Source organism: Portibacter lacus, assembly GCF_021533215.1.
Classification (GTDB): Bacteria; Bacteroidota; Bacteroidia; order Chitinophagales; family Saprospiraceae; genus Portibacter; species Portibacter lacus.
The window spans coordinates 173,015-221,186 of record NZ_JAJNKA010000012.1; the positions used below are offsets into that span (position 1 = coordinate 173,015).

Annotated in this window: 33 protein-coding genes and 1 riboswitch (1 of these 34 only partly in view); of the genes, 17 read left to right on the plus strand and 16 right to left on the minus strand. The window is 37.9% G+C overall.

Going from position 1 to position 48,172, the window contains the following annotated elements:
• Window positions 1-181: the beginning of a M28 family peptidase gene (locus L2586_RS18745; protein WP_235294479.1), read on the minus strand. It extends 1,205 nt beyond the left edge of the window; the window shows 181 of its 1,386 coding nt (coding positions 1-181); its start codon is at window positions 179-181; the stop codon falls past the left edge of the window.
• A gap of 288 nt (window positions 182-469) precedes the next feature.
• On the minus strand, window positions 470-1,936 hold the full coding sequence (locus L2586_RS18750) for an oligosaccharide flippase family protein (RefSeq protein WP_235294480.1): 1,467 nt from the start codon (window positions 1,934-1,936) through the stop codon (window positions 470-472).
• Window positions 1,937-2,210: 274 nt separating this feature from the next.
• Between L2586_RS18750 and L2586_RS18755 the strand changes: the two genes are divergently transcribed.
• Entirely contained in the window at window positions 2,211-3,260 is a 1,050-nt protein-coding gene (locus tag L2586_RS18755) for a M42 family metallopeptidase (protein ID WP_235294481.1), read from the plus strand.
• A 62-nt stretch (window positions 3,261-3,322) separates the two neighbouring features.
• Window positions 3,323-3,553 carry a hypothetical protein gene (locus L2586_RS18760; protein WP_235294482.1) on the plus strand — a complete coding sequence of 77 codons (231 nt, stop codon included), beginning with the start codon at window positions 3,323-3,325 and terminating at the stop codon, window positions 3,551-3,553.
• Window positions 3,554-3,589: 36 nt separating this feature from the next.
• Here the strand turns inward: L2586_RS18760 and L2586_RS18765 are convergent, their stop codons facing one another.
• The 4 genes from L2586_RS18765 to L2586_RS18780 form a co-directional block, all read right to left on the minus strand.
• Window positions 3,590-4,033, minus strand: a complete 444-nt coding sequence (locus tag L2586_RS18765) for a hypothetical protein (protein WP_235294483.1) — start codon at window positions 4,031-4,033, stop codon at window positions 3,590-3,592.
• 91 nt (window positions 4,034-4,124) lie between these two features.
• On the minus strand, window positions 4,125-4,961 hold the full coding sequence (locus tag L2586_RS18770) for a glycosyltransferase family 2 protein (RefSeq protein WP_235294484.1): 837 nt from the start codon (window positions 4,959-4,961) through the stop codon (window positions 4,125-4,127).
• Window positions 4,951-5,652 carry a tRNA (guanosine(46)-N7)-methyltransferase TrmB gene (gene trmB, locus L2586_RS18775; protein ID WP_235294485.1) on the minus strand — a complete coding sequence of 234 codons (702 nt, stop codon included), beginning with the start codon at window positions 5,650-5,652 and terminating at the stop codon, window positions 4,951-4,953. The genes L2586_RS18770 and trmB overlap by 11 nt, the downstream gene beginning before the upstream one ends.
• A gap of 31 nt (window positions 5,653-5,683) precedes the next feature.
• Complete coding sequence (locus L2586_RS18780) at window positions 5,684-6,490, minus strand: alpha/beta hydrolase (protein WP_235294486.1); 807 nt, start codon at window positions 6,488-6,490, stop codon at window positions 5,684-5,686.
• A gap of 200 nt (window positions 6,491-6,690) precedes the next feature.
• Between L2586_RS18780 and L2586_RS18785 the strand changes: the two genes are divergently transcribed.
• Window positions 6,691-7,563 (plus strand): outer membrane beta-barrel protein, encoded by an 873-nt coding sequence (locus L2586_RS18785; RefSeq protein WP_235294487.1) that lies wholly within the window; start codon window positions 6,691-6,693, stop codon window positions 7,561-7,563.
• Between the two features lie 385 nt (window positions 7,564-7,948).
• A complete protein-coding gene (locus L2586_RS18790; protein ID WP_235294488.1) occupies window positions 7,949-8,995 on the plus strand; it encodes a hypothetical protein in 1,047 nt (348 codons plus the stop codon).
• 28 nt (window positions 8,996-9,023) lie between these two features.
• On the opposite strand, the gene L2586_RS18795 is transcribed toward L2586_RS18790, so the two are convergent.
• Window positions 9,024-9,692, minus strand: a complete 669-nt coding sequence (locus tag L2586_RS18795) for a lipoprotein signal peptidase (protein ID WP_235294489.1) — start codon at window positions 9,690-9,692, stop codon at window positions 9,024-9,026.
• A gap of 135 nt (window positions 9,693-9,827) precedes the next feature.
• On the opposite strand from L2586_RS18795, the gene trhO reads away from it, so the two are divergent.
• The 10 genes from trhO to bglX all read left to right on the plus strand — a co-directional run bounded on the left by trhO (window position 9,828) and on the right by bglX (window position 29,319).
• Window positions 9,828-10,871 (plus strand): oxygen-dependent tRNA uridine(34) hydroxylase TrhO, encoded by a 1,044-nt coding sequence (trhO, locus tag L2586_RS18800; protein WP_235294490.1) that lies wholly within the window; start codon window positions 9,828-9,830, stop codon window positions 10,869-10,871.
• 58 nt (window positions 10,872-10,929) lie between these two features.
• The gene (locus L2586_RS18805; RefSeq protein ID WP_235294491.1) at window positions 10,930-13,878 is read left to right on the plus strand and encodes a gliding motility-associated C-terminal domain-containing protein; all 2,949 of its coding nucleotides are present in this window, start codon (window positions 10,930-10,932) and stop codon (window positions 13,876-13,878) included.
• A gap of 325 nt (window positions 13,879-14,203) precedes the next feature.
• Entirely contained in the window at window positions 14,204-16,771 is a 2,568-nt protein-coding gene (locus tag L2586_RS18810) for a helix-turn-helix and ligand-binding sensor domain-containing protein (RefSeq protein ID WP_235294492.1), read from the plus strand.
• A gap of 281 nt (window positions 16,772-17,052) precedes the next feature.
• Window positions 17,053-20,025, plus strand: a complete 2,973-nt coding sequence (locus L2586_RS18815; RefSeq protein ID WP_235294493.1) for a SusC/RagA family TonB-linked outer membrane protein — start codon at window positions 17,053-17,055, stop codon at window positions 20,023-20,025.
• Window positions 20,026-20,035: 10 nt separating this feature from the next.
• Window positions 20,036-21,508, plus strand: coding sequence for a RagB/SusD family nutrient uptake outer membrane protein (locus L2586_RS18820; protein ID WP_235294494.1), 1,473 nt, complete (start codon window positions 20,036-20,038; stop codon window positions 21,506-21,508).
• Window positions 21,509-21,560: 52 nt separating this feature from the next.
• On the plus strand, window positions 21,561-22,868 hold the full coding sequence (locus L2586_RS18825; protein ID WP_235294495.1) for a LamG-like jellyroll fold domain-containing protein: 1,308 nt from the start codon (window positions 21,561-21,563) through the stop codon (window positions 22,866-22,868).
• A gap of 147 nt (window positions 22,869-23,015) precedes the next feature.
• Window positions 23,016-24,941, plus strand: a complete 1,926-nt coding sequence (locus tag L2586_RS18830) for a glucoamylase family protein (protein WP_235294496.1) — start codon at window positions 23,016-23,018, stop codon at window positions 24,939-24,941.
• Between the two features lie 9 nt (window positions 24,942-24,950).
• Window positions 24,951-26,291 (plus strand): glucoamylase family protein, encoded by a 1,341-nt coding sequence (locus tag L2586_RS18835; RefSeq protein ID WP_235294497.1) that lies wholly within the window; start codon window positions 24,951-24,953, stop codon window positions 26,289-26,291.
• A 9-nt stretch (window positions 26,292-26,300) separates the two neighbouring features.
• The gene (locus tag L2586_RS18840; RefSeq protein WP_235294498.1) at window positions 26,301-27,050 is read left to right on the plus strand and encodes a carboxylesterase family protein; all 750 of its coding nucleotides are present in this window, start codon (window positions 26,301-26,303) and stop codon (window positions 27,048-27,050) included.
• A gap of 1 nt (window position 27,051) precedes the next feature.
• Window positions 27,052-29,319 (plus strand): beta-glucosidase BglX, encoded by a 2,268-nt coding sequence (bglX, locus tag L2586_RS18845; RefSeq protein ID WP_235294499.1) that lies wholly within the window; start codon window positions 27,052-27,054, stop codon window positions 29,317-29,319.
• Between the two features lie 625 nt (window positions 29,320-29,944).
• Here bglX and L2586_RS18850 read toward each other — a convergent pair.
• The 5 genes from L2586_RS18850 to L2586_RS18870 all read right to left on the minus strand — a co-directional run bounded on the left by L2586_RS18850 (window position 29,945) and on the right by L2586_RS18870 (window position 38,370).
• Window positions 29,945-30,961, minus strand: coding sequence for a T9SS type A sorting domain-containing protein (locus L2586_RS18850; RefSeq protein WP_235294500.1), 1,017 nt, complete (start codon window positions 30,959-30,961; stop codon window positions 29,945-29,947).
• Between the two features lie 51 nt (window positions 30,962-31,012).
• Window positions 31,013-35,566 carry a LamG-like jellyroll fold domain-containing protein gene (locus L2586_RS18855; protein WP_235294501.1) on the minus strand — a complete coding sequence of 1,518 codons (4,554 nt, stop codon included), beginning with the start codon at window positions 35,564-35,566 and terminating at the stop codon, window positions 31,013-31,015.
• Between the two features lie 295 nt (window positions 35,567-35,861).
• On the minus strand, window positions 35,862-36,122 hold the full coding sequence (locus L2586_RS18860; RefSeq protein WP_235294502.1) for a GNAT family N-acetyltransferase: 261 nt from the start codon (window positions 36,120-36,122) through the stop codon (window positions 35,862-35,864).
• Window positions 36,123-36,245: 123 nt separating this feature from the next.
• A complete protein-coding gene (locus L2586_RS18865; RefSeq protein WP_235294503.1) occupies window positions 36,246-36,806 on the minus strand; it encodes a PhnA domain-containing protein in 561 nt (186 codons plus the stop codon).
• A gap of 52 nt (window positions 36,807-36,858) precedes the next feature.
• A complete protein-coding gene (locus L2586_RS18870) occupies window positions 36,859-38,370 on the minus strand; it encodes a DEAD/DEAH box helicase (protein WP_235294504.1) in 1,512 nt (503 codons plus the stop codon).
• 196 nt (window positions 38,371-38,566) lie between these two features.
• On the opposite strand from L2586_RS18870, the gene L2586_RS18875 reads away from it, so the two are divergent.
• The 3 genes from L2586_RS18875 (at window position 38,567) to L2586_RS18885 (ending at window position 43,069) form a co-directional block, all read left to right on the plus strand.
• Complete coding sequence (locus L2586_RS18875; RefSeq protein ID WP_235294505.1) at window positions 38,567-40,246, plus strand: dipeptidyl-peptidase 3 family protein; 1,680 nt, start codon at window positions 38,567-38,569, stop codon at window positions 40,244-40,246.
• Window positions 40,247-40,286: 40 nt separating this feature from the next.
• Window positions 40,287-40,703, plus strand: coding sequence for a hypothetical protein (locus L2586_RS18880; protein ID WP_235294506.1), 417 nt, complete (start codon window positions 40,287-40,289; stop codon window positions 40,701-40,703).
• Between the two features lie 95 nt (window positions 40,704-40,798).
• On the plus strand, window positions 40,799-43,069 hold the full coding sequence (locus L2586_RS18885) for a SulP family inorganic anion transporter (RefSeq protein WP_235294507.1): 2,271 nt from the start codon (window positions 40,799-40,801) through the stop codon (window positions 43,067-43,069).
• A 31-nt stretch (window positions 43,070-43,100) separates the two neighbouring features.
• On the opposite strand, the gene L2586_RS18890 is transcribed toward L2586_RS18885, so the two are convergent.
• The 4 genes from L2586_RS18890 to L2586_RS18905 all read right to left on the minus strand — a co-directional run bounded on the left by L2586_RS18890 (window position 43,101) and on the right by L2586_RS18905 (window position 47,695).
• The gene (locus tag L2586_RS18890) at window positions 43,101-44,051 is read right to left on the minus strand and encodes a DUF4465 domain-containing protein (RefSeq protein WP_235294508.1); all 951 of its coding nucleotides are present in this window, start codon (window positions 44,049-44,051) and stop codon (window positions 43,101-43,103) included.
• Entirely contained in the window at window positions 44,048-45,865 is a 1,818-nt protein-coding gene (locus L2586_RS18895) for a TonB-dependent receptor plug domain-containing protein (protein WP_235294509.1), read from the minus strand. The genes L2586_RS18890 and L2586_RS18895 overlap by 4 nt, the downstream gene beginning before the upstream one ends.
• 36 nt (window positions 45,866-45,901) lie before the next feature.
• Window positions 45,902-46,092: riboswitch (cobalamin riboswitch) on the minus strand.
• 49 nt (window positions 46,093-46,141) lie between these two features.
• On the minus strand, window positions 46,142-47,038 hold the full coding sequence (gene dapA / locus L2586_RS18900) for a 4-hydroxy-tetrahydrodipicolinate synthase (RefSeq protein ID WP_235294510.1): 897 nt from the start codon (window positions 47,036-47,038) through the stop codon (window positions 46,142-46,144).
• 111 nt (window positions 47,039-47,149) lie between these two features.
• Complete coding sequence (locus tag L2586_RS18905; protein ID WP_235294511.1) at window positions 47,150-47,695, minus strand: DUF6913 domain-containing protein; 546 nt, start codon at window positions 47,693-47,695, stop codon at window positions 47,150-47,152.
• Window positions 47,696-48,172: the final 477 nt, after the last annotated feature.

Consider the following 48,172-nt stretch of genomic DNA (forward strand, 5'->3'; position numbering starts at 1 on the left):
GTGAGCCGGCAAGCCTTCCTCCTATGTTTTCACTTAAGTGCGTTAACCACACATAAGCATTGCTTTCTGTTAATGCAGTTTCATATATTTTTTTAATGGTAAATGCATCAGACTCTGTTTGGGCATTTAAAGAAAAGGTTAATAGAATGATAAAACACGTTGAAAAAAAGTTCTTAGACATATTGGTAGTTATTTGATGCCAATATAAAGAAACTTAATAAAGATTACTTGGTCTTGCAGAGGGATATGTATATTCCCTGTATGAAATATCTTACTTTTTTACTTCTTTTTGTTTCTATGTCAATGTTAAACGGGCAGCATTTAAAACTGTGGTATCAAGAAGCAGCACTAGACTTTTGACATCTAATAAAAATGGAATAGTAACATATAAAGGAGGCTTATTCCTAATTAAAAAAATGACCAGATGATCAAATTACAAACAAAAAAGAATTCAAAAAATCTAGGATCCTTATAGTTTTAGCAATTGCCTATCCTTAATAAATGCATAGGCCATAAATGCAATAACCAATAATCCTTTTAATACTAATTGAGCGATAGAATGAAGTCCACTTTGCCCTATCCAAAGGCTTATGAAATAGAAACTGATAGCAAGCAAGAAGTATATGGATAGATTCTTTATATCATAAGGAATGGCAAGATTTCTCTTTCCAGAAGTGTAAGCGAAAATGCACATGAAAATATAGCAAATCAATGCAGACCATGCAGCACCTATGTAGCCAATCTTTGGAATTAAAATCACATTACACATGATCGTGATGATGGCACCGGTTATTGCAATGAGTGCCCCCATGTAGGTTTTGTCTTTGAGCTTATACCATATGGAAATGTTATAGTAGATACCTAAGAAAAGGTAGGCCATTAGTAATATAGGAACGATATCTGAGACACCTCTATAATCTTTGCCAATAAGAAGCATGGCTTGATCGAGAAAGATAGCTATCGTGAGAAATACTACTAAACCAGCAATAGTGAATGCTTTAAGAACATAGGCATACAATTGAGTCGAGTCTTTATCCTTGAAACTTTTGAAGAAAAACGGCTCCGCTGCATAATTGAAAGCAGTGGCGAACAAACTCATGATGACAGCAACTTTGGCGGCGCCATTATAAGCCCCGGAAGTCTCTAATGCATCTGCACTTGGAAGCAATTGCGACACAAATACACGATCGAAAACTTGATTGATTGCTGCAGCGATTCCGACTAATATTAAGGGTATGGAGTACATAAGCATCTTTTTCATTAATGCTTTATCTATATGCAAACGAACTTTGATTAATTGGGGTAGAAGAAGTACGAGCACAACAATACTTGCTACTAAATTGGCAAGAAAAACATAATCCAATTCTCTTCCGACGGAGTAGTAAAATGGAAAGCCCTGAAGTACTCCTGGATTTTCCAGGGCAGGAAAAACAGATAAATACGAAAGGATTAGAACAGCGGATACGAGTACATTTATAATCTTAATGGCTGAAAATTTGATGGCTTTATTTTCAAGTCTTAACCTTGCAAATGGAAGTGCAGCCAGCGCATCGAATAGCAGTATTAATGAAAACCACCTGATATATCTAGCATCTTCTGGTCCTGTAAGCCAAGAAGCAATGACTTGAGCATTCATAAAGATGAGGAAAGCACATAGCGTAGAAAAAATTAGAATGGTTGTAAATCCAGAAGCATATGCATTCTTACTATCCTTCTCCAGTGTTGCAAATCGGAAATAAGCCGTTTCTAATCTTAGTGTAAATAGACTGATGAGTAAGGCTACATAGGCATATAAAATCCCATGGATCCCAAAATTCTCCTTGTCTAATACCCTTGTTAAATAAGGTGCTAAAAGCAAGAAGTTTAATACTTTAGGGAGGATACTTCCGAGACCATAGATTACCGTTTCTCCTGCTAATTTTTTAACCTGCGACATAGTTCTAATAATAAAGAAAACAAAGATACATTAAACGTGGACTATAAAATGAATGCATCGTTATTGACATTTTTAAAAATGAATATAAATTATGAAATACACGCTAATTTTTTTGCTGGACTAAAAGTAGATAAAAGGGAACATTCGTTCGCGATCCTTTATTATTTGTCTGGATGAATGTATTATCCGAAGTATATTCCGTGTTAATTGTAATTACAATCCGTGTTTTTTTACTTTTTTGTACTAAATTCGGGCTCAATGTAAAAGATACAGAATGATTGATGTTAGCTTATTAAGCAAAACTTGTGAAATACCTGGAGCTCCTGGCTATGAAGATAGAATTAGAAACTTTGTTATAGAACAAGTTAAAGACCTTGTCGATGAGGTTACCATAGACCCAATGGGGAATGTGCTTGCGGTTAAGAAAGGAAGCGGTGATAAAAAAGTGATGGTCGCTGCTCATATGGATGAAATTGCCTTTATAACGAAGTACATAGACGATGAAGGATTTATTAGATTTCATACGCTAGGAGGATTTGATCCGAAAACGTTAACTGCTCAGCGTGTTATCGTTCACGGAAAAGAAGACGTAATCGGAGTGATGGGATGTAAGCCAATCCACGTAATGACTCAGGAGGAAAGAAAGAAAATGGTGGGCATCACGGAGTATTTTGTGGACACTGGATTACCTGCAGAAAAGGTTAAAGAAATAGTGGAGATAGGAAGCCCTATAACCAGAGAAAGATCTTTAATAGAGATGGGAGATTGTGTAAATTCGAAGTCAATCGATAATAGAGTTTCCGTTTACATTCTAATAGAAGCACTTAAAGAATTAAAGAATAAGGAGATCCCTTATGATCTTGTTGCAGCATTTACGGTGCAAGAAGAAGTAGGACTTAGAGGAGCGATTACTTCTTCATCTGGAGTTAATCCTGATTTTGGAATAGCATTAGATACGACGATCGCATTTGACCTGCCGGGTGCTAAGCCTGAGGAGAAAATTACAAGTTTGGGAAGTGGCGCGGCGATAAAGATATTAGACGGTGCTACAATTTGTGATCATAGGATGGTTTCGTTCTTGAAGAAAACAGCGAATGAGCATGCTATCAAATGGCAACCTGAAATTCTTCCGGCTGGTGGAACAGATACCGCTGGATTACAACGTTCATCTCCTGGTGGATCTATTGCGGGAGCAATATCTATTCCTACGAGAAATTTACACCAAGTAATTGAAATGGCACATAAAGGCGACATTCGAAATTGTATAGACTTGCTTGTCGCGGCCTTACTAGAAATAGAAGATTACGACTGGTCATTCAAATAAATATTTTAGGCACACCACTTGAAAATTTGAATTGCTTAATGAGTATATATAAAACATAGAAGATGAAGAAAACAATGACTTGTAATCAGCTAGGTGGTGCTTGTGATCTTGAGTTTCAAGCTGAGACTTTTGAAGAAATAGCAGAGATGAGTAAGCAACATGGAATGGAAATGTTTCAGAAAAAAGATGAAGCGCATCTCAAGGCAATGGATGAAATGCAGAAATTGATGCAAACTCCTGATAAAATGCAGCAATGGTTTATGGATAAGCGACAAGAGTTCGAAGCATTATAGCTAGAAATTAAGTCGCTTTTCGAGGGTCGATGAGACTTAATTCGACTCTTTGACCAGTTTAACGTCCGTTAAAATATACATCAGTCGATTAACATCCGAATCGTTTAACTGTAATTTACCTTGTATTTCTATTTGCTCGGCAGTGTATTTCACAGCTTCTACTGCGCTCACTTCCATGACTGTTTCTGGTCCTGCACCTCCACAGAAGAAACACATCGCATATGGATAAGCTGAAAAGATAAACTCTTTATGAGATTTGTATCCCTCTACTGGAATGATGTATCCTTTGATTTTAATCTCCTTGCCCTCCATTTCCTTGATATCATCACTAAAAACAGGAACATCTACCTTGAAACCCATTAATTCATCGTACTCTTTTTTATAAGTGATCTTTCCTAAGGTTTTCCAAGTATTCGCTTCAGTCTGAGCGTTTATTTGAAAAGAGATGGCTAATAAAAAAAGTGCTAAAATGTATTTCATAATATTCCGTTGTGCTACAAATTTAAAAAAACTAAGTCAAGCATGAATGAAAACGCTCCTTTCCTTCTGTTAATTTTCTGTTATTTTAAACTTAGGAAGATTTTTGTTTTTTCATCTTGTTAATTAACAAACCTAAAAATGGATGTTTTGGTTCCCCCAATGCACCTTGATAAGGTTCTCCCATTCGTAAATAATACTTGTAAAAGTAGCGAGCGGTTATGCCCCACTTTTGAAGAAAAATCTTTCTCCCAGTATTAACTCCTAGTCTCTTAGTGGATTTAGATCCGAAATGATATACACGGCTTTCAGCAATGCCTTTGAATATTCTTGTTCCAGCATCCCACGCTTTCATTGCCATGTCAGGATCGGAATACATACCAGGTGAAAACTCTTCGCTGAATCCTCCGATTTTATCCCAGAGTTTTGCGGTTACCCATAACGGTGGCCAGGCGCTTCCACTCCAATCTTTTTTAGCAAAATCGGCATGTTCAGCTAACAGCTCTTTTTCTCGGAAAGAATCGAGATCATTTCCATAATCTCCATTAATCGAGCAAGCATTTCCTGCAGCATTAGGCTCGATCATCGTTGAGGAAATAAAGAAATCTGATTCTGTTTTATTTATTTCTGCTAAGACATAGGTGTCCCAATTTGGCAAGACATACATGTCATCATTAAGATAGCAGAGTATAGGCGCATCAGCAATCTTTCTCAGAGCATTCATCGCGACACATATCCCGACATTCGTACTGCTTTCAAGAAATAAAATTCCTTCTTGTGATAGCCATTCCTGGGTGCCGTCGCTTCCTTCATTGACATAAATTAAAAGCTGAAAATTATGGTGACTATGCGCTCGAATGCTAGAAATACACTTCTTTAGTAAATCGAGATTATTCCATGTAGGAATTAATATGCTATAATCAGGCTTCATCTTTAAAGCGGAATCTGATGAATTTGATTAATCGGCCATCGAGTAAGTGTGATCTTTCGTAATACGTTTTTATATCTAATTCTGGAAAATCTAGCGGATCTTTATAGATGTCGTCTTTGTCGTAAAGTACTTCTACACCTGGCTCTGTGCTAAGAATTTCTCGAGTATAAGCATATAGCTCAGGAGAGTCTGTTTTCAAATTTATAACACCATCCTTTTTGAGGAAATCACGAAATCTTTTCAAGAAATTCGGAGAAGTCAATCGGCGATTTTCTTTACTATCTTTTAAGAAAGGATCGGGGAAAGTTATCCAGATTTCATCTACTTCGTCTTTCTCGAAAAAGAGATTTATTTGTTCAATTCGAGTTCGAAGAAATGCAACATTCGTTAAGTTTTCATCTAGAGCAGTCCTAGCTCCTCTCCATATTCTTGCGCCTTTCACATCCACTCCTATGAAGTTCCGATTAGGATACATCGTACCTAAGCCTAGGGAATATTCGCCACGCCCGCAAGCTAATTCTAATACAATAGGTTGATCGTTTTTGAAATGTAATTCATTCCACTTCCCTTTTAGGTCTATGGGTTCTTGATTAACGCCAACTAGCCCGGGATTCTTCGGGTCATAATTTTCGTAAACGTTTGGAAATGATACGATTTCAGCAAACTTCTGGAGTTTGTTCCTTGAAGCCATTCTTTGTTTTTTTTCGCAAAGGTAAGCCTTATTAGAGAATTTCGTCTAGTACAGCTTGATAATCGTTGAATTCATGCAAATTTCTATGTCCAGCACCTTTTATGGTAAAGAAGTGATCGTCTGTTTCAAGGATTTTTTTCAATTTACTTGCAGACTTAAATGGTACGATGCTATCCTTTGTTCCCTGAATAATCAAGGTCGTCATCTTGTTATTCTTAATGTTCTCATGATTCGGAAACTTATATTTTAATTCTACAGGAACAATTAAAAGTGGAAATCTAGTTTTAACCAATTCTGGCATATTATAAAAAGGCGTCTCTAGAATTAATTTTGTTGCGGGTTGTTGAGTAGAAAGATGAGAAGCTACACCAGTGCCTAGAGATCTTCCCCAGAGAATAATGTCTTTTTCAGGATGGTTTTCTTGCGCCCACTTATAGACGAGTTGGGCATCTTCATACATGCCTACTTCACTTACAGTCCCATCACTTTTCCCATACCCTCGATAATCGATAGCCACCACATCGTATCCTCGGTTAACGACATCTGGAAGGTAATTTCCCCAGTGTTGTAAATTTCTGGAATTGCCATGGAAATAAATGACTAGTGCTTTGGATTCTGATTCACTCGGAAAAAAAAGGGAATTAACTTTTTCACCATTTGTGTGCTCAAGATTGAATTCATTATACGGAATGTCAAATTGAAAAGTATGATCCTTCGCAAGCGCGTCAGGTCTAAAGATCAATTTTTTCTGTACTGTAAATAAAAAACTCACGATAATAGAATAAAATCCGATGGTGGATAATAAAGATACGCTAGTTTTTCTTGTAAATGAGGACATTCATGTTAATTATATCTTATAGACGTATTTTGAATGCGTTTTGTTCCCTTTGAGATACTATTTGATGTGGATCAATGATGAAAATGTATTAAAAAACACAGTTTAGGTCACATTTTGGGAAATCAATTCGTTCTATCCACACCTAATCACACAACAATAAACAAAATTAAATATCTTTGCGCCCTCAATTACATATGATTATGAAATTAAAAGGTTTATGCTTATCTATTTTGATCGTTTTTACGGTAACAAGTATTAACGCTCAGCGATACAACATAGGAATTAGAGCAGGTTTGAATTACTCTAAAATTCTTGGCCCTTCAGAAGAAGGAATGATAGAAGGCCATGGTCTTAACAATGGAATCCACTTTGGACTAACTTATGCATACAAGTTAACAGATAAGTTCGGTGTGAAAACGGAATTAGCTTATTCTTCTGTAGGATCTAAAGATTCGATTATTGGAGATTCTTATTATATCTTCGGAATAGCTGTAGATAATAACGTTCAGAAAGGATATGCGAAAAGAACTTTCGAGCGAACGAATTCATATATCAATATGCCTTTCCATGCATATTACAAACCAAATGATAAGTTTGAAATTTTTGGTGGAATATATGTTGGTTTCTTAATTAACCCAACTTCAGGTGGAACCTTAAAATTTGATGACCAGAGTGATGAAACAAAATTCAGCTTTATCCAATCATTAGATTATAACTACTATTCTGATAAACCACTTACGGACCCAGATTATAGATCTAAAGGAACAGGCGCAATAACTACCATCGTAGGTGATAATACCTATCAAATGCCTCAAGTAGCAGGAGCTTACTACCAGTTCACGAATAAAGATGGTGGATTGTACAAGTGGTTCGATGCAGGTCTTTCTGGTGGAGTTTCTTACTACATCAATAAAAGTTTCTTTGCAAGTGTAAGAGTCGACTATGGATTAATGGATATCACGAGAAAAGCAATGGATGTTTCTTATAAAGAACTGAATGGATCAGAATACATCTTGCGTGATGATTATGATCAAAACTTATCTTTCCAGTTTTCGGTAGGGTTTAAATTCTAGACTAGAATCAAGATTAAAAGAAAAGAGATGATCAACGATCATCTCTTGAAGTTTATAAACTTAATAAACTTTAGGACTTTTTTCTCTTTCAAAGAATAGCATCCCTAAGACTTTGTGCAAATTTATACAATTATTCTTAATTGCTATGAAAATGCAGCTTTATTTTCCTTGTTTCTCTATCAATTAAGAACAAAAACAATGTTTGTGGTTATCTTCCTTTAATTTTCTTCTTAAAAATTGGATTTCGAAAGAAGTTCTGATCTTAGCTTAATTACATATAATCAGAGGAACGAATATGACACATCTTCATATTAAACCACATTTATTCTAGAATTAACAGCGATAAGTATACTTTTGTTCATCATTTAATAAACCTAACACCCACATGTATTTTAAACTACTTTGGTTATCCATAGTATTAAGCTTTATTTGTTGCAAGTCAGAAGTTAAAGAAAACACAATTTCCATTTCGGAAGAATCTCCATGGCCTATTACGCAAGACGAAGTTAGTGATCTCTCTAAAGCATATGACCAATGCATACCGCTCAAGAAAAGCATGATACCTGGGCGATTCGCAGTTGAAAAAGATGGTTATTGGAGTATTGTGGATGAGAAGAATCAGCTATATTTCCCATTTGAGTATGATACGATAATATATAATTCTAGTCTTTTTGCATTAAAGAAAGGTCTAGAATATGAAGTCTACGATACTTCTAGAAACTTTATAATGGCCATCAAAGGGAAAGAGCTTAGGCCAGTTATGTCTAACTTTTTTGCAAGTGTGAAGAATGAAAAGTTAGCTTTGTTTAATCCGAATGGGTTTATGATCAGAGATTACGAATTTGATAATTTATCAGGACCGATCGATGAATCATACTTTCTTGGTTTTAAGAATGGAAGTTGGGCCGCATATGACTTAATCGGCGAAGAACTTGATTCTAATGCAAGAGCGACGTCAGCAGTTAAGTTTTTGACGGAATATAAAGTTGGATTAAAATCTTATGGTCCCCTTCAGATCGGAATGAATAAAACGCAGATAGAGTCTGTTCTTGGATTTAATTTAACAGAGCTCTATAAAGGAGAGACCTGTTCTATATATAGCTTAGGGAATGATTTTCTTGATGTCCAATTAATGATTAATAGTACGGTAGGAAAAGCATTATTAGAGCGAATATACATTAAGACTCATGGAATTGCGACTAAGTCAGGAATTGGTATTGGATCGCTTAAAGAAGATGTATTGGATGCATATGGTGTTAAAATAGAAGAGATGCCTAATAAATACGATACCCTTGCACAGGATTTATTTTATGTTCCTTCAGATCGAAAAGACAGGAATTATCGACTGAATTTTCTTTATAAAAATGGAAAAATTGACGCTTACAGTATTGGTCGTTTGCCGAGTATCGAATATGTAGAAGGATGCTTTTAGTATCTTTTAGGCTAGTAGGCCAAAGTGCTTAGGATGCAACTTCTGGTTTGGCAACTCCATCTGCGTCGGTATTTTTAGTAGCTGACTTAGTGAAGTACCTCCGATAAAACAATAAGATACCAATTACACCAACAGAAATAGAGGCGTCCGCTATATTGAAAACAAATCGGAAAAACTTAACGATCTGACCGCCCCATAAAGGTGACCATTCAGGCATTCTGAATTCGAACAAAGGGAAGTAGAGCATATCTACCACTTTACCAAAGAAAAACTTAGCGTATCCTCCTCCTTCAGGGAACATTTCAGCGATGTTTTGCCCATGTTGCATGGATTCTGAGAAAATCACTCCGTAAAACATACTGTCGATAATATTTCCTATTGCACCAGCGATAATCAGCGAAAAGAAAACTAAGAAACCTAGTGGTTCTTTGGATTGGATCATTTTCTTGATCATATAGATTAAGAAACTCACCATAAATATTCTAAAAATACTTAGCGCCAGCTTTCCCGCATCACCGCCATATTTCAAGCCAAAAGCTGCTCCTTCATTTTCTACAAAATGGATCTGCGCCCAGTTGAGCCCTAGAATACCAAAGGTCTCGCCATAGAACATGTTGGTTTTTACCCATATTTTTAAAATCTGATCAAGGATTAAAACGGCAATAATAACGAGAATTACAATGGTAGTTTTCTTCAATTTGTTGAATTTTCAGTGGACAAAAATATAAGTTATAACGGAATTTTTTATTATTTAATTTAAAATCTACCTTTGTGCTCGATTTTGTCGAGGTAAAATTTCCTGCAAAAGTTTAAAATCATAAAATCAAATTTCATGAAAAGTCTTCACAACAGAGTGAATAAGGAGTTGTTGAAAAAGCAACTTCAAGAAAGCAATGAAGAAAGATTAACGCTTTCATTTTATCATTATTATCACATCGCGAATCCTAATTTCTTCCGAAATCATTTATTCGTTATTTTCCAGAAGGTAGGAGTGCTAGGTCGGATCTATGTCGCTAAAGAAGGAATTAATGCTCAGATATCAATTCCAGCGGCTAGAAAGGATGAATTCAAGGAAACCCTAGATCAGATTATCTTCTTGAGAAATTTAAGACTTAACTACGCCATCGAAGATGATGGAAAGTCATTTTTCAAATTGACCATCAAAGCAAAAAATAAGATTCTAGCAGATGGTTTAGCTGACGATGCATTCGATGTAACGAAAAAAGGTGTTCATGTAGATGCAGCGAAATTTAATGAGCTGGCGTCTAGTGATAAAACAGTCGTTTTAGATATGCGGAATCACTATGAATCTGAAGTAGGTCACTTTGAAAATGCAATTACTCCAGATGTAGAAACATTCCGTGAATCTCTACCGATTATCGAGGAAATGTTAGAAGATAAAAAGGATCACAACCTGCTCATGTACTGTACTGGTGGTATAAGATGTGAAAAGGCAAGTGCTTATTATAAGTCTAAGGGATTCGAAAATGTTTTTCAGTTAGAAGGAGGAATTATAGAATATGCGCGGCAAGTGAAAAATAAAAACCTAGAAAATAAGTTTATAGGTAAGAACTTTGTTTTTGATGAACGTATGGGCGAGCGAATTAGTGAAGATGTGATAGCGAAATGTCACCAGTGTGGCAATGATTGCGACGTTCATGTGAATTGCGCCAATGATGCATGTCATATTTTATTCATCCAATGTGATGAATGTGGGAAAAGATATGAAGGATGTTGCTCAATTAAATGCAAAGATTTTATAAATTTGCAGGAAGATGAGCGTAATGCTTTGAAGACTACAATCAAATTTAATGGGACAAAATTTGGAAAAGGACGGTTTCAGTCTGATCTGAAAGATGAACCATTAGAAATATAAGAAAACTATTTAGAATAGACTAAGCAGATTAGCTCTAAACTAGGAACCGTGGCATAAGATGACGAAACCGATAGCGACTTTATTCTTTACAATTGTACTGCTATGCAATATGCTCAGTGCACAGTGCAATTTACCAGATCCGGATAAAGGGCTGATTATTACAAAGTCAACTTTTCTTTGTGGTGACATCTTGGACGGTTATACGGGTAAACTTCCAGATACTGAATCACCTGTTGTAGGACAACCAGCATCGTTATGCGAAGGTTTTCCGGGTGGTGGAGGAAAAGCAGATAATGTACTTTGGTTTTCATTTATCGCGACTTCATTTCAGTTTGATATTGATATTTTTTATTCTAACTGTGGCGCCGATCCCAATGCTAATATTCAAGTTGGGGTTTACGGTGATACTGAATTTAATGAAAAGGTAGTCTGTAATTCATTCCCTAATGCAAGCCCAGCTAATTTATGGACAGATGCTGCAATACCAGGAAAAGTCTACTATTTATATATAGATGGATATGAAACGCCAGGATTAACCTCTACATGCGATTTTAGAATAGAAGTAAATTCCGGAATAAATACTACACCATATATATTTGACTGGAAGGATGATGTTTCAGGGATAAGTACTGAAGAAGATGGAATTGTAATTCAAGATAACCACAACGTTTGTTCTGGAAATAATATCATTTATAATTATCAAGCTCCTACTTGTGAAGCAAAAGCTGGTGCATTTCCACTCGATAGCTTTAGCAATTTGGATTTATACTGTTATGAATGGACCATTGAACCTGCGGGAAGTGGTGTTATTCTTGGAGATCCCAATGCAAGAGAAATAGACGTTGATTGGCAAGTGCCAGGAGACTATGTGCTTTCAGTTGAAATTTTTCCTCATGATGACATCGAGATGTGTTCTCCTTCTTTGTGCTTGGATGCATCACCGATCAATGTATTTTCTAGAGATATAACACAAATGACAGCGGATACAATCTATGTGTGTTCACACGAACCATATCCGTATTGCGGTGAGTTGATTGCTGAAACGACAACCATCACATGTATTGAAAATACAGCAAATTGTATAGAAGTCGTGCAGCCGTTTAAGTTATTAGAAAACGATACGGTTGATTATGGGACATTTGTAAATTGTGGGTCTGAAGGTTGCTTCGAACTATTCGGGATAGAGTATTGCACGCCAGGAGAATATTTAAGACCAGATAAAGATGTTTGTAACATTTTTCACAAATTTATCATAGAAGGATTTAACATAGATATAGACTTACCTACCACCGTATCATTAGATTGTGATACAGATGATCTACTTATATCTCCTGAGGTTTCTACGAATTACACAGGAAATGTAACCTATGAATGGAGAAGTAATGGAGTAGTTATAGGTAATGATATCAACTTAAGTGTGTCGGAAACTGGAGCATATGAATTCAAAGTGATTTTTCCTGATCTAGAATCGGTATGTGAAGGTACAGCTGTTCTAAATGTAGTGGAAAGTATGGGTGCACCGAAATTTGACCTTAATATTCCAGTCATTTCATGCTTGAATCCTATTGGAATGGTTGAATTTGTGGAGATAGACCCAATTGCCAGCTTAATGTGGGAAGGCGCTAATGGATTCGTTAATACCAATCCAAGTTTTACTTTAAATCAAGGAGGAACGTTTACGTTATCCATCATTGGTGAAAATGGCTGTGTTAATGACACCACTTTTACAGTGCTAGAAGATAAAAATAAACCGCTTATAGAATTAACTTACGGTAAGTTGACTTGTTTAGAAGAAACAACAACCGCATCATTTATTTCAGACTTGCCAGTTAATAATGCGAATTGGATTAAGCCGAATGGACTTGTAGTCGCAGCGGATGAACTACAGATCGCATTGCCTGGAGACTATGAAGTTTCTGTTATCGCGAATAATGGGTGTGTAACGAGAGTACCATTTACAGTTGAAGAAAATAAAGATATGCCGACTGCTAATGCAGGAGATGATCAAATGTGGCAATGTAATACGAAAGAACTATCTATTGATGGAGTAGTGTCTAGCGGGCCTTTAGATATAGAATGGACTTTTGTAGAAAAAGGAATTATTAACACACCTCCACATCTGAAAAGCATTGTCGTGGGTTCTGAAGGGACTTATATATTAAATGTGATTAATAGCGAGAGTGGATGTGAAACCAGTGATTCTATGAATGTATTCAGGAATGAAAATGTTCCAGATTCAATGGAAGTCGTGAAAATTGACCCTTCCTGCTTCGAAACAGAGGATGGTTTAATCCAAGTGATTAATGTAGAAGGAGGAACAGCGCCATTTAAGTATTTTTTAAACGGTATTCAGGCGGAAGATGACTTTATGGATAACCTGACCGCTGGTTTATATGAAGTAATGGTTCTAGATAGTTTCGATTGCCAGCTAGTTGTAGAAATAGAAGTAGAGCAGCAACCTGAGATCATTTTTGAAATGCCTGATTATGTTACGATAGGATACAATGAATTGTACACTTTCGTTGCAAGTCATAATACACCATTTGACGAAATCCAAAGCGTGAATTGGTTTGATGCTAATGGTAACTTAATTGGTGAATCTGATACCCTTTATTTTAAGACAATAGATGACACGACCATAAGTCTAGAAGTAACGAATATTAATGGATGTTCTAATACAAGATCTATCCCTGTAGAAGTGGACATCGATGTTCCAGTTTTTGCTCCAAATATTTTTTCTCCTAATGATGATGGTGTTAATGACCGATTTACCTTATATGCTAGAGATGAATACCCGACTAAGATTAATAGCCTTGCTATTTTTAATAGATGGGGAGAGCAGGTATTTCTTGTTCAAAATCTAGGAATGGGTGATGAGGAAAACGGATGGGACGGCCGCAAAGATGGCCAGGCGCTTAATAATGCAGTGTTTACATATGCTGCAGTAGTTGAACTGATAGATGGTACGACTAAGCTTGTTCGAGGAGAAGTTACCCTCTTAAGATAGAATACTTCTCGCAAATTCTATGATGTTAGCGCTTTAAGCGATGATATCAGTGATGGTTGAAGAATTCTAGCATAGCCAAAGTGCTTCCAGATCGAAACTGCTGTCGGATTGAACGACCTCCTTATTAGCCTTTCTTCTGCTTCAATGTGTCACTATCGTGGTTAAAATACAATAGGCCAAGTCCTATATTACAGTACCATTGATTTTCTGATTAGGAAATTTGCTAGAAACTCCTAATCTTGTGAAGAAATTATAGTTAAGTATTTTGGATATTTCTTTTGAGAAAATAGGGTTGGTATTCTTTTTTGTTTGCTTTTCAATGGTAATGAAAGCACAGGAAATTCCTAAGATTATTCCATTCTCTCCAGTTGATTATAATGCCGTAAATCAGAATTGGTCCATTACAGAAGGATGCGACGGTAATATATATGTTGCTAATTCAGGAGGTGTTCTTGTTTATAATGGGATGAAATGGACATTGATCAAGCTTCCACAAAATAGAGGATCACGTTCCGTTTTTTTAGGTAAAGATTGCAAGGTGTATGCTTCTGGATATGAGACTTTCGGAAGGGTTGAAGAAAACTATATTCCTATTGCAGATACGATACTCATCAATACAGATCAAGAATACTGGAATATATTCGGTGATACCTCTAAGCTTTTCTTCCAATCTTTTTCTGAGGTCTATGAATATGACTATGAAAAATTAGTCAAAGTCGAATCTCCTGGAAATATTATGTTTGGAAAAACAGTAGATGGTCAATTTCTACTCCCTAAGATCGAATCAGGGATATATGAAATTACGAATGCTGGTGGAAACTCAGTAATCAGTGAAGTCCTGTCAGAAAATGAGCTTCCAGAAGGCTCTAAAGTGGTGGGGATGTGCGAAGGAGGAATTTTCGCTACCCAGAATAGTGGATTATTTAGGAAGTCAGTGAAGGGTTTTATTCCGATTAAATCGGAGTTGAACAACCTGCTCCAAAAAGAACAAATCAATAGCCTTATAAAAACTATGAACGGCTACTTCGTTATAGGAACAATTCTGAATGGTGTTTATATCTCTGAAGATTTAATGTCGATTAAGTATCATATCAATAAGTCCAACGGATTATCTAATAACACGATTCTTAGTCTGTTCGAGGATACGCACGGGAATCTTTGGTGTGGTTTAGATAAAGGCATTGATCTAATAAAGCTCAATACGGATTTAACTTATTTGTATGATAAGAATGGGCAGCTGGGTTCCGTTTTTACCTCTATTATTCATAACAACACGCTTTACCTAGGAACAAACCAAGGGGTCTACATTCAGAATAAGGATGGAAGTTTCCAGATTATAGACGGTTCCCAAGGGCAAGTTTGGTCTTTATTGGAAATAGATGGAGACTTAATCTGTGGTCATAATCGGGGTACCTATTTGATCACCAGAAATTCCTTCGAGCAGATTTCTGATATTACAGGTGGATGGTGCATGAAAGCCATTAGTGATAATGTATTTTTGGAATCATCTTACACAGGACTCGTTTTATTTAAAAAGGTGAAAGGAGAATGGACTTCAGGCACTAGGATTAGAAATGGAGATATATTAATTGAAAATTTCGAAATTGTAAATAATACCCTTTTTGGATATCATCCACATTATGGTATTCAACGGATTATGCTTGAAGATAACCTAACGGAAGTTCTTGAAAGTGTAGTGATTGACTCTATAACAGTAAGCGATCCCGTCTTTATCAGAACAGAGGAAGGCGTTGCGGTAAGTGATGACGGTCGAAAATACTTTATCAATGAAAATGGTGTTAAGTCAGAGGAGTTTCCAGAAGAAGCCATTTTTAAAAACGACGACCTTGCCATTTATAAATACGTAAAAGCAGTTAATGAGGTGCTGTCCGAAGAACAAATCAGCAATATTAGATACAATAAACCACAGGGCGTAAGGGATTATTTTATAGTAGGTTCTAATGACGGATATATTAAGATCCCCTATGATTATAACACATCAGCAAAAGATAAAATTGAATTAGACTATTTGATGGTTAATGATTCCATGTTAGATGTTAATGATCATCAGGCATTAAAATTTGATCCTTCAGAGAATGATGTGAGTTTTCAGTTTAGATCTAATTTTCTAGATCCCCAGAATATTTTAATGACTTATAATCTAGAAGGTTGGGACGAAACATGGTATAATTTACCAAAGAATGGATATGTGAAATTTAATAATCTTCAAGACGGTTCTTATACCCTGAGATTGTCTAATGGCAATGAAGTTGCTAAGTTCGAAATCAAACCGCATTGGTATGAATCGTGGCCTGGATTAATCTTGTATTTCGTTTTAGGAGGGCTCGTAGTCTATTTTTTTAATAGAAGGCAGCAATTACACCTTATCAAACAAAGAGAGAAATTACAGAAAGAAAAGGAGAAAGAACTAGAGTCGGAAAGAATAAAAGCTAAAAATGCAGAACTGGAAAATGATGTGATTTACAAGAACAAGATGCTTGCTAACAGCACAATGACACTTGTCCAAAAAAATAAAATGTTGATCGATCTAAAAGCGACACTTGCAAAGGAAATGAAAAGCACTTCTGCCGATAAAAGAAGACAGGTATTGCACCTGATCGAAAAAAGTATTAATAGTGATGACGATTGGGAATTGTTTGAAAGTACATTTGCGGAAGTTCATGAAGATTTCTTAGAAAAACTGAAACAGCAACATCCAAGTATTACAAATGGTGAATTAAGACTTGCCGCATATATTAGGATGGATCTTTCTTCTAAGGAAATCGCACCGTTGATGAATATCTCTGTTAGATCTATCGAAAATAAACGCTATCGATTGCGAAAAAAGTTGGGTGTGGAAGATAGTTTGAAAGGATATCTCCAAGAAATTTAGGCGTTTCTCACATTAAATTATTTCGAACCTAATTCAGTACTACTAAATCCACAATACTTCAATTGTTTTGTTAACCATAATGATTCGAAATGTCTGAATATTGGGCTTTTGCAAGATTTCAGGAAAGTCATTTATCAGACTTTCATATTATAATAAAATATATATGATGAGTTTTTTGTGAGTTATTTAAAACAAACATAAATAAGCTCTCATTCGTTATAACCGTATATTTGAATGAGTTTTACTTGAGACTCAAACATAACTGTCGAAAAAATATATCTATGCACTACTTAAAGAAATTTCTGTTTGCTTTCATTTGCATGACTTTGTCATCCAGTATTTTTGCTCAATCTAGCAATTACAAAGGCACAGTTACAGCAAGTGATTTAGATGAACCCCTTTTCGGTGTTTCTGTTTTAATAAAGAATACAGGAAATGGAACACTGACTGACTTAGATGGAATATTTGAATTAGAAGCGAATTCAGGTGATACTCTTGTCCTTTCGTATATCGGATACAAAACGCAAGAAATTGCACTTTCTACCCAAACCCAATTAGAAATTGTTCTAGGACCAGATAATGAAGTGCTAGATGAGGTAGTCGTGATAGGTTACGGAACCATTAAAAAATCAGACCTCACGGGTTCCGTTGCTAAAGTTACGTCAAAAGAAATTACTAAAGTACCTTCTAGTAATGCTATTCAAGCATTGCAAGGTAAAGTCGCTGGCCTACAAATTCTGAGTACAAGTGGAGACCCAGGAGCAAATCCAGTTGTAAGGCTAAGAGGGATTACCACCCTGAATGATAACAATCCGATCGCCGTTATAGATGGAGTTATCACGGATGTGAGCGCAATCTCTTTATTGAATAGTAGCGATATAGAATCTGTAGAAGTATTGAAAGATGCGTCCGCCACTGCCATTTATGGTTCGAGAGGTGCCGCTGGAGTCATCATCGTCACCACAAAAACGGGGCAATCAGGAAAAAACAAAATCAGTTTTTCCATCGAGCAATCGATTGAATCAATTTCGAATGAGATAGAGGTGATGAATGGCCGAGAATTCGCAACTTATATTAATCAGATAGAGCCAGGAACTTATAACAATCTAGATGTCCTACCTGATGTGAACTGGTTAGATCACATCATCAATAATAATGCACCGATCACGAATGCGAATATGTCGATCAGTGGTGGATCTGAAAATTCAACTTTCTACTTCGGACTGGGTTACTTCGGTCAGCAAGGTATTCTTGATAAGTCAGCGTTAGATCGATTAACAGCAAAGCTGAATTCTCAATACAATCTCTCTAGAAATATCAATGTTGGTCTTAACCTTTCGATGCTAGTTAGTGATAAAGAAAATTCTCCCGGAGTGATAAATACGGCACTGAGAGCTTGGCCGATTAATGAACCGTTCTTGGAAGACGGAGTAACCTTTGCAGATGTAACAGGCGGAAATGCTTTAGCAGCGATCGAATATTCGAATAGCAATTCGAATAGCCTCCGAAGCTTGGGTAATTTATATGCCAATTTTACTTTTCTAAACAACTTCACCTTTAAGTCTAGTTTGCAGTTTGACTTTAATGCTGGAAAGACGAAATCTTTCGTGCCTCAATATTTTGTAGGGCCTTTGCAGCAGAATGAAGTGAATGACTTGAGTTACTCTAATAGCAACTCTACAGATCTCATTTTCGAAAACACCTTAAGTTATAATAATGAAGTCGGCAGACACCGATTTGCTGGTGTAGTAGGATATTCTACACAAGATCGCAGGAATGAATTCATAGCGGGAAATACGGAAGGATTGATCAGAGAAGATCCATTATTCTGGTATCTAGATGCTGGTCAGAATGAATTCGAGAATGTGAGCAATAATGCGGGAAGATCAACGATCATTTCCTACTTAGGAAGAGTGAATTATTCATTCGATAGTCGTTACTTATTTACGGCGTCCTTAAGAAGAGATGGATCATCTAATTTTGGAAAGAACAATCTTTATGGTTACTTCCCAAGTGTGGCACTTGGATGGAATGTATCGAATGAAGGCTTTTTTAATAGCGACCTGATCAATAAGTTGAAAATAAGAGGAAGTGTAGGTGGAATTGGAAATGAAAAGATACCTGGAAGTGCACAGTATGCTTTGATAAGAGGTGGAACAGATGCCGTGTTCGGAGAAGATGAAAGTATCTATCCAGGAGCTACCTTCGATGGTGGTGGAAATCCAGATTTAAAATGGGAGAATACTTATCAAGCTAATGTTGGTTTCGAATTAGGAATCATGCAGGATAAGTTGACCGTGGAAATGGATTACTATTATAAGAATACAACGGATATCTTAGTTCCATTAGAACCAGCAGGGTACTTAGGAATAGGAGCCTTTAGATCTATCTTTTTCAATGCTGCTAATGTTACCAACAAAGGTCTAGAGTGGAACGCGAGATATAGAGATAATATCGGTGACTTTTCTTATTCAGTTGGAGTACTTGGAACAACGATAAAGAATGAAGTGACCAATATCGGTCAAGGATTCGGAGCAGATTCATTGCTGATAGGTGGTGATCTCGGTAATGGACAACGAGTTTCACGTTCTTCCGTAGGAAACCCGATCGGTTATTTCTATGGTTATGAAGTGGAAGGTGTTTTTCAGAATCAAGCAGAAGTGGAAAACAGTCCAAGCTTATTTGGCCAGAAGCCGGGAGATCTTAAATACAAAGATATAAATGGTGATGGAGTATTAGATGGTAATGATCGAACCATTATCGGTAATTCAATCCCTGATTTCGTATATGGTTTCAATGCTCAAGTTGGATATAAGACCATTACTTTATCCGCGGATTTCCAAGGACAGGCGGGTAACTACATTTACAATGGGAAACAAGCCATTCGATTTACGACTCTGAATTATGAAGCGAGATACAATGACTATTGGGATGGGGAAGGATCTACAAATGAAAATTTCAGACCATCATTGGGAGGTGCAAATTTCCAACCATCCTCTTATTTCGTAGAAGATGGTTCTTACCTGAGATTAAGATCCTTGACGTTGAATTATGCAATTCCTAATGGAATATTGAACAAGATGCGATTTTCCGGTGCCAATGTTTATGTAAGGGGGACGAATATATTTACACTGACTAAGTACAGTGGCTTCTCTCCTGAAATAGGAGCCTCGAATGCCATTAATGGAGCAATAGATACGGGTGTCTATCCGATTACAAGAGTATTTTCTGTAGGGTTAAATGCAAATTTTTAAAAGAAACAACATGAAAAAATTAATAGTAATAGCGACCGTTCTTGTATTTGCAGCATCATGTAGTGATGACTTTTTATTTCAGCCACCTAGAGCAGCATTAACTGTTGGATCTTTTCCTGCTAATGCAGATGACGCGGTTTTAGCAATTAATGGTGCGTATAATATATTAAGAACTTGGCAGATTAATACAGGCGGATTCCCATTGTTTGACCTCATGGCAGATGACGCGGTCAAAGGAAGTAATCCTGGTGATGGAACGGCGGTGGCAGTATATGACAAATTTACGCACACCGCATTAGAGGGAGGTATAGAAGCTTGGTATAAAACAGAATATGAAGCAATCCGAAGAACGAACTTAGTTATCAATGAAGTACCTAACATTGACATGGAAGAAAACCTTAAAACAAGAATCATCGCAGAAGCAAGATTTCTAAGAGCCTTCTTTTATGCAGACTTGGTAAGAGGATTCGGGGCGGTGCCAATGGTTACCGTCATTGATGCACCAATTGACTTGGGAAGAACTTCTGTAGAAACTATACTTAATGAAGTGATCTATCCGGATTTAGAAAATGCAATAGCTAATCTACCAGTAAGGTCTGATTATGGTCCTGAAGATCTAGGACGTGCGACGAAAGGTGCAGCTCAAGGGTTGTTAGCAAGGGTGAAGTTGTTTTATGGTGACTTTGCAGCGGTGGAGCAATTAACCAAAGAAGTGATCAATTCTAATGAGTATCAACTCATGGATGATTACGCAGAAGTATTTCCGGCGGCTAATGAGAACAACGCGGAATCCGTATTCGAAATAGCTGCGAAACCAGAATCTTTTGCAGAAGGTGGTAACCAGTTTGCGAATACCCAAGGTGTTCGTGGAACGCCTAATAGAGGTTGGGGTTTTTGTAGACCATCTTATACGCTAATAGATGAAATGCAAGAGAACAACGATCCTAGATTAGATCCATCAGTAATATTTCTTAATGAAGTGTTAGACGGAATAACGATCACAGGTGATGGCGCTACGCCAGATACTACTAGAGAAAATGGCCAAATTGTAGAAATAGAGTGTTACAATCAGAAAGTATGGTATCCAGGAACGGATACGAGGACTTCATTCGGACATAATAGGAGGATAATCAGGTACGCAGACATCATACTTATGCATGCTGAAGCGTTAAATGAGAACGGAAAGTCTGCAGAAGCATTGACCTTTCTGAACCAGATAAGAGAACGTGCAAGAGGAGATCAGGAAACTTTACCAGACTATACAACGACGAATAAGGACGAACTTAGAACACTTATTTTAGAAGAAAGAAAATACGAATTTGCCATCGAAGGATTAAGATTTTGGGATTTGGTGAGAACTGATCGAGCAGAGGCAATATTAGGACCTCTTGGTTTTATCAAAGGAAAGAATGAGTTGTTTCCTATTCCTCAGTCGGAAGTGGACATCTCGCAAGGAAGAATTACACAAAATCCAGGATATTAAAAAAGTGATATTGAATCACATTATATATTAAATCAATTAAAAATCTTAGAATATGAAAATTTTAAATTATTGCTTAGCATTGTTTGCGCTATCTGCAATTACGCTTACTTCATGTAAAGACGATCCAGATCCGATACTTGCTCCAACCATAGCATCTATCGAAGCAGTAGGAACGAGTTTTGCTGATGGATCAGCAGTTACTAAGGATCTGAACGGAGCTTCATCAGCTGCAGATGTTGCTTTGAATTCAGTAATTACCATTACACTTGATAAAGCAGTAGATGGAACAACAGTCAATGTGTCTAACGTAGCGATTTCTAACGCTGACGGGGATGTTGCTTCTACAGTAACGAGCTCAGGTTCTGCTATTACCATAACTCCTTCAGAAGAGATGGTTAGAGGAACCAGCCACACACTGACATTAAGTAATATTAAGTCTAGTGATGGTGGTACAATGTCGACCGTTTCTAGAACTTTTGTAACAGAAGGAAGAGCTCCGGTTATTGTACCTAAAGCAGATGACCAGTTAGCTTACTATAACTTTGATGGTACAACGGATGACATCCTAGGAAATTATAACCCAGACAATGTTGTGGGAATAGAAATGGGAACGGATAGATTCGGTCAAGGAAATAGTACAGCATCTTTCGATGGAGATGTGAGTATAATTGAGATTCCTGATGCAGATCAGATGATGACATATAATGATTTCACCCTGTCATTTTGGATGAAGACTAACACAGAAGGACATATCGATGCAGGTGGAAACCCAGCTTCTCATTTTGTAATGGGATTAGGTGCGTTTTTTGGTTTCCAATTTGAAATTCCAGCAGATTTTGGCTCTTGTAAATTAGCAATGAGTTACAAATTAGAAAATGACGACGTTACTGGAGAAGACCTTTGGTTTAACGGAAGTGGTGAAGACAAAGACAATGGTGGTTGGCAAGGATGGGATTTTGTAGCGAATCTTGGAGAAGGAGGTGTTGCAGAAATCTTAAAAGACAAGTGGGTACATGTCGTTTGTTCTTATAATTCTACAACGAAACAAGGTAGAATGTATTTTAACGGTCAGTTAATGAAGAGTCAAGATTTTAATTTATGGCCTGATTGTGATGTTGCTGGAGCATGCAAGCAAGCAACAACAGGAGTGGTTTATAGAGGAAACGAATCAGATGTAGAACCGATCTTAGCTTTAGGATTTATTAAATCTATAGATAGTCCGATGTGGGCAAGTGAGCCTTGGGGAGATTATAACACTCCAACATCTAATCACTTTAAAGGTGACTTGGATGACATCAGAATTTTCAAAGCACCTTTTAGTGCAGAAGATGTAGAAACATTATACAACTCAGAGAAATAGTTAAGCAATTAACACCTGTGATAAGAGCGGAGAGAGTGAGCTCCGCTCTTTTTATATGGGTCACCGACCTTTTTGGTCGATTTGTATAAATCTTTAAGAACAATGATTATTTCAGACGATGGTCTAAGTTCTTTTTAAACTTTTTAAATGAGATATTTTTTAATAGCCTTTCTTTTTACCTTCCTTGCCTGTACAGACAATCCCATTGTCACAGATCCAGGTAGCTTTCAGTTGAACACTGCTAAAAAAGGGAATGTTTCACTTCTAGGAAGTAATCCAGAAGTGCCGCTTGAAGGAGATATCATCCTTACTTTCAGTACAGCCATTGACCCTAATACGAATAATGAAATCTCTATACCCGGAAACGATAACTTAACTTTTGAGAACTTAGATAAAAATACCATCATTTCTATCAAAACAGCTGAGCCATTTATTGCTGGAGAAACTTACCAATTGGTAATCGGTGATGGACTAATGGGTGCCAATGGAGAAAAATTTCCTGGATTGTCACTCTCTTTTAAAATCGTAAAACCTCCTCTCGATTTAATATCAGTTAGTCAAGGAGGCAAAGAATTAAACGCCAAAAAAAGAAACCTCGATATCCCTTTGCGTCCTACTTTTCAGATCACTTTATCTGAAGATATCGATGTATCTGTTCTAAATGAAGAAGTGTTATTGGTAGGAAAAAAGAATTACGGCATTTCCGTGTCTAAAACTTCTGAAGCCAACTATGAACTGACCACAACAGAAGCCCTTGCCGATTTTTCAAAAAGCAATTTACTCTTTCCATCGTCTATTGGAAGTGATTTTGAAACAGTGAGTTTTGAATTGTTTACGGAATTGGATTCCACACCTAAGTTTCCGATCATCAGTGACGAAGAATTATTGACAAAAGTACAAGAACAAACCTTCAAGTATTTCTGGGATTTCGGTCATCCAATAAGTGGATTAGCAAGAGAAAGAAATACGAGCGGCGATATAGTTACCTCTGGAGGATCAGGCTTCGGTCTTATGGCGATTATCGTAGGTGTAGAAAGAGGATTTATATCTAGAACAGAAGCAGTAGAAAGATGGCAGAAAATTATGGATTTCCTAGAAAATGCTGACCGATTTCATGGAGTATGGCCGCACTGGATTAATGGAGTAAGTGGAAAGGTGCAACCCTTTAGTACCAAGGATAACGGGGGTGACCTAGTAGAAACAGCATTCCTAGTCCAAGGAATGCTTACCGTTAGACAATATCTGAACCCTAACGATCCTACAGAAGTAGCTTTAGCAGAACAAATTACGGAGCTTTGGGAAGGCGTAGAGTGGAATTGGTACAACAAAGATGATGGGAAGTTATTGTTTTGGCATTGGTCACCGCAATACAATTGGGAAATGAATCTTCCGATCAGAGGTCATAATGAAACACATATTGTTTACACTTTAGCTGCAGCTTCACCCACTTATCCCATTGACAAAGAAACCTATATTAATGGTTATACTAGAAATGGTAGCTTCACTAATGGGGGCACATACTATGGAATAGATTTACCTACGGGCTTCGGGTCAGGAGGGCCTTTGTTTTTTGCACACTACTCTTACATTGGCATGGATCCAAGAAATTTGCAAGACGAATATGTGAATTACTGGGATCAGAATGTTGCGCATACTCAAATTAACAGAGCATATTGCATGGACAATCCTAATAACTTCGTAGGCTATTCTAAAGACTGTTGGGGACTTACGGCAAGTGATAATAATGAGGGTTACTCAGCACATAGCCCGAATAATGACCTAGGCGTCATAACACCGACAGCCGCGATAAGCTCTATTCCTTATACACCGGAAGAATCGTTAGATGCGATGAGGCTTTTTTACTATCAACTCGGCGATCGACTCTGGGGAGAATACGGGTTTTATGATGCGTTTAACCCTACGGCAGATTGGTATGCGAGTTCATATCTTGCTATTGATCAGGGTCCAATTATCTGTATGATCGAGAATTATAGAACAGGTCTACTTTGGGATTTATACATGTCAGCACCAGAAGTGAAAGCAGGATTGGACTTACTTGGATTTACTTATTAATTATTTTTTATGAAAGCATTTATATTGATGATGTCGCTGATTGTTTTAAATGGTTGCAATACCTCTAAAATAGGAAGTGAGCAAGTGAAATTAAGCAAAGGAGATAAGGCTTTATTGGATAAAGTTCAGTTACAAACCTTCAATTATATGTGGGAAGCTGGCGAACCGATTTCTGGCGCTGCAAGAGAACGATTTCATACTGATAATGAATATCCGCACAGTCCGAAAGACATTGTCACAACGGGCGGAACGGGATTTGGTATTATGGCGATCATAGTAGGAATAGAACGCGGTTTTATCAGCAAAGACGAAGGCTATGATAGATTGAATCAACTAACGGATTGGTTAGGAAAAGCAGATCGCTTTCATGGCGCATGGCCACATTGGTTAGACCCACAAGGAAAAATGGTCCCTTTCAGTAAGTATGATAATGGTGGTGATTTAGTAGAAACAGCATTTCTAGCTCAAGGATTAATAACTGCTAGACAATATTTCAAACGAGGGAATGCTCAAGAAAAAGCCTTAGCTGTGAAGATGGATGAATTGTGGAAAGGGATAGATTGGGAATGGTATACGAACGGTGAAAATGTTTTGTTTTGGCATTGGTCGCCGGAATATGAATGGAAGATGAATTTCAGAGTTGGTGGACATAACGAGTGTTTAATCATGTATGTTCTAGGTGCATCTTCGCCATCTCATGCAATCGATCCGAAAGCATATCATGAAGGCTATATGAGAAATGGTGACATTGTTTCGGATAAAGAATACTACGGACTTCCGACAGTGCTAGATCACTATGAACACGATGATAAATCCGTAGGTCCGATGTTCTGGGCGCATTATTCGCACTTAGGATTGGACCCGCATGAACTTAAAGATAAATATGCAGATTTCTGGACGTTAAACCAGAATCACGCCTTGATTCAACATAAGCATTGTTCTGAGAATCCTTATGAATATAAAGGGTATTCTGATGAGTGCTGGGGACTAACATCTTCTTATTCTATGACAGGATATGCAGGGCATAGTCCAGAAGACGACCTCGGTGTTATTTCACCTACGGCTGCATTAGCGTCCTTTCCATATACACCAGAAGAAAGCATGAAGTTTCTGAAATTCCTCTACGAAAAAAATCCAGAATTAATCGGTGAGTATGGGCCTTATGATGCTTTTAGTTTTCAATCGGACTGGATGTTGCCAAGGTATTTAGCCATAGATCAACTCCCTATTCCAGTGATGATAGAGAATTATAGAAGTGGCTTGCTTTGGGATTTATTTATGTCTGCCCCAGAGGTTCAGGCCGGATTAGGCAAACTTGGTTTTACTTTTAATGAGAGAAAAAAAATATAAATGCGTTTAATGATATTCATATTACTTGCAAGTTGCGGGCTGCATGCTCAGAATGGCGAATATATTGCGAAGGTATTCGAAAGCGAAAGTGGTTCCTTGAACTACAACATTATGTATCCGCATGATTTCGATGAGCATGAAAAATATCCTTTGATGCTTTTCTTGCACGGTGCGGGAGAGCGAGGTTCGGATAATAAAGCGCAGTTGATTCACGGTTCTAAGTTGTTTCGAGATTCTCTCGCTAAGTATCCAGCAATCGTGATTTTTCCACAATGTACGAAAGACGATTACTGGGTAGATCTGAAAAGTGAAGGCAAGGGTCAAGGACGCAGTATGGAGGTAATGACGGGTGAGCCTAATCCGAATATGGAGCGAGTGATTTCGCTTGTGGATAGGATGCTGGAAGAAAAATACGTAGATCCTTCCAGGTTTTACGTAGCAGGGCTGTCCATGGGTGGCATGGGAACGATGGAACTTGCATGGAGAATGCCAGAAAAAATTACTGCGGCAATTGCGATTTGTGGAGTAGGCCCTAGAGAAAAAGCTGCAACAATGAAACCCGTTCCTTTCTGGTTTTTTCATGGGGTCGACGACATTGTGGTACCATCTAGATATTCAGTTCAGATGCTTAGAGCAATGCAAGTTTCTGGAGGTAAGGCTAAAATAACACTATATGAAAATACTGGTCATAATTCGTGGGATCAAGCATTTGTTGATCCTGATTTTTTACCTTTTTTATTTTCAAAGTCAAAATCATAAAATGAAACATTTAACGCTACTTTTTTTATTTTTTATAGGTCAATTTTTAAGCGCTCAAGTTGAGCTATCACCGAAAGTGGAAGCGATATACCAACAAATGACGCTCGAAGAAAAGATCGGTCAACTTAATTTGTTGACACCTGGAGGAGCAGTGACGGGCGAAGTGGTGAGTAAGGATGTTAATTTAAAGATCAAGAATGGTCAAGTGGGTGGTATTTTCGGAATTAGAGGTGCTGCTAAAGTGAGGTTAGCGCAAGAAATTGCGGTTGATTCAAGTAGACTGGGGATTCCGTTAATCGTAGGGATGGATGTGATCCATGGACATCAGACGATATTTCCTATTCCATTGGGATTGAGTTGTACATGGGATATGGACTTGATAGAAGCGACAGCAAGACAAGCATCTCGTGAAGCTACAGCTGATGGGCTGATGTGGACTTTTTCACCGATGGTAGATATTTCACGTGATCCAAGATGGGGAAGAATTTCTGAAGGTTCGGGTGAGGACCCATTTTTAGGATCAGCAGTTGCTGCAGCGATGGTGAAAGGTTATCAAGGCAAGGATTTCAAAGATCCAACGACGATGTTGGCGTGTGTGAAGCATTTTGCATTGTATGGTGCTGCGGAAGGAGGGAGAGATTATGCGACGGTAGATATGAGCAAGGTCAGAATGTTGAACGAGTATTTGCCTCCGTATAAAGCTGCGATCGATGCAGGTGTTGCAACAGTTATGACTTCCTTTAATGTGGTTGATTACGTACCTGCATCGGCGAATTCGTATTTATTCAAAGACGTCTTAAGAGAAGATTGGGGATTTGATGGATTCGTGGTTACAGATTATACTGCAATCAATGAAATGATTGCGCATGGAGTAGGGGACTTGCAACGGGTTTCTGCTGAAGCTTTGAAAGTGGGCGTCGATATGGATATGGTGGGAGAAGGATTCTTAACAACCTTAAAGAAATCGCTTAACGAAGGGAAGGTGTCAATGGAGCAAATTAATACAGCGTGTAGACGGATACTAAAGGCTAAGGAAATGTTGGGCTTGTTTGATGATCCGTATAAATACTTTGATGAAGAACGCGCGGCTAAAGAAATCTTATCAGAGGGCAATCGTGCATTTGCGAGAGAAGTTGCAGGTCAATCTTTTGTTTTGCTTAAGAATGAGGGATCGATATTGCCATTGAAAAAGTCAGGGAAGATAGCAGTAATCGGACCTTTAGCAGATTCGAGAAGAAATATGTTAGGAACCTGGAGTGTTTCTGGAGATCCAGAAAAGTCAGTTACGGTTATAGAGGGTATTCGAAATGCAGTTGGAGCTACAGCGGAAATACTTTATGCGAAAGGCGCAAACATTAGTGATGATCCTGAATTTGCGAGAAGGGTGAATTCATTTGGTCCTGAAATTGTCATTGACGAAAGAAGTGCGGATGCTATGATCGAAGAAGCATTAGAAATAGCGAATCAATCGGATGTCATCGTCGCAGTGATGGGCGAAGCAGCTGATATGACAGGTGAATCATCTAGTATGGCTTACATCGGGCTTCAACCATCTCAGAAGAAATTATTGATGGCACTGAAGGAAACAGGGAAGCCAATTGTAATGGTGTTGTATAATGGAAGACCGATGACCTTGAATTGGGAATCGGAAAATATGGATGCGATATTAGATGTTTGGTTCGGAGGAACGGAGGGCGGAAATGCGGTCGGTGATGTATTGTTTGGGAAAGTGAATCCTGGTGGAAAATTGACAACGTCATTTCCAGTTCATGAGGGACAGATTCCGGTTTACCATAGTATGTTGAATACTGGAAGACCTTATTTCGGACAACAGGCAGCTAAGTTTACTTCTAATTATCTAGACGTTCCTAATGGGCCGTTGTTTCCTTTCGGATATGGTTTGTCTTATACGACTTTCGAATATGAAAAAATGGAATTATCAGGAACAACGTTTAGCGCGAACAAGCCACTTACTATTTCTGTAAAGGTAAAAAATACGGGTACGGTAGCAGGTTCTGAAGTAGTTCAGATGTATATCAGAGATGTAGTGGGAACGATTAGTCGACCAGTTAAAGAGCTTAAGGGATTCGAGAAGATCATGTTGAAACCAGGCGAGGAAAAAGTGGTGACTTTCGAGTTGACGGAGGAATTGGTGAAATTTTATAATGTTGATTTAGAGCATGTTTCGGAGTTGGGTAAATTTGAGGTTTTCGTTGGTAAGAATGCGGTGGATGTGGAGAAGCGGGAAGTGGAGTTGGTTGCTGAATAGGATGATTTTTAGAGGTTGAATGGGAGTCGGGAGTCGGGAGTCGGAAGTCTTGAGTATTGAGTCTTGAGTCGGAAGTTCTATTAACGTTTAGATCTGTAAGCCGAGGATGGTAGTGAGTGAAGAGGAGGATTGCAGAGCTGAATGTGGGATGGATTAAAGTCTTGAGTCTGGAGTCTGAAGTCGAGAGTCCAAAGTCTGGAGTCGTAAGTCTTTAGTCATAAGTTCTATTAACGTTTAGATCTGTAAGCCGAGGAAGGTAGTGAGTGAAGGAGAGATTGCAGAGCTGAATGTGTGGCGGATTAAAGTCGGTAGTCTTAAGTCCAAAGTCTGGAGTCGTAAGTCTTGAGTCATAAGTTCTATTAACGTTTAGATCTGTAAGCCGAGGATGGGAGTGAGTGAATGCGAGGATTGCAGAGCTGAATGTGGGATGGATTAAAGTCGGTAGTCTGAAGTCTTGAGTGTTATGGTTCAATGTTGAAATCTCTAGGCTGAAAAAGTCTCTAGTTTCCTGACAACAAAAAACTAAAAACAAAAAACGAATGGTTGCTGAAAAACACTGATATAAAAAAAACTGGGTGAAACGTATATGACAATACATTTCACCACAATTATTCAATTGGTACTTTTACTTTTTGATCCAGTTAATCACCTTTGTTTTCGCTCCTTGACTGATGTGGACGAGGTACAAACCGCTATTTAAATTACTACAATCTATCTGTGTTGATAATCCTGTTTCTTCCAACATTTTCTTGCCTTCCGTAGAGAAGATTTTAACCGTAAATTGTTCATCTCCTGTCCCGAGCACATTTAATGTATTCGTGTAAGCAGGATTAGGGAATAATGAATATTCATGGCTTCGAACAGAACCATCTAAACTTCTAATTACGGAGTAAGCAAAGTCCCCATTGTGATCCATTTGCTTTAATCGATAATAGCTAGTTTTTTGGTTGTAATTTTCATCTAAGAAAGTGTAGGTGATTAGTCTGTTGCTTGTTCCATTTCCATCTACCCAACCTATGGAATTAAAGTTTTTTCCATCTTCGCTTTTTTCTACGTTGAATCCTTCATTACTTCTTTCAGAATAGGTGGTCCAAGTTAACTTTGCATTACCTTTTTCCTGCTTTACCTCAAAGTCTCCAAGCTCAACTGGGAGGATAGTCGCAGATAATGTGAGCGGAGTGTTAAACACACCAGCAGCAGCAACACTCATGATTGGATCTTGAACATCCGAGTTGTCTCCATCTAAGTCGCTTTGAATAGAAAAGCTATTGGCGTTGTAAGTGCCTGGAGTAAGGTTGTATACAGCAACAGTTACCCACTGATCCTGAATCCAGTCTTCTGGACTAGGTAATGCCGTCGAAGACATGGTAATCACTTGAGTATTCGGACTTACTGTTGTCGGCATCTGCATGGTATAATTCGTAGATGCAACGGAAATGATATCACTGACTTGTCCCAATAATCTCATATTGATACTGGTAATATTCTGTGATGTCGTAGGCTGATTAGAGGTGGTGTTTCGCAATAATACCGCTAAAGTATTATCGGCATCATTCACGACTAGTTTTACTTCGAACGGATTCGCTATTGTGCTAGTAGCAATGACTAAAAGAAGAAATAATGTATTAAATATATGTTTCATTTTGTATTTCATTTATTATTAATAATTGGAGAACTACTTGCTTAATAGGCCTTATGGATGGTGCTCATTTAGCTCAGCACTGGTAACAAAACCTAGTTGAAACAGAATGGCTTCTCTATCATTAGTACCACCGTTATAAGTTGTCTTACCACTCATGTTTACATCTGTTGTTTGGTAGGTTAGATCTTCCCCACTGATGACAAACGATAACTGTTGTAATATGGCTTCTCTATCATTAGTACCACCGATATAGTTGACCTTTCCATTACCATTCGCATCTCCTCCCCAAAGTGCAACTACTCCATTCACAGTCGAGGCTGGTGTATTCGTTGTTACAGATGCATTCGAGTAAAGTGTTGCTGAATTTATATCTAATGTTGCTAATCCAGCCGCTAAAGTGATTGTACCATTGGTGATGATCCTTAAGTGGTTTCGATGAGAGATCGAAACAAAGTAGTTGCCATCTGGTGTGGAATTAAAAACTAAATCTCCGCCATCTATACCTTTTACATTACCATTACTTAGAATAAATCCAGCGGTGCTTGCTGCAACAACCGTTGCGGAGGCTGCATTAGCCCCTGAACGCAACTCTACTTTTACCCAATCTACAGCCGCAGCTGGTATTGAGCTTGCTGTGATACCTAGACCATAAGGATCTGTAAGTGGTAGTTGTCCATTGAGCGTAGTATTCATTGTTGTTCCTGAAGTGGGCATTGCTGATCCCAGTCTCACTCCTGAAATGGCAACTCGTTTTTCTCCCTCGTTTACGGTTGAAAATTGACTGAAAGAAGTCAAGGACAATCCAGAATTAAATGCAATAGAACCTGTTCCTCCAGCATTCGTTACCTCATCGGCATCATCTATTGAGCTACCCCAAGTAGCACCAAATGCATTGGAATCTCTCTTATATAATTTTAAGCTGCCTGGTGAAGATACCAAGCTTGAACTCGTCCCTTGAACACCCGTAAATTTCAACTCGTTTATTGGGTCAAAAGTGGAATTACTACCATAATTCCTTACGATATAATAAGACACCGGACTGTTAGGTAAAACATTCGCTCCAGCTGGATGATTAGAAGGAACATTAAGTCTAGTTACTACTAAGTCTCCATTCGGCAATGTGCCAGATGAAGGAAAAGTCATTTGAACCCCAGGTTTTACAAAGTCTTTAATGCCACCGCTGTTCACATTGATTCTTTCGAAAGTTCCTCCGCCTACTGGTGCGGTTGAGATGGATCTACTAGCCCCACCGGATAGACTGGCGTGATTGCCACCTACTTTATCATAAATTGGTTTCCCTGTACCTTCATTTAATTGATAATAGGCAACTAATGAAGCATCCACATTTGGCAAACTTCCAGCATTAGGATTATTACGTGTGAGGTTCATTAATTCTCGGATTTCATGTGTCGATAAGGCGCGATCGTAGATGCTTATTTCATCCATATCACCTATAAAGTGATCCCCAGAATGACCTCTATCTGATCCAAAGTAAAATTTACTTGTGAAGTCAATAGCGTCAGAACCATGAGAATTGTTTATCGCAGCTTTTCCATTTAAATACATAATGGCAGAACCTGGCGTGATGACCATAGCAACATGCGACCACACATTTGAAGGAACCGTCAGTCCCGAATTGTAGCTCCAAGAATAGGATTTGTTTCCCCATACATAACCGACACCTCCGTTTCGAATCACAAGTCCTGTTGCAGATCCACTTTCAGTCGTAATTAATCCTGGGTTTCCAGATTGAGAACCATTTGGTTTAATCCAGCAACTCATTGTAATTGTATTAGTATTAATCCCAAGAGCGCCATTTGTTCGGGCATCGTCAGAATTTGCCGAAACAGTAAGGGATTTCCCAGGGATGGTATCTGTCCCACATCCGCTACCATTACCGTTTAAATGTATGAACCCTGAAAGAGTCTGAGAACTACTTCCATGTGCATCTGTTACCGTAAGGCTGACATCATAGTTGCCATCTGGTGTGCCAGCATAGGAAACAATTGGGTTTTCAAGATTAGAAGTTGAAGGTGTTCCACCTGGAAAACTCCACGACCATGTGGCTGAAGCATTCCTTACAGTAGAATAATCCCTAAATTGGACTTGTTCTGAATTTGGACAATCGACAATATTTTTATCTGCAGAAATTTGAGCCTTTGGAGGGTACGTTTCATACAAGTTATGTTCCCATGCTCCTCTGGATGTTCCAATTCTAAGTTTTCCTAGATTGTAATTGATAAATATCCATCTGATTTCCATTGCAGGCAGTCCATTTCCGAGTAATGCCCAATCAGACATGGTGTTATTTCTGTAGAAAACGCCATTTTTATTGGCAGTATATATACCACCATTCGACCCACGTTGGTGAACAATTCTTGTTGTTGGTGAAGATCCTAAAGCAGTTCCATTTAAGTTGGTAGGCCACGAAGCACCACCATTTGTGGATTTGATAACTTTAGAAGCTGAGGTTACCCCACTATAAACAATGTATACCTCATTAGGATCTACATCACTTATTGCGATATCTGAGATGTTCGTATGGAAGGAACTTTCTGATGGAGAAGGTGTAACATCGGTCCATGAAGATCCACCGTTAGTTGTTTTCCACAGTTTATTATTGGTTAATCCAACCACAACATACATGACATCTGGATTAGACATGCTGATTTTCTCTCGGAATACCTGGTTTGTAAATGTTTTAATAATGGTAGCTGTATTTCCTTCGTCATCAAAGCGAACCAATGAATTCTTCCATGTGGCCAAATTAGGGTTGCCGCTAGGATATCCACCTGCATGATGGGTGATTAAGGTTCTGTAAAGATTAGGATGGTAGGTCACATTATTAAAATATTCTAATCCTCCAATATCTAATAGCCCTTTTTCTACAGTTAGGGTATGTGGTCCTGTTCTAAATAATCTATCTTGAGAGTAACCTCTAGTATGTATATATCGATCATCTAGCGGATTAACATCTGTGTTTTGTTGATCGGCACCTGGTCCATTGTACCAGTCGAATCCACTGTGGGATTCTTTGATCATTACTGGTCCGTGATTCGTTCCTACAGCGATAAGGTCAGACTTAAAAGCTGAACCAAATCCCCAAAGTTCGTGATTGCTTATTGGATTAGAAATTGTGGCACAAGTGAGTGCTCCATCTGAAGATAAAGCAAGTTCGCCATCACTTCCAATAGCAACTTTGCTACCGATCATGTCGAAAGACCTAAAATCGGAATGCGTAACTGCTGAAGGGCTAGGCGCAAATGTGGCACCATTATCTGTTGATAAATTCGGTTTATTAGGAAGGTAAGTACCGTATATCAAATTGTTTTCATTGGTTCTGTCCATGGTAATATCACCGTGGTGTAGTTCATTCGCTAGTGATGTACCTGCTAACATATTGATTCTACTAGAAGCAATAGCACCAGTTGTTTTATCAAGTTTATATAAGTGGACGGCGTGGTGCGCATGTTGACTAGTACCGGAACCAACGGCCACATATATATGAGTGGTGTTGTTAGATGGCAGCATTAATTTAGTCCAACCAACAACTAAGCCGTTTGCTGGTGCTACCATCGTAATGGTTTGGATAGCAGAAAAAGTAAGCCCTGCATCGTCAGACCGGTAAACGATCACATCTGAATTGTGAGAAGTAGCTAAACAATAAACTACATTGTTGTCTGACGTGCTCCAGTCTATCATCTCACTTGTAAGCGCACTGTCGAAAATAGCATGAATAGGTAATCCACTAAGAATAGATGTCCAATTGGCTCCTCCATCAGAAGTTCGATAAATTTTATCACCCCATCGAGCTACAACTATATTCGGATCTATAGGAGAGACGGCAATATCGCGGCCATTTCCACTGACATTGTTTGTTGTTAACCATGTATTCGAATAAGTAAGTCCCCCATCAGTAGATTTCATCACTCTTGTTTCCGAAATGGCATAGACAATACTAGGAGAGCTTAGACTAACGTCAATGTCAAGATATTTCTCGTCTGGCATATTGGCATCTGTTAGGGTCCAATCTAGTCCACTATTTGTTGTCATCCATAATCCGCCTGTTACAAATGAAGCAAATATCTTAGAAGTGTTTGTGGGGTCGAATCTCGTTAGATATACATAACCACCATGATTATATTTACTTGAATACGATGCTGACGCACTATTCACGGGCCCCAACATATCCCATGAACCTACGGACATTGTTGTCCCCATCATTACGGAGTTTGTTCCAGTATGTCTAGATGGCTCAAAAGCAGGTTCATCTTGAACGTGACCATTTGCATCTAAATAAGCGATCTTTGATTTCAACCAACTTTCACCAAGGCTTCGCGGTTTACTTTTTTCCCATTTGTGGCTACCGAAGTATTTTTCGTACTCATTTTTTACTTTGAAGTAATCTGCGTTAGGTTTAGTCATTTCGCGATACCAATCCGTATCTTTATGAAGGGCTTCATAGGCGCTATCTTTTAAGAATTCGCCTTTTTTCTCCTGCTTTTGTTCTTCATTTTCTAGAACGTTAGATTCCTTATTTAATTGATAAATGATCACACTAAAAAGGACAGCTAGAGATAGTAATATTCCAGTTCTTTTGCTCATATGTAATTTGTGTTCTGTATTTAATTTTTTATACAAAGTCACACAAAAGTATAAGAGAAATTACCTTAAAAGCTAATATGAAGGGGTGACAAATAGGCGGACAAATGTTATAGGAAGTAGTCTAGAGTCGGAAGTCTTAAGTCGGAAGTCGTGAGTCGGAAGTCATAAGTCTTGAGTCATAAGTTCAATTAACGTTTAGATCTGTAAGCCGAGGATGGTAGTGAGTGAATGGGAGGATTGCAGAGCCGACATTAGGCAGTGTAAATGAACTAGGAAATCTAGAAGACTAAAAAATCTATCCCTCTTCCGGATGACGTTTGAGATAGCTGACCACAAAGGGGCACAAAGGAACTAGCTTCAGCCCTCGATCCTTTATGTTTTGCAATACTGCCTTCACTAATCCAGAACCAATACCTTGACCACCCAGAGCTTCAGGAACTTCCGTATGCATCAAGTATATTTTATCATTTTTCAAAGTATAGTCAATAATGGCGAGATGTTCACCTTGCTTGTATTCGAAACGATTAAGTGATCGGTTGTCTGAGATAGTTAACATAGTGGGCTATTGATAAATTGATCTAAAAGAATGACCTGAAAATAAGCAATAGTTTCAAATGCATTCCAATACCAATAGAACGATTTTCTAAAACTAAAAAACTAAAGACAAAAAACTTATCCTCTAACTCTTCTTCACATATTCAGTCAAAATAACGATCTGCTGACCTTCTACTTTTCCTTCGATGTGATTCGCATTATCAGGGTCTAGTCTGATTCTTCTTACGGCAGTTCCTCTCTTCGCTGTGAATCCTCCTCCTTTGACACTTAGATCTTTAATAAGCACAACCGTATCACCGTTTTCAAGGACGTGACCATTACTGTCTTTGTGAATAATAGCGGCATCTGCTTGAGCATCCGCCCATTCTCGAGTCTCATCATCCATATAAATCATACCTATTGCATCCTGAGCCCATGATTGGTCTTGCATCTGCTTTAATAATCGGTATGAAACCACTTGAACAGCTGGTACAACACTCCACATACTCTCATTCACACATCTCATATGATTCGTGTCAATAGTCGCGTAATCGGTTACTTGCCCTAGGCAATTACTACAAAGTGCAATCTGATCTTCCGTGTTTTCCGAATTTTTCGGTGGTACTGTGTAAGCAGACAGGTCTTCTGGAGAAGTGCATAACTCACATTTGTTTTCACTTCGTTCTGCTAATTCTTTTAAAAGCATTTTCTTGTTGTATTCAATTTTTCATGTAAAATCTAAAATCCAGAGAGCCCATTTATTTTTCTAAAGGCCATCTATATTTGTCTTTCAGTGCTTGAGAACCACCAGTATTTCCACCTCTTTTCTTTTTTGTCCAAGGTTTGGTACTCTTTTTCTTGTCCTCAGGTTTACTTGTATTTCTATTGTCATTTCTTTTCGGCGCATCACCTTCTGAACTAACTTTTCGTTCTGGCCTTGCAGGTCTATCTTGATTAGACTTTGCTTTTACGTCCTTTTTAGGTTTGTTACGTTTAGGCTTTTCTGATCTAGGTTTACTGTCTCGGTCTCCTCTCCCTTTGCCTTTTCCTTTACGATTCGCAAAGAATTCTTGTTTCCTTCTATTTTTCTCCTTCTGCCATTCTTTCTTCTCAGCTGCAGTCATCGGCTTATCCGTCTGTGGAAAAGGATTCTCTGTAACGATTTCTATTCGCTGACCGATTAATTTTTCGATGTCTCTTACATATTCATTTTCTTCCGGCTCACAAATTGAAAATGCAACACCTTCTTCACCTGCTCTACCAGAACGACCTATTCTGTGAACGTAAGATTCTGGCTCATTCGGAACATCGTAATTGATGACGTATTTTAATTTGTCAATGTCTATTCCTCTTGCAGCAATATCAGTAGCTACAAGTACTCTTGTGTTTCCAGCTTTGAATGATTTAAGTGCCTTTTGTCTTTGTGGTTGCGACTTATCTCCGTGAATAGATGAAGCATCTATATTCACTTTTTTCAAGTTTCTTGCTATTCGATCTGCACCATGTTTCGTCCTAGAAAAAACAAGCGCTTGGTCGATACCTTTATCTTCTATAATGTGGGCAAGTAAAGATTGTTTCTTATCCCGATTTGTATAATACATATACTGTTGGATCGTCTCTGCTGTGCTAGACGCAGGAGTAACTTCCACTTTGATTGGATTATTCAAAATCTTGCTAGATAAGCTCACTATATTTTCCGGCATTGTTGCTGAGAAAAATAACGATTGTCTTTGCTTCGGTAATAAGTCTATCAGTTTATTGATGTCGTGGATAAAACCCATATCCAACATACGATCCGCCTCATCAAGTACGAAAAGTTTTACTTCTCGCAGATTAATAAAACCTTGATTGATTAAGTCTAAAAGCCTTCCTGGTGTAGCCACTAAAATGTGAACGCCACTTTTCATTGCTCGAACCTGCTCATTTTGCTTGACACCTCCGAAAATTACCGCGTGGCGAATGAAAGTGTTCTTAGAGTACTCCCGAATATTTTCACCAATTTGGATGGCTAATTCTCTAGTAGGAGTTACAATAAGAGATCTTAATATCGGTTTCCCTTTATGTTGCTTGTCCTTATTGTATATTAATTGGATAATAGGAATTGAAAAAGCGGCAGTTTTACCTGTTCCCGTTTGAGCAACGCCTAGAACATCTTTTCTTTCTAAAACTTTTGGTATTGCCTTTTCCTGAATAGGAGTAGGCTCTTCATAACCTTTTTCTTTCAGAGCCTTCATTATAGGCTCTATTATATTTAATTCTTCAAATTTCATTTAATTCATTATTTCTTTGAATACATTCAAAGCCAGTTTACGTCTAATAAGTTGGCAAAGATAGTAATATTAAAGTAAATTATAATGCGTAGGGCTAACGATGAGTTTGTGCAAAGATTTGTACCTTTATATACCGCACACTAATTATCAGACAATGAAGTGATTTTTATCAATTCAATTTTAAATTATGATAACAATGAATCGTCTACTAGCGCTATTATTATTTTTTTTCTGCCTACAATCATGTGAAGAGAAAGTACCTGCACCAATGCAAGTTGATCAATCTCCTTTATTGAAGATGTATGATTGGAATTCAACTCCGAAATCGAGTCAGGATTCAATGCTACACAAATACACTCCTTTTAAACTAGAAGCAGATATCTCGGAACTCAACGAAAATTATCGTAAAATGATTCCATTATTAATAGAAGCTGCTCAGATAATGGATGATTTGTTCTGGTATGAAGCCTATGGAGACAAAGAAGAATTAATGAATTCGATGAAGGGGAATGCGATGAAAGCCTATGCTAGCATTAACTATGGTCCATGGGATCGGCTAGATGGAAATAAGCCATTTGTAGAAGGAATAGGGGCAAAAGCACCTGGGTCAAATTTTTACCCAAAAGATATGACCAAAGCAGAATTCGAAGCTTCATCTATAGAAGACAAGACAAGTTTGTACACATTTATCAGAAGAGATGATAAAGGTGAATTAATCAGTATTCCTTATCATGTCCAATTTAAAGAAGAAGTAACAAAGGTATCTGAATTGTTAAAACAAGCTGCTGCGCTATCCGAAGATGCAGGACTTAAGAAATACCTAACCTTAAGATCCGAAGCGGTCTTAACAGATGAATACCAAGAAAGTGATATGGCATGGCTGGATATGAAAAGTAATCCTATAGATGTAGTTATCGGACCTATCGAAAATTATGAAGATCAGCTGTATGGTTACAAAGCGGCACATGAAGCATTCATTCTGATTAAGGATATGGAGTGGAGTAAGCGGTTGGAAAAATATGCTGCTTACCTTCCAGAGCTTCAGAAGGGTTTGCCGGTAGCGGGTGCCTATAAAATGGAATCACCAGGAAGTGATACAGACTTAAATGCTTACGATGTTGTATATTATGCGGGAGACTGTAATGCAGGATCGAAAACCATTGCTATTAATCTTCCCAATGACGAAGAAGTACAATTGGCTAAAGGCACAAGAAGGTTGCAACTGAAGAATGCCATGAAGGCAAAATTCGAAAAAATATTAATCCCGATTGCTGATGAATTAATTGATCCTTCCCAACGAAATCACATCACCTTCGATGCATTTTTTGCGAATACCATGTTTCATGAGGTAGCGCATGGGTTAGGAATTAAGAATACGATAGACGGAAAGGGAACTGTAAGAAAAGCACTGAAGGAACACGCTTCTGCTTTAGAGGAAGGAAAGGCGGATATGCTGGGGCTTTACATGATTAATCAGTTGCATAAAAAAGGTGAAATCGACGGTGAACTCGATGATTATATCGTGACTTTTATGGCAGGAATATTCAGGTCTGTGAGATTCGGCGCATCTTCTGCCCATGGAAAAGCCAATATGATTAGATTTAATTTCTTTGATGAAATGGGTGCTTTTTCTAGAGATGAGAAAACAGGGAAATACACGGTTAATTTTGATAAGTTCCAAGATGCAATGTCTGCCTTGTCAGAAATGATACTAACTTTGCAGGGAGATGGAAATTATGACGGAGTTGCAGAATTGGTTTCTAAGCAAGGTGGTATAGGACCTCAATTACAATCAGATCTAGATCGATTAGCAGCAAAAGGAATTCCAGTAGATATCATTTTTGATCAAGGAATTCATGCTTTAGACCTTAAATGAGAAGCGATAAATGAAGTGGAGATTTAATATTATAGTTTTTTTGAGCTTAATACTATGTTCTGTTTCATCGTATGGTCAGGAGCGGAATGATTGGATTTTATTCGAAGAAGCGACCTTCAAAGAAATTTTCGTAAAAGAATTTTTTACTTTTAAGAGTCTGCTAAATCCTGATGAAGATATATTAAAACTTGAAGGCCAAGAGTTGTGGATCACTGGTTATTATATACCAGTTGCAACAAAGGATAGTAGTATTATCCTTTCGAAGACTCCTTTTGCTAGTTGTTTTTTCTGTGGTTCTGCAGGACAAGAGACGGTAATCGATGTAAGATTAAGAAAAGCTCCTCCGCGTAATTTTGTAGCTGATGATAAGATAAGTGTAAAAGGTGTATTGAAATTGAACACTTCCGACTGGGAGACGTTAAGCTTTATTCTTGAAGAAAGCATAATTGTTGAGTAATATGTAATATTCGCTGATATTCTTATTGAAACCTATAATTAGGTGGACATTTTACTTTATGATGTAGTGGAATTATTAGCGCTAAACAAACATATTTGGGAGATCAAAGCTTGCATCATGTTACACCAGAAAAAGGATGGAAAGGACTAGTTCAAAATTGGAAATCTGATTTTTTAGCAGCTATTAGCGTATCATTTGTCGCTCTTCCTTTAGGATTAGGTGTGGCAGTTGCTTCAGGAGTTCCTCCTATCTCGGGTTTGATTTCTGCAATTATCGGTGGGGTAGTCGTTACCTTATTTAGAGGAAGTCATCTTGCTATTAATGGTCCGGCAGCAGGTTTGATTGCGGTCATTTTGTCCGCAATTGTTACGCTAGATGATGGCACGGGACAGGCGATTAATTATATGTTAGCTGCGACTGTCATTGCTGGATTTATACAAGTAATTCTAGGTTTTCTAAAATTGGGATATATTGCCGAAACGATTCCTTCTTCTGTGATTCAAGGAGTCATGGTAGCCATAGGAATTATTATTTTCACCAGTCAAATTTATGTTGCATTCGGAATGACTGCGACTGGTGCGAATACAGTGGAGAATTTGTTTCAATTGTTTGGAAGACTCTCAGAAATAAATCCCATTATCGCTTTAATTTCCATTATTGGGATCATACTGCTAGTGGTAATTCCTAGGATTAATTCTAGACTGTTACATTTTTTTCCAGCAACACTTTGGGTTTTGTTGATCTCCATTGTCGTTGTGTATAGCTTCAATTTTTTCGATGAGCACAGCATCCATATTTTCGATAGTGATTATATCGTCGGGCCTCAATATTTAATAGGAATTCCGGATGATCTGAGTAAGGCATTGCTATTTCCGAATTTCAGCAAAATAAACACCTTCCCGTTTTGGGTTGCAGTGATATCCATTACCTTAATTGCGACGATACAGACATTGGCCATGGCTAAAGCTGTAGACAAACTAGATCCCTATCGAAGGAAGTCTAATCTAAATAAAGATTTAATCGGGATGGGAATTGGAACAATAGTTTCTAGTGCTATCGGTGGGCTGCCAGTCATTACGGTGGTCGTTCGAAGTACCGTGAACATTACGAATAATGCCAAAACAAAGTGGTCGAACTTTTACCATGGATTGCTCATTATTTTATTCCTCTTTTTGCTCGCACCAGCAATTCAGAAAGTCCCTTTAGCGGCACTTGCTGCAATCCTTGTTTATATTGGTTTTCGTTTGGCTTCGCCCGGAGTATTTAAGAAAATTTATGATTCGGGAATAGAGCAATTGTTGTTCATGATTGTGACCATTATCATTACTTTATATACGGATTTATTGATGGGGATTATAGGAGGAACACTCTTTACTTTAATGGTCCAGATTCTGTTGGCAAGACTACCAGCTAGGAAGTTTATTATGGTAGCATTGAGAAATGATGCCCAACTCGCCTCTAGAAAAGATGGCAGTTTTGACATTAAAGTAAGAGGTGTCGCTAATTTTCTATCCATTCCTAAGTTTAATAAATTAATAGCCAATATTCCAACTGGAAAGAACGTCCACATTGACCTATCAGAAACGCGTCTAGTAGGCCTTTCCTACATCGAAAGGCTTTATGAATATGTGAATGCTCAAGGAGAAACAGGAGGTGAAGTAGAGCTGTCGGGTTTAGAAAACCATGTCTCTTCTTCTACACATAATAAGGCGCTTAAGATTCATCTTAGTCCGAGTTCTCCCAAGCTTTCTCCACGACAAGACCACCTTCGAGACCTTGCGAGCAAGTTGAATTTCACCTTTGACCCACAGGCTAATTGGAATACTTCCTACCTTAAGAATTTCCGTTTTTTCGAAATCAGACCGATCGAGCGAAAATCTAATGTCCTTAGAGGTTCTTTTTCAGATCAAAAGGTACAATGGGAAGTTGCAGATGTGATTTTCAATGAAGGAGCGGCCTTCACTGCTGAAGTATTTCATACGACTGTGATGACGTTGCGGTTAAGTGATACGATTCCGATGTTCGTAATGGAGAAGGAAGGATTATTTGATAAGATATTCGATCGAGTGATGGCCTTTACGGGGTATAAAGATATTGACTTTGATATGTATACGGGCTTTTCTAGTAAGTTCTTATTGATGGGGGAAGATGAAGAAGCGGTGAGAGCATTTTTTAATCAGCAATTGATCCGATTTTTCGAGGATTCACCGATATACCACATTGAAAGTAATGGAGAAGCATTATTGATTTTCAATAAATTAAAATTGGCAAGAACGGATGAGGTGCAAAAAATGCTGGAGTTTTCTGAGAAACTATTGAAACGAATAGAAAGTAGAACCTTAATAGAAAAGGCCACCGGAAAGTAATCCTCATGATACTCCGATGACCCATCTATTTTTATTGTTTTACAAATGAAGTGGCAAATCGCTTACCGTCGACATTGATGACAAAAAAGTAATTTCCATTTGTCAATGTTCTGATATCATAACCATTATCCTTCTTTTGGAATTGTTGTGTTAACCTACCAGCTGCATCATATATTTCAGCAGAATACGAAGTATCTTCTAATCCATTGACATATAACATATCGGAAGTTGGGTTAGGGAAGATTTTTAGGTCAATGCTTTCGCCTAGAATTGTTGTAGAAGATTCGATGTCTAAAAGAACATTATCTATACAAAAATAAGCGGGTGTGTTCATGCCAAATGCTCCCACATCACTTGAGTTTAGTGTGAATTCAATGCTATCAGCAGGGCCTAATGAACGGGTTTCAACATATGTCCAATCCTTTACGATGTAGTCTTGGCTATTGTCTTCGAATCGATAGTCAGCTAAGTAAAAGTTAATACTATCAACTGATCTTTCTCCTTCATACCATTTTCTAATGGTCAATAGGAAGAAGTCAGGATCATCACCTGATTCGCCACCAAATTTTTTCGCAAATGCATCTCCTTCTAACATGCTTAAGGCGGTGAAAGTACTATTAGTTATATAAATTCCATTAATCGTCATCCCCGCGGTTAATTCTATTAGCCTGAAAACTACAGGTTGGTAGGCACTTGCAACGCCATAAGCATCCGAAACTTTTCCACCTCCAGCATACGAACTATATTGGTTGATGTAGCCTGGAGTTACCGTATCTCGCATGGAAGAAATAGCCCAGTCTGTCCAACTATCATATTCTGGATTGTAATTATTTGGAAAAAAAAGATTTCCATTATAAAAGCCTCCACCGCCATTGTTTTGGAATGTATCTAATTCGTCCAATAGATTTTCGAATCCTGCAACCTCTTGTGATTGAGCAGTAAATACAGCTAAAAAAGCTGCGATTAATAGTAAGTGTTTCATTTAATTATTTTTGTTTTTATTCCTAATTCGAAATGCCTTCCCGGCATCGGCCTTCGCTCGATGATTCGGTATTGTTCATTCCATATATTGTTAATTCTTCCATAGATGCCGACTCGTTTCAGATTGATTCCTAATTGCATTTCTGCAATAGCGTAGGCGTCTAAATTTTCATTGATTCCTGAAGTTTGACCAATAAATTTGTGGTGATAACTCCAGTTTAATTTCCTATAATCTAGTTGTATACTAGCAAACCCAGAGTGTGTCGGGGTATAGAACAATTGGTCTCCAGCGTTGATTTTCGGGAATTTGACCGCGATGGTATTGGTAGATTTGATATAATCGTACCCGATAGTTGACTTGATTTTTACATTGCGAATCTGATAGCGCAGTCGGAGTTCAGTTTCCACACCTCTGCTCCATACTTTATTAAGATTATAAGGCTGGAAGTAACTACCACCTTCTATCAGTGCCCACTGAATCCAATGGTCGATTATTCGGTTAAAACCAGTGATTTGTCCGCGTATTTTTTCGTTTTTATAGGTCAATGTTGCCTCTTGACTCCAGCCAGATTCGGCAAGTAAGTCAGGATTTCCACCAGGGGCCCAGAAACGATCATTCAAGGTCGGTAGGCGATAATTTCTGCTTATTTTTCCTTTCGTCTTTAAGTAATTGGTAATAGGAATTTCAAATGCGAATGCAGGCATAAATGGAGTAACCTTAGCATCTACGATTTCTTGTCGACCACTTAGTTGAAACCATTTGTATTGGTACCGAACGAAAGCTGCGGTCTTTGATTCAACAGCTTCATTCTTATAATTACTTGGGGAGCTTACCGTGGTATAGAATTGACTCATACCAATACTGAATTGCTGAAATTTATTTAATTTCAATTCATAATTTCCATCTAAGATCAAGGTCTCGAAATGAGTGTATGATGCTGTATTAGTAGGTTGGTCAGTGTAATCTAAGTCCTCCGAGAAAAACGCGGTCTTTACTTTTAGATTTTGGTTTTTTTGTTTGTGATTCCACTGTATAGAAAGACGGTGTGACAGGTCTTCTTGGTAGGCTTCACTCGTGTTTTGGACGGTGGTTGGTGGGGTTTCTCGGTAAGCATTAGCATACCAATAGAATAAAGAAAGCTTATTTTTCTTGTTGATGGTCCAGAAAATATCTTGGTTAAAATTGTATTGTTTTTGGGCGGAGTTAACTTGATTTTTTTGTTGATTTCCAGCGATAGTATATGGGTAGTCGTTTTTTGCTTTCAGGAATGAGATGCTGGTATTTGATTGAATCGATCTGTAGTTATAAGAAAGTTTTGCTTGTTCATGGAGCATGTCAAAAGACCCGACACGCAATAAGTTTTCAAATACGGTTCTGCCGTCCTCTTGGGGTTTGTGGTGTAAGTTAATTACACCGCCGATTGCCCCAGATCCCCACATGGCGGAGTTACCACCTTTTTGTAAGATGATATCATCGGCTGCCCAGGTGTTCAATAATGAAAGATCTAGCAAACCTAGAAAAGGATTCTGAATGGGCAGGTCATTCCATAAAACTAAAGTATGGTTTGCGCTTCCACCTCTAATAGATGATGTGGCAATGGAACCAGGGCCATAATTTTTTATAAAGACGGAAGATGCTTGATCGATCGCTTCAGAAACATTGGAAGTGTTTTTAATGGTTTGTTGAAGTCCTCCGAAATTCTGTGATCTAAGTGGTGATGCAGAAATATAAATGGTGTCAATAACCTTTTCCTGCCCATTTGCAGCGTTGCAAAATAGGAGCATAAGGAATCCACATGCTATCCATTTATTCATAGAATATTGATTTTTGCTTTTCCACCGAAAGCATTAAATACAAGTTTGCACAGGGCAGGTCTTCTGACTTGTTTCACTTTTTAAATCCTTCCCATCTTTCGACAGTGGAATTGTAGTTAAAAAGCTGAATGAAACTTACAGCTGCGGGGACAGTCTCGGATTCTCACCGAATTCCCTATTAAAACACTACGAAAATACGTAGGGTTACCTTATGCAATTGCGAAGGTATAAAAACTTTAAATATGGAAATGAAATATCTTTGAAAAGAAAAGAATATTAAGCGATCAGTCTCTGAATGCGCTCCATTTCTTGCTTTAAATTATTGTAGTTCTCTACAGAAAGTGGATGTAATGGTAGTCTGACATCGTTTTCACAAATGCCTAGAACTTTCATAGCTGACTTAATGCCCACAGGATTTCCTTCTATGTATAACCACTTATGTAAGTCATACAGTTCGAGGTTAATTTTCTGAGCAGTAGTAAAATCATAAGCAAGAGCTGCACCGATCATTTGCGAGAATTCCAAAGGGAAGGCATTAGCCATTACAGAAATTACGCCCTCACCACCACAAGCGACCATCGCCATTGCTACTTCATCATCTCCGCTGGTTACGAAAAAGTTATCTGGTCTATTTTTGATGATTCTTGTTGCTTGGATAAGGTCACCACTTGCTTCTTTAATGCCAATGAACTTTTTGCTATCTCTCGCAAGTCGAACGGTTGTGGTCCATGACATGTTAGACATTGTTCTACCAGGAACATTGTATAAGATGATGGGTAGGGGAGAAACCTCTTGGAGGGCCATAAAGTGATGGTAGATTCCTTCTTGGGACGGCTTAACATATGCTGGGCTGCTAATTAATAAAGCATCGATCCCTTTGAAATCATAGTTAGAGATTTTCTCACACAGGTCTAATGTGTTGTTACTTGCAAAATTTCCAGCGACGATAGGCACCCTCTTTTCATTAATTTTGATAACATGATCGAGAACGGCTTTCGCTTCTTGGTCATTAAGCGTAGCGGTTTCACCAGTAGATCCGAGTGCGACGATGTAGTCCACTCCACCTCTGATTACATGATTCACAACAGTGGTCAGGGCATCAAAATCGACCTTTTGATTTTTGAATGGTGTGATGATGGCAACTCCTGTTCCTGTATACTTTGAATCTTTCATTTCAATGTTTATAAATTAATAAGGGCATAAAAATAATATTTTATCGGGGACAGTGTTAGTAATTCATGTCTGTCCTTTCCCAAATAACTCAAAACACTTTCAAATGATAAGTTACATCACCAGTTCAGCTGAGGAGTGATTGTATTCTGGAGTGCAAAGTTGATCTAATGTTTCCTCGAGAATCTTGATATATGCCTTCCAAGAATTTTCTTTCACAGGATTAATCACTAAATCATATAAGTCTGAGTGATCATGAATGACACCAATTTTAAATTGAGCATTAGAAAGATCCATAATGGCATTCAGCTCAGGGATATTTTCTGTATTAAAACTGATGATCAAATCGAAATCTTTTTTAATGAAGTCAATGACAACAGGGGATTTCGGAATGTAGAACCAGTTAAATGATTTAGCATTGAAGGCTTGGAAACTAATTTGTTCTGGGCTCGTATGATCGGTAAGGAAAAGGAGGGTAATGTCTTTTCCTAGGTGTTGTAATTTTTTGACATAGGTTTCTATGATTTTTAGATCCGAGTCCTTTCTGCCATCTACAAGGAAGGCAATTCTTTGAGATAAGTTGTGCTTAGACTTCTTATTATGTTGGGATTTAAAATTAATCCGATTCCTATTGTACATCCAAGTTTTCAGATTCATCATATTCTATATTTTTAAGTTCATGCCATGCTGATGAACAATTTGTTGTAAATAGATTAACGAATATTTTAACAGGAAATTTTGTGTCATAAAGACATATACACGCTCAGGATTCGCGCTTTGGCAATATTAAAGTTGCCGAAAGTTAATACAAATATAAAGTTTATATTATGATTATTTATAATATGAAGAGTTAAATATTAAAAAGTGTCGTATGAGACAAGAAATTGGAGCTGTGAGCGGCAAGCTATAAACAGGAGAAAAGATTGAGATCGTAGATCGAATGAATTTTATTTGATAATAGCTTTTAACTTCTTGAAATTTACTCGAAAGAATTATTTTCCACTATCCACTGTCATTGCCTGAAATAAGTTGACCACAAATTAAAAGAATTATGAGTGGAAAACAACATTCTGGATTAAATCAGACAGAGCGGCAACGTCGAAGATTTAGTGAAACGTTTAAGAAAAAAAAGGTCAA

Excerpts from the sequence above, each read along its gene's own strand:
- L2586_RS18865 (WP_235294503.1), bottom strand. The coding sequence starts at position 36,806 with ATGCTTTTAAAAGAATTAGCAGAACGAAGTGAAAACAAATGTGAGTTA.
- L2586_RS18785 (WP_235294487.1), top strand. The coding sequence starts at position 6,691 with ATGAAATTAAAAGGTTTATGCTTATCTATTTTGATCGTTTTTACGGTA.
- L2586_RS18850 (WP_235294500.1), bottom strand. The coding sequence starts at position 30,961 with ATGAAACATATATTTAATACATTATTTCTTCTTTTAGTCATTGCTACT.
- L2586_RS18780 (WP_235294486.1), bottom strand. The coding sequence starts at position 6,490 with ATGTCCTCATTTACAAGAAAAACTAGCGTATCTTTATTATCCACCATC.
- L2586_RS18810 (WP_235294492.1), top strand. The coding sequence starts at position 14,204 with ATGAAAGCACAGGAAATTCCTAAGATTATTCCATTCTCTCCAGTTGAT.
- L2586_RS18790 (WP_235294488.1), top strand. The coding sequence starts at position 7,949 with ATGTATTTTAAACTACTTTGGTTATCCATAGTATTAAGCTTTATTTGT.
- L2586_RS18840 (WP_235294498.1), top strand. The coding sequence starts at position 26,301 with ATGATATTCATATTACTTGCAAGTTGCGGGCTGCATGCTCAGAATGGC.
- trhO (WP_235294490.1), top strand. The coding sequence starts at position 9,828 with ATGAAAAGTCTTCACAACAGAGTGAATAAGGAGTTGTTGAAAAAGCAA.
- L2586_RS18870 (WP_235294504.1), bottom strand. The coding sequence starts at position 38,370 with ATGAAATTTGAAGAATTAAATATAATAGAGCCTATAATGAAGGCTCTG.
- L2586_RS18895 (WP_235294509.1), bottom strand. The coding sequence starts at position 45,865 with ATGAATAAATGGATAGCATGTGGATTCCTTATGCTCCTATTTTGCAAC.
- bglX (WP_235294499.1), top strand. The coding sequence starts at position 27,052 with ATGAAACATTTAACGCTACTTTTTTTATTTTTTATAGGTCAATTTTTA.
- L2586_RS18835 (WP_235294497.1), top strand. The coding sequence starts at position 24,951 with ATGAAAGCATTTATATTGATGATGTCGCTGATTGTTTTAAATGGTTGC.
- L2586_RS18855 (WP_235294501.1), bottom strand. The coding sequence starts at position 35,566 with ATGAGCAAAAGAACTGGAATATTACTATCTCTAGCTGTCCTTTTTAGT.
- L2586_RS18805 (WP_235294491.1), top strand. The coding sequence starts at position 10,930 with ATGACGAAACCGATAGCGACTTTATTCTTTACAATTGTACTGCTATGC.
- L2586_RS18760 (WP_235294482.1), top strand. The coding sequence starts at position 3,323 with ATGAAGAAAACAATGACTTGTAATCAGCTAGGTGGTGCTTGTGATCTT.
- L2586_RS18750 (WP_235294480.1), bottom strand. The coding sequence starts at position 1,936 with ATGTCGCAGGTTAAAAAATTAGCAGGAGAAACGGTAATCTATGGTCTC.
- L2586_RS18820 (WP_235294494.1), top strand. The coding sequence starts at position 20,036 with ATGAAAAAATTAATAGTAATAGCGACCGTTCTTGTATTTGCAGCATCA.
- L2586_RS18765 (WP_235294483.1), bottom strand. The coding sequence starts at position 4,033 with ATGAAATACATTTTAGCACTTTTTTTATTAGCCATCTCTTTTCAAATA.
- L2586_RS18890 (WP_235294508.1), bottom strand. The coding sequence starts at position 44,051 with ATGAAACACTTACTATTAATCGCAGCTTTTTTAGCTGTATTTACTGCT.
- L2586_RS18875 (WP_235294505.1), top strand. The coding sequence starts at position 38,567 with ATGAATCGTCTACTAGCGCTATTATTATTTTTTTTCTGCCTACAATCA.
- dapA (WP_235294510.1), bottom strand. The coding sequence starts at position 47,038 with ATGAAAGATTCAAAGTATACAGGAACAGGAGTTGCCATCATCACACCA.
- L2586_RS18905 (WP_235294511.1), bottom strand. The coding sequence starts at position 47,695 with ATGATGAATCTGAAAACTTGGATGTACAATAGGAATCGGATTAATTTT.
- L2586_RS18860 (WP_235294502.1), bottom strand. The coding sequence starts at position 36,122 with ATGTTAACTATCTCAGACAACCGATCACTTAATCGTTTCGAATACAAG.
- L2586_RS18815 (WP_235294493.1), top strand. The coding sequence starts at position 17,053 with ATGCACTACTTAAAGAAATTTCTGTTTGCTTTCATTTGCATGACTTTG.
- L2586_RS18755 (WP_235294481.1), top strand. The coding sequence starts at position 2,211 with ATGATTGATGTTAGCTTATTAAGCAAAACTTGTGAAATACCTGGAGCT.
- L2586_RS18770 (WP_235294484.1), bottom strand. The coding sequence starts at position 4,961 with ATGAAGCCTGATTATAGCATATTAATTCCTACATGGAATAATCTCGAT.
- L2586_RS18830 (WP_235294496.1), top strand. The coding sequence starts at position 23,016 with ATGAGATATTTTTTAATAGCCTTTCTTTTTACCTTCCTTGCCTGTACA.
- trmB (WP_235294485.1), bottom strand. The coding sequence starts at position 5,652 with ATGGCTTCAAGGAACAAACTCCAGAAGTTTGCTGAAATCGTATCATTT.
- L2586_RS18825 (WP_235294495.1), top strand. The coding sequence starts at position 21,561 with ATGAAAATTTTAAATTATTGCTTAGCATTGTTTGCGCTATCTGCAATT.